Below are 54150 nucleotides of genomic sequence, written 5' to 3'. Positions count from 1 at the left end.
GGCCACCCCAGCAGGTCCACGCCCAGGTCGCGGCGCACGACGGCGGCGAAGCGGGCCAGCGCGGCGTCGAGCACCGCCACGTCCTCGGGGGTCGCCCCCTTCTGCGGACCGAAGACGGCGGCGGCCCCCTCCGGGCCGGTCAGCGGGTTGTCGACGTCGACGCCGACGACCAGCTCGACCTCGTGCAGCCGGGGGTCGCGCGCCCCCATGTCGATGCGGTCGAGCCGGGCGAGCCCCGCGCCCCCGCGGGGGACGTCCCGGCCCTCGGCGTCGAGCAGCCCGACGCCGAGCGCCTGCAGCAGGCCGGCGCCGCCGTCGGTGGTGGCGCTGCCGCCGGCGCCGAGCACGATGCGCCGGGCTCCGGCGTCCAGCGCCGCGCGGACCAGCTCGCCGACGCCGTACGTGGTCGCGGTGAGCGGGGCCGGCCGCGCCAGCTGCCCGAGCCCGGCCGCCGAGGCGAGCTCGAGCACCGCCGTCGTCCCGTCGAGGGCGAACACCGCGTCGACCGGCCGGCCGTCGGGTCCGCTGACCCGGGCGGTCCGGGGCCGGTACCCGGCCCGCAGCGCCGCCGCGACCGTGCCCTCCCCGCCGTCGGCGACCGGGCGCAGCACCACCTCGGCCTCCGGCCGGGCCCGCCGCACGCCGTCGGCGATCGCCTCGGCGGCGCGGTCGGCGTCGAGGCTGCCCTTGAACGAGTCGGGTGCGATGAGGACGTGCACGACGGGCAGCATCCCGCAGTTCGCCGTACGTTCGGGGTCGTGACCGCCGACACCCCCGACTTCTACGCCGTCGAGGACCTCCTCGAGCCCGCCGAGATCGAGCTCCGCGACCGGGTGCGCGCCTTCTGCGACGCAGAGGTCACGCCGCACATCAACGACTACTGGGATCGCGCCGACTTCCCGCTGGCGATGGCGAAGAAGCTCGCCGGGCTGGGCATCGTGGGCGGCACGATCGAGGGCTACGGCTGCCCCGGGATGAGCAACGTCGCCGCCGGCCTGGTCGCCGCTGAGCTGGCCCGCGCCGACGGCAGCATCGGCACCTTCAACGGGGTGCACAGCTTCCTGGCGATGCAGTCGATCGCGGTCCTCGGCGACGAGGAGCAGCGGGAGCGCTGGCTGCCGGAGATGGCACGGCTGGAGAAGATCGGCGCGTTCGGTCTCACCGAGCCCGCGCACGGCTCCGACGCGGTGGCCCTGGAGACCTCGGCCCGCCGCGACGGGGACGCCTACGTGCTCAACGGGCAGAAGAAGTGGATCGGCAACGGCTCGATCGCCGACTACGTCATCATCTGGGCCCGCGGGGAGGACGGCGCCGTCGGCGGCTACGTGGTCGAGAAGGGCAGCCCCGGCTACGAGGCCACGGTGATGACCGGCAAGACGGCGCTGCGCGCGGTGTGGCAGGCGGAGATCACGCTCACCGACGTCCGGGTGCCGGTCGAGAACAAGCTGGCCAACTGCCACTCGTTCAAGGACGTCTCCCAGATGCTGGACCGCACGCGCTACACCGTGGCGTGGCGGGCGCTGGGGCTGGCGACGGCGTCCTACGAGCTGGCGCTGGCCCACGCGCTGCGCCGCGAGCAGTTCGGCCAGCCGATCGCCGGGTTCCAGCTGGTGCAGGACAAGCTCGCCCGGATGCTCGCCGAGATCACCGCGATGCAGCTGATGTGCTGGCGGCTGTCCAAGCTCGCCGACGCCGGCCGGATGACCGCGGCGATGGCCTCGCTGGCGAAGATGAACCACGCGGCCAAGGCCCGGGCGATCGTCGCCGACGCGCGCGACATCCTCGGCGGGGACGGCATCCTGCTGGACCACCACGTCGCCCGGCACCACGCCGACATGGAGGCGATCTTCACCTTCGAGGGCACCGACTCGGTGCAGGCGCTGATCGTGGGGCGCGCGGTGACCGGGCTGTCGGCGATCAGCGGCCGCAGGCCGGAGAAGGGCTGAGCGGTCAGCGGGCGGTGATCAGCCGCTTGTCGACGGCGGTGGTGCGCGCGCACTCCGGGCAGCCGGTGCGGCCGATGCCGACCCGCTCCCACTTCTGGGTGCCCCAGATCTGGACGATGGCACCGCACACGGCCAGCTCGACCTCACCGTCCAGCTCGGCCGGCGGGCGGTGCGCCTCCACGGCGTGCCACGGGTAGCTCTGCTCGGTCCGCTGCCCGGCCGACCAGCGGTCGGGTCGGGCGAATCCCACGGCGTACGTGTCCACGGGTCACACGTGCCCCGGATCACTGCCGCTCAATCCCCTCGATCGGGCGAATACGGCTCCGGGTCGGGCGCTCTCCCGCGGCGCAGCGTGACCGCTCCCACCTCGGTCGCCGGGAGCCCGGTGCGCGCCTCCGGGGACGGCGTCGGCGCGCTACCGTCGGAGGCTCGCGCGGGAGGTGCACGCAATGGATCCGATCAGCCTGCTGGTGGGCGCCGGGCTGCTCGGCGCCGGCTTCGTCGCCGGGCGCCTGGGCCGGAGCCGGGGCAGCGCGCCGCCCCCGCCGGTGACGCCGCTGTGCGGCTGCGGGCACACGCTCAGCCAGCACGACACGGAGACCAACACCTGCTACGCCGAGCTGCGCCGCGACACGTACGACAAGCGCGGGCGCTGGTCGGGGCACAGCTGGGTGCCCTGCACCTGCCGCCAGTACGTCGGCCCCCGCCCGATCGACGAGGTGTTCGTCCCGCGCGTGCTGCCGCCGGGCGACTGACCGCACCCCCGCGCGGGCATGCAGGGCCGGTGAGCACCCCGCCCGGGCGCCCCCGCGCCGCCCGCACCGACGACCTGCTGGCCCTGACCGAGCCGGCCCGCGCGCTGGTCAGCGCCGGTGCGCTCGCCGCCGGCAGCCCCCTGCTGCGGCTGGCGCCGCGCGGCGAGCCGCACCCCGTCGTCGTCCTGCCCGGGTGGCTGGCCTCCGACGTCTCCACCCGGACGCTGCGCGGCTGGCTGCGCCGCCTCGGCTACCCGGTGGTCGGGTGGGACCTCGGCCGCAACCACGGCCCGCGGCCCGAGGTGGTGGACGGCGTCCGGGACCTGGTGCGGCGGCTGGCCGGCGAGCACGGAGGGCCGGTGAGCATCGTCGGGCAGAGCCTCGGCGGCATCTTCGCCCGCCGGCTGGCCGAGCGCTCCCCCCGGCTGGTGCGGCAGGTGGTCTCGCTCGGCTCCCCCTTCGCCGCCGCGCCCGCCCGGCCCCGCGGCGCCGCCTCGCGCGCCGGCACGTACCGCGAGTTCCGGCGGCTGCGGGCGGTGCACGACGTACGCCCGGCCCCGCCGCTGCCGGTGCCGAGCACCTCGGTGTACTCCCGGTGGGACGGCGTCGTCGACTGGCGCACCTGCCTGCAGCGGGAGGGGCCGACGAGCGAGAACGTCGCCGTGCACGCCGCCCACCTCGGCATGGGGGTGGACCCGGCCGTGCTGTGGGTCGTCGCGGACCGGCTGGCCCAGCCGCGCGGGGGCTGGCAACCCTTCCGGCGGCCGGAGCGCCTCCCGCTGCGGGCGCTGTTCCCCGAGAGCTGACGACCGGGGCGGGTCCGGGGACACGGGACCCGCGACCGGTCGGGTGGCTCAGCGGTGCAGCAGCTCCCGGAAGCGGGCGCACGACTCGTCGATCGCCTGCTGGGCGGCCGGCGAGATCGTGCCCATGTCGAAGAAGCCGTGGATCATCCCGTCGTAGCGCCGGACGTCGGCGGTCACGCCCGCCGCGCGCAGCGCCTCGCCGTAGGCCTCGCCCTCGTCGCGCAGCGGGTCGTACTCGGCAGTGACCACGACCGCGGGCGGCAGCCCCGAGAGGTCGCCGTGGTGCAGCGGCGACAGGCGCGGGTCCATGGCGTCGTCCCAGCCCTCGGCGTAGTGCCCGTAGAACCAGTCCATGGTGTCCTTCTCGAGGAAGTACCCCTTGGCGTTCTCGATGCGGGACGGGTACTCGCCCTCGGCGTCGACCGCCGGGTAGATGAGGAACTGGGCGGCCAGCGGCGTGCCGTCGGCGTGCAGGGCCTGGGCGACCACCGCGGACAGGTTGCCGCCGGCGCTGTCCCCGGCGACGCCGAGCCGCTGGTCGCCGCCGAACTCGTCGAGGTGGGCGGCGATCCAGCGCGCGGCCGCCACGGCATCGTCCGCCGCGGCCGGGAAGGGGTGCTCCGGGGCCAGCCGGTAGTCGACGGCGACCACGACGGCGCCGCTGCCCCGGCAGACGTTGCGGGCCATGTTGTCGTGGGTGTCGAGGTCGCCGATCACCCAGCCGCCGCCGTGGAGGAAGACGACGGTCGGGAAGGGCCCCTCGCCCTCGGGCCGGTAGACGCGGGCCTTCAGCTCGCCCTCGGCGCCGGGCACGGTGCGGTCCTCGGTGGAGCCCACCGGCACCAGCTGCTCGGGGGTGCGGGCTCCGTGGGTCAGCGCGAGGTACAGCTGCCGGCCGGCCTCCGGGGTGCCTTCGTACATCGGCGGCAGGCCGGCCTGCTCCATCATGGTCAGCATCGCGGCGATGTTCGGGTCGACGGGCACGTGCGCTCCTGATCTGTCGGGGTCGGGCGGTCAGCGGTAGACGAGGGACTTGTCGTCGAGGTCGACGGCCGGGAGCGCCGTCCGCTCCTCGGCGTACTCCAGCAGGTGGGTCCACGGCTCGCGGTCCCCCTGCTTGAACATGCGGTCCACGGAGCGCATGACGTAGCCGGAGTTGAAGTTCTCCGGGTCGGCCCACGGCCGCAACGGCATGTCCGCGTCCTCGGGACGGAGCGTGGGGACGACGACGGATGCGCCGCGGTCCTGCATGTGCCCCAGGAGCCGGCAGACGAGCTCGCTGACCAGGTCGGCGCGCAGGGTCCAGCTGGCGCGGAAGTACCCGAAGACGTAGGCCATGTTGGGCACGCCGCTGATCATGGTGCCGCGCCAGGTGACCCGTTGCGTGAAGTCGACCGGCTCGCCGTCCACGGTGAAGGCGACACCCCCGAACAGGCAGAGGTCGAAGCCGGTCGCGGTGACGACGACGTCTGCCTCGAGCTCCTCCCCCGAGGAGGTGCGGATCCCGGTGTCGGTGAAGGTGTCGATGGTGTCGGTGACGACCGACGCCGCGCCCTCCCGGATGGCGGTGAACAGGTCTCCGTCGGGCAGCAGGGCGAGGCGCTGCTGCCAGGGCCGGTAGGTCGGGCTGAAGTGCTTGTCGATGTCGAAGCCCTCGGGCAGGAGCGGACGCATCGCCTCGATGAGCATCTCGCGCAGCTCACCCGGCTGCTCGAAGGACATGCGGGTGATCTCGTCGCCCTCGGCGATGTAGGCCCGGCGCAGGATCTCGTGGGTCCAGTCGTCGGGCACGTCGAGCGCCCGCAGCGTCTCGGCCAGCTCGTGCGTGCGGGGTCGGGCGAAGAAGAACGTCGGGGACCGCTGCAGCATCGTCACGTGCGCGGCGGTCTCGGCCATGGCCGGCACGATCGTCGCCGCGGTGGCCCCCGAGCCGATGACGACGACGCGCTTGCCGGCGTGGTCGAGGTCCGCGGGCCACTGCTGCGGGTGCACCACCACCCCGCGGAACCGGTCCATGCCGGGCCACTCGGGGCGGTAGGGGCGCCCGTGGTCGTAGTAGCCCTGGCACATCCACAGGAAGTCGGTGGTGAGGGTGAGCTCCTCCCCGGTGTCCTCGCGGGAGACCTGCACGGTCCACCGCCGCTCGGCCGACGACCAGCTCGCCGAGGTGACGCGGTGCCGGTAGCGGATGCGGTCCGCCAGGCCGTCCTCGGCGATGACCTCGTCGAGGTAGGAGAGGATCTCCGCCGAGGTGGCGATCGACGCGCCGCGCCACGGCTTGAACCGGTAGCCGAAGGTGAACAGGTCGCTGTCCGACCGGACGCCGGGGTAGCGGTGGGTCCACCAGGTGCCGCCCCGGTCGTCGAGGGCGTCGAGGATCGCGAAGCTCCTCCCCGGGAAGCGGTCCTTGAGGTGGTGGGCCGCCCCGATGCCCGAGATGCCCGCCCCCACGACGAGCACGTCGACGTGCTCGGTCGTCGCCGTCGTGGCCGGTTCCTGCGCGATCGCCGTCATGTCCGGTCTCCCCCTCGGTGCGCGACCCGTGTCGACCGCGAACGTAGTGAGGCATCGCCCGTGTGAGCCATGACACAATCGGCCTCATCTTGATGATTTCGGCCAACCCCGTCCACGCCGCCTCCCGGGGCACGGGCAGCGCGGCGCTGCTGTGCGCGCTCGGCGAGGAGCACGGCCTGCCGCGGGCCGGCCTGCTCGCCGCGGCCGGCGTCACCGAGGCCGAGCTGGCCGACCCGGAGGCGGAGATCGCCGCCGAGCAGGAGGTGCGGCTCGTGGCGGCGCTCGCCGCCGCGCTGCCCGAGGACAGCGGCCTGGCCGCCGGCAACCGGTACCGGCTGGCCACCTACGGCATCTGGGGGTTCGCACTCCTCTCCAGCCGCACCCTGCGCGCCGGGCACGAGGTCGCGATGCGCTTCCTCGACCTCACCTACGCGCTCACCCGGGTCAGCGCCGTGGAGGACGGAGGCGAGCTCCGCCTGTTCTTCGACGACCTCGACGTGCCCGAGCCCGTGCGCCGGTTCGTCCTGCTGCGCGACGCGACGGCGGCGCTCCAGCTGTGGCGGGAGTCCCTCGGCCGGCCGGTCGTGCCCCGGCGGGTGGAGCTCCGGCTGCCCGCCCCGGCCGACCCGGCGCCCTACGCCGCGGCGTTCGGCGTGCCGCCGAGGTTCGCCGCCCCGCGGTCGACCGTGGTCTTCGACGCCGCGCTGCTCGACCAGCCGCTCCCCCAGGCGGCCCCGCTGACCGCGGCCCTGTGCGAGGCGCAGTGCCGGGAGCTGCTCGAGCGACGGGTGTCCCGCCGGGGGCTCAGCGGTCAGGTGCGCGACCTCCTGCTCCGGCAGCCGCAGCGCATGCCCGGGCAGGAGGAGGTCGCCGCCGAGCTGCACGTGAGCGTGCGCACCCTCCGCCGCCGGCTCGCCGAGGAGGGGACGAGCTTCCGCGCCGTCCTGGACCAGACCCGCCGGCACCTGGCCGAGGAGCTGCTGGTGACCGTGGGCCTCAGCGTGGAGGAGGTGGCCGAGCGGGTCGGCTACTCGGAGGCGTCGGCATTCGTGCACGCCTTCCGGCGCTGGACCGGCGCCAGCCCCCGGCGGTGGGCGCGCACCGCCACGCGGGAGTGATCCGGTCAGGTCCAGGTGGTACCGGCGGCGAGCACGACCAGCGCCGCGGCCGTCCCGGTCTCCACCACGGCGCCGAAGACGTCGCCGGTGACCCCGCCCAGCCGGCGGGCCGCGTGCGCGGCGAGCGCCGCGCCGACCGCCGGCGCGACCAGCACGGCGGCGACGGCCCACACCACGTCGGCCGCGGACCCGCCCGCCAGCAGCCGCAGCCCGACCGCGCCGGCGACCAGCAGCACCGTCGCCGTCCACCGCACCACCGGCGAGCCGGCCCCGGCCACCAGCACCCCGAGCGCGGAGCCGTCCGCCGCCGGCCGCGCGGCCGCGTGCAGCACCGCCACCCGGCCGGCCGTCGTCGCCAGGACGACCCCCACCAGGCCGCCGGCCAGGGAGGACTCCCCCAGCACCGCCGCCAGCGCCGCCACCTGCACGAGCAGCAGGCAGGCCAGCGCGGCCACCCCGAAGGCGCCGACGTCCGGTCGCCGCATGATCGCCAGCGCCTGGTCGGCCGGCCGGCCGCTGCCCAGCCCGTCGGCGAGGTCGGCGGCGCCGTCCAGGTGCAGCCCGCGGGTCAGCAGCGCCAGCGCGCCGACCACCAGCGCGGCGGCCAGCAGCGGGGCGCCCCCGTCGCTCCCCCGCCACACCGCCAGCGCCGGCACGGTCGCCAGCGCCCCGAGCAGCGCCCCCACGAGCGGGAGCCACCGCAGCACGCCGGGACCGGGGGTGCGCGCGGACGCCGGCACCGGCAGCACGCTGAACACCCCGAGCGCGGCGAGCGGGCCCCCGCCCGTCACCGGAGCCGCTGCGGGAGGCCGGCGGTGAGCAGCCACACCCGCCGGGAGGCGGCGGCGACACGCGCGTTGAGGATGCCCAGCTCGTCGCGGTAGCGGCGGCCCGAGGCCGTCGCCGGCACGACGCCGGACCCCACCTCGTTGCTGACCGCGACCACCCGGCGGCGGGTGCCCGACCAGGCGGCGACGACGTCGTCGACAGCGGCGGCCAGCCGGGCGTCGGCGCCCTCGGTCCCGGTCCAGACGCCGCAGTCGTCCATCACCCGGGCCAGCCAGGTGGAGAGGCAGTCGACCAGCACCGGCGGGCCCGGCTGCCCGAGCACGCCGACGAGGTCGACGGTCTCGACGGTGCGCCAGGACGCCGGGCGGCGGTCCCGGTGCAGCGCCACACGGCCGGCCCACTCGGGGTCCCCGCCGTCGGCCGGCAGGCCGCAGGCCACGTACTCCACCCGGCGGGCCCGGGCCAGCAGCTGCTCGGCGTACCGGGACTTGCCCGAGCGCGCTCCCCCGAGGACCAGCGCCCGGCGGGGCGGCCGGCCGATCACCGCACCCGCCCGGCGGCGCGCCGGGCGCGCAGCGCGGTGAGCAGCAGCTGCGCGGCCAGGGCGGCGCCGACGCCCTCCCCCGCGCGCAGCCGCAGGTCGAGGAGCGGCTCGAGCCCGAGCTCGGTGAGGACGGCGGCGTGCCCCCGCTCGCGGCTGCGCTGACCGGCGATCAGCGCCGCCTGCGCGGCCGGCTCCAGGCGCACCGCGACGGCGGCGGCGACCGAGGTGACCAGGCCGTCGAGCACCACCGGCGCACCGGCCGCGGCGGCCCCCAGCGTGATGCCGGTGAGCACCGCGACCTCCGGCCCGCCGAGCGCGGCGAGGAGGGGCATCGGGTCGCGCACGCCCCGGACCCGGTCCAGGGCGCCGCGGACGACCGCCCGCTTGCGGTCCAGCATCGCCGCGTCCGCCCCCGCCCCGAGCCCGACGGCGTCGTCCGGGGCGAGGCCGAGCAGCCCGCAGGCGAGCGCGGCCGCCACCGTGGTGTTGCCGATGCCGACCTCGCCCAGGGACACCAGCCCGGTGGCGGCGAGCTCCCGCCCGAGCTCCCGGCCCTCGGCGACCAGCGCGGCGGCGGCCCCCGCGGTCAGGGCGTCGGCGGTCAGCAGGTCGCCCTGCGCCTCCGGGGAGACCGCGTGGTGGGCGCGCACCCGCAGCCCGGCCTGGCGGGCGGTCGACGCCCCCAGCGACTCCCCGGTGCCGGTGGCGGCCAGCACGTCGGCGGTGACCGACGACGGGTAGGCGGAGACGGCGTGCGCCAGGGCGACGGGGTGGTCGCCGGCCACGACCACCAGCGTGCCGGCGTCGGGCACCGGTCCGGGGAGGGCCAGCACGCGGTCGACGGCGCGGTCGAGGACCCCGAGCGACCCGGGCACGGCGAGCAGGTCGTCACCGGTGTCCCGCGCGGCGACCACCGCCTCGGGGCGCGGCCCGGCGAGGTGGCTGACCGGGGCGGCGGGGCTGTCGTCGGACGGCCACCGCTCGCGCAGCACGACGTCCTCCAGCGGCGCCCGGTGCGACCAGCCGTGGCGCACCAGCCCGGGCTCCGGTGGGCGCTCGTCGGGCCAGCCCAGGCACAGCCAGCCGAGGGTCTGCACACCCTCGGGGAGGTGCAGGAGCGCGGCGAGGTCGGCCGGCTGGAAGAGCGTCACCCAGCCCATGCCCAGCCCCGCGGCGCGGGCGGCCAGCCACATGTTCTGGATCGCGCAGGCGCAGCTCCAGAGGTCGGCGTCGGGGAAGGTCGCCCGGCCCAGCACCCCGGTGGCGTGGGCGCGGCGGTCGCAGGCGACGACGACGCCCAGCGGCGCCTCGCGGATGCCCTCGAGCTGCAGGTCCAGCAGCCGTGCGCGGCGGTCGGGGGTGAGCAGCTCGGCCTGGCGCAACCGCTCGCGGTCGGCGAGCACGGCGGCGCGGTCGCGGGTGGCCTGCTCGGTGACGACGACGAAGCGCCACGGCTGCGAGTGGCCCACCGACGGCGCCCGGTGCCCGGCCTCCAGCACCGACCGCAGCAGCTCGGGGGGCACCGGGTCGGGTCGGTAGCGGCGGATGTCGCGCCGGGCCCCGACGACGGTGTGCAGCGCCTCCACCGTGGCGGCGTCGAAGGCCCAGCCCGCGGGGTCGGCGGCCCGCTCGGCGGCGTGCGTCTGGTCACCGATCACCGGGACCGGCCGGGGCCAGGTCATGCCAACTCCTCCATCGGGTCTCCGGGAAACCCTCGCACGCCCGCAGGCGCGCGTGGACCCCGGTTCCCCCGCCGGGGTGCGTGCCGGTCGGGGCTGCGGGGGCCGCCGGGTGCCCGCCGCGACCCTCCGCCATCCTGGGGCACCTGTCGTCACCGGCAGGAGCACGCCACCCGCGAACGGAGGAGACCCGTGGCCCTCGAGGTCGTCCAGCTCACCCCCACCCCCGACCAGTACCGGTACGTCTTCGGCGGCGCACCCCAGCCGCTGGTGCGGGTCCGGCCGGGCACGGTCGTCGAGCTCACCACCGAGGACTGCTTCGGCGGCCGGGTGACCAGCACCGACGACCTGCCGAGCCAGGTCTGCGACTTCTCGCAGCTCAACCCGGTGACCGGGCCGATCCACGTCGAGGGCGCCGAACCCGGCGACACCCTCGCCGTCCACTTCGCGGAGATCGCGCCGGCCCGCGACTGGGCCGTCTCCACGACGTTCCCGCACTTCGGGGCGCTGACGGCGACGCACAGCACGGCGATGCTGCACGACCCGCTCGAGGAGGTCGTGTGGCTGTACGAGGTGGACCGCGAGCGGGGCACCTGCCTGTTCCGGCCGCGCCGCGGCGGGCCGGAGGTGGAGCTCCCGCTCGACCCGATGCACGGCACCGTGGGGGTGGCACCGGCCGGGGGCGAGGCCTTCGCGACCGTCACGCCGGGCGCGCACGGCGGCAACATGGACACCCCGGAGATGCGGGCGGGGACGACGGCCTACTTCGGTGTCAACGTCCCCGGCGGGCAGCTGTCGATCGGTGACGGGCACTGCCGGCAGGGTGAGGGCGAGGTGTGCGGCACCGCCGTCGAGGCGGCGATGCGCACCGTCGTCGTCGTCGACCTGGTCAAGGGCGGTGGACCCGCATGGCCCCGGCTGGAGACCGACGACCTCCTGATGTCGACCGGCTCGGTCCGGCCGCTCGAGGACGCCTACCGGGTCAGCCAGCACGACCTGGTCACGTGGGCCGCCGAGCTCACCGGCTGGGACCTGCTCGACGCCTACCAGCTGGTCAGCCAGGCCGGCCTGGCGCCGGCCGGGAACGTCGTGGACACCAACTACACGATGGTCGCCAAGCTGCCGAAGGCCTACCTCGGCCGCCAAGGCGTCGTCGCCGCCGACGGCGTGCACGACCGGCTGCGGCAGACCGCCGCGGCCTACCTCGCCCAGCGCTGAGCGCGGCCTCAGGGCGACGCGTAGCCGGCCGGGCGGACCTCGAGCCGACCGTCCCGGGGGTCCTCGGAGAACAGCAGCGCCCCGCTGCGGCGGCTGCCCGGCGGCACGTAGGCGATCGTGGCCGACGACTCCTCCACCTCGCGGCCGCCACGGGTGAGCGAGCCGGACACCTCCAGCTGCTCGGCCGTGCGGTCGCCGGTGTTCTCGACCCGGAAGGAGACCGCCCACCCCTCGCCGCTCGGCTCCACCGCCGTCACGCTCACCGCGAGCTCGGGGGCGGCACCGGCGTCGGTGACCGCCTCGAACGCGACGAACGCCAGCAGGACCAGGACCAGAAGCCCGCCGAGGGCGCCCAGCGCGTACTCCCCCGCCGTCGTCCGCTCCGGGCGCCCGGTCTCCTCCTCCGGCTCGTCCACCGGCCCCTCCCTCACAGGATCAGCCGCGCCGCCGCGGCGCCGACGCTGGCGGGGAAGGCCAGCACGACGGTCTGCGCCACCACGACGACGGCGCCCGTGCCGTCGAAGCGGCCGAAGGTCCACAGCACGTAAGCCGAGACGGCGAAGGCCGCCGCGTACCCCACCACGGTCAGGGTCAGGAACGACCCGACGAACCCGCCGGTCGACCGCTCCTGCCCGCGGAAGCCGACGGTGTACACGAAGCCGTGCATGACGACCAGGCTCAGGACGACGAGCAGCGCGGTGCCGACCGTGCTCATCCGGGCCGCCATGAGCACCACCTCCTCGGTGGGCGCGATGTTGGCGGCGAAGACGATCGCCCCGGCGGTCATGAGGAAGACCTCGTGCCCGTACCGGTCCGGTTCCCTCCGCCGGCTGCGCTGCCCGAGCTGGCTGCGGGCGTAGGAGGCCCCGACCGCGGCGGGGAGCGCCTCGATGGCGGTCACCCCGAGCGCGTCCTGCCAGTTCCGGACCGGGTCGATGACCCCCAGCACGGCGAGCACCAGCGCGGTGGTGGCCGCGGCCACGAGCAGGGCCACCCCGGCGTCGGCGAGGTAGCCCCCCACGCCGACGCCCCCGGGCCCGGTGCCGAAGTACCGCGACAGGGCGATCACGAGCGCGACCGTCGTGACCACCAGCAGCGCCAGCCGGTAGCGCTCGACGGTGTGCGCCAGGCGCCACAGCTCCATGGTCATCATCAGCGGCAGCGCGAACAGCAGCGCCCCGCCGAAGGCCCGGCCGACGCCCCGGGCGAGCTCGTGCTCGTGGCCCGCGGTCACGCTGCACCGGGTGCCGGACGGCGGGCGAGGAGGTCCACGGGCTCCCCCTACCCCGCCGGGCCGGCGATGGAGCCCGTTACGTTTTGCCGACGGAACCGCCGGTAGGGGCCTCGTCGCACCGTTTCCGGCTACCCCTCCGGGATGCCGGCCACCTCGACCGACGACAGCATGGGCAGCGTGCCCGTCGCCGACGCACCCCCCGTGGTGGGCCTCGACGACGAATCCGCCGCCGACGGGCAGGTCAGCGGGGCGAAGGCGGCCGCCCTCGCGCGGGCGCACCGGGCGGGCCTGCCGATCGTGCCCGGCTTCGTGGTGACCACGGCGGCCGTGGAGCGGCTCGCCGCCGGTGGTCCCCTGCCCGACGACGTCCACGTCGCCTGGCGGCAGCTCTCCGCGGAGGGGCGGCGCGCCCTGGTGGTGCGGAGCAGCTCGACGGTCGAGGACCTCGGCGACTCGTCGATGGCCGGCCGGTTCGAGTCGGTGGTCGGGGTGCGGGGCGCCGAGGAGTTCGAGCGCGCCGTCGCGACCGTCGTGGCCAGCCGCGGGACCGCCGCCGCGGGGTCGGACACCCTCACCGGCCGGGAGCCGCTGGCCGTGCTGGTCCAGCCGCTGCTCGACGCGCGCAGCGGCGGCGTGCTCTTCGGCATCGACCCCGTGTCCGGGCGGGAGGACCGCCTCGTCGTCGCCGCGGTGACCGGGGGACCCGACCGCCTGGTGAGCGGCGAGGTGGACGGCGACCGCTACGAGCTCGACCGCGACGGCCGCCGCACCGACGTCACCCGCGGCGACGGCGGGGTGCGGCTGCGGAAGGCGCAGCTGCGGGCGCTGGCCGACCTGGCGCGGCGCACGGCCCGGGTGTTCGACGGCCCCCAGGACGTGGAGTGGGCCTTCGACGAGGAGAACCGGCTGCGGCTGCTGCAGAGCCGGCCGGTCACGGCAGAGGCGCGCGGCCGCCCGCACGGGCCGGTGCTCGGGCCGGGCCCCGTCGCCGAGACCTTCCCCGAGCCCCTGCAGCCGCTGGAGGCCGACCTGTGGATTCCGCCGCTGCGCGACGCGCTGCGGCACGCCCTGCTGCTGGCCGGAACCACCGACCGGGACGCCGTGGAGGCCTCCCCGCTGGTCCGCGTCCTGGGCGGCTGGGTCGCGCTCGACCTCGACCTGCTCGAGCGCCGGCCGGAGGCCCCCCGGCTGCGCGACCGGCTCGACCCGCGCCCCCGGCTGCGGCGGCTGCGCGCCTCCTGGCGGGTCGGCCGGCTCCGCTCGGCCCTGCCGGCCCTCGCCCGGGACGTGGTCGGGGCGGCCGACCACGCCCTCGGCGGGGTGCCGCCGCTGGGCGAGCTGACCGACCGGCAGCTGGTCGCCCTGCTGCACCGCACCGGCCCGGCGCTGCGCTCGGTGCACGCGCACGAGGTGCTCGTGGGCATGCTCGTCGACCCCGACGCCCCCCGGCTCACCGGGGTGAGCGCCGCGCTGCGCGTGCTCGGCCGGTCCCGGCAGGCCGGGCTCCCCGACGCCGAGATCGTCGCCGCCAACCCGGTGGTGGTCGCCCTCGCCCCGCCGAGGATCTGCCGCCGCCCGCAGCTCCCGCCCGACGTCGACCCGCCGGACAGCCCCCCGCCGGTCGAGGAGACCGACGCCGGGCTGCTGCGGGAGGCGTTGCGGCTGCGGGTGCGGTGGCTGCAGGAGGTCACCGCCCGCGCCGCCTGGGCCCTCGGTGAACGGCTCACCGCCGCCGGCCGGCTCGGCGACCCGGAGGAGGTGCGCGGGGTGCGGCTGGCCGATCTGGCCGCCGCCGTCCACGACCCGGCGGTGGTGCTCCGGCCGGCGCCCGAGGAGCCCGGGGAGCCGCTGCCCGCGCGGTTCCGGATGAGCGACACCGGCCGGCCCGTACCGGTCGCCGGTGCGGCCGGCGGCACCGGGGCAGGAGGTGGATCGGGCAGCGGGCCGGTGCACCACGGGGACGACCCGCCGGAGGGCGCCGTGCTGGTGGTGCGCACCCTCGACCCCTCGCTGGCGCCGGTGCTGCCCCGGCTGGCCGGCCTGGTCGCCGAGACGGGGAGCGTGCTGGCGCACCTGGCGATCCTCGCCCGCGAGTCGGGGGTGCCCACGGTGGTCGGCCACGCCGGCGCGCTGGAGCGGTTCACCCCCGGCACCACCGTCCGGGTGGACGGGGACAGCGGCGCCGTCGAGGAGGAGGACTCGTGAAGAAGCTGAGCTGGCTGGTGGGGGTCCTCGCGCTCCTGGGCTCCGGCGGCTACCTGTTCGTCTACGTCTACCGGTGGGAGTGGCACCGCGCCCTGCTGGTCGGCATCCTCTTCCTCGCCACCCTGGTGGGGCTGTGCACCGGCCTGGTCGTGCGTCGGCTGAACGCGGTGGCCGAGACCGTGCGGGCGTCCGCGGCCGCGCAGCGGCCACCCGGGGCGCTCGAGCGGCTGCGCGCGGCGCCCGTGGAGAGCAGGCCGTTCACCTGGCTCCGACCCGCGGACCTCGACCGGACGCACATCTTCATCCCGGTGCTGCTCGGCGGTGGCTTCGTCGTCTCCGGGATCGCCTGGCTGGTCGAGCGGGTCGCCGGCGGCTCGGCCCGCGCGGGGGTGGAGCGGGAGGTCGCCGACCAGCTGGAGGAGATCGCCTTCCCGGCGACGTCGCTGGTGCCCACGGAGGCCGAGCTCCTCGCCGGCGACGACGGGTTCGGCGACGACCCCGCCCTGCGGGTGCTGCTCGGGCCGGCCGCCACCGCGACGTCGCCGTGAAGCGGGTGCTCGCCTGGGTCGCCGGCGCCGCCGTCGTCGCCGCCGCGGTCCTGCTGCTGCGCGCCGAGCTGATGACGGTGCATGTCCCACTGCCGGAGGGCTCCTACACCGACGTGGTCCTGGCGGTGGAGATCCGGGAGGACCCGGCGCTGCGCGAGGAGATGACCCGCGGGCTGGTGAGCACCTGCCGATTGCTGGTGAACGCCGACGTGGTCGAGGACTCCTTCGGGACGGTCGGCGACGGCGTGTACGCCTTCCGGCTGCGGCCCGGGCTCGACGAGTTCGACCGGCGCGAGATGCAGGGCTGCCTGCGCGACACCCGCGTGCAGCACCTGCTCGCCGACGTCCGCCGGATCGCGACGGTGACGCCGGAGGAGGCGGCCGGTCGCTGAGCCGCCGGCAGCCGTCATCGGATCGTCGGGTGCCCGGCCGGTGTGCCCGCCGCCGCGCGGGTACCGGGGACGGGCATGAACCGGGTGGACGAGCGTGCCGGCATCCAGGACGAGCGCAGCACCACCGGGCTGGGGCGCTTCGGGGTGCGGACCGTCCTCGGTCTGGTCGCGCTGCTCGCCGGGCTGGTGCCCTTCCTGCTGCTGCTCCTGCTGGTGCAGCGCGAGTGGTCGCCGCTGGCCGCGCTGGACGGCGACGTCGCCGCCGGTCTGAACGAGGCGGTGGCCGACTCCCCCACGACGGTGCGCGTCCTGCAGGCGGTGACCGACCTCGGCGGGCACCCCGCCGCCATCCTGCTCTTCACGCTGACCACGGTGTTCCTGCTCGTCCGGGGGCAGCGGCGGCTGGCCGTCTTCGCGACGGTCACCGGTCTCTCGCTGCCCGTGCTGGTGCCCGTGACGAAGGCGCTGGTCGACCGCGCCCGACCGATGGTGGCCGACCCGGTCGCGGACCTGCCTTCCAACGCGAGCTTCCCCAGCGGGCACGCCACCGTCTCCCTGGTCACCTTCGGGACCCTGGCCCTGCTGGCCCTGCCCGCGGTGCGCCGTAGGCTCCGGCCGTGGGTGGTGGCGGCCGCCCTCGTGGTGGCGCTCGCCGTCGGGTTCACCCGGCTGGCGCTGGGGGTGCACTTCGTCACCGACGTCCTCGCCGGTTACGCCCTCGGGGCCGGCATCCTCGCGGTGACGACGGCGGCCTTCCGCGCCTGGCAGCACGACCACCACCACCACACCGAGGAGCCGCTGGACCCGCTGGACGTGGAGCCGGGCGCGATGGAGCACGCCGCACCGAGCGGCCAGCCGGCCCTGCCCGACGGCCGACGCACCGTGACCCGCCTGCTGGTCGCCGCCGCGGCCCTGTCGGCCGCCCTGATCGTGCTCGGCCTGCTGGTCACCGGCGTGCTGGGCGGTGCAGCGCTCGGCCGGTTCGACCGCTCCGTGGTCGAGGCCTTCGTCGCGGCGCGCACGCCGGTGCTCACCGACGTGACCGACGCCGTGGAGCGCCTGTCGGGCACCGCGATGGTGATCGCGGTGCCGGTGACCCTGGCCGTGCTGGCCCTCGCGGTCACCGGGAGCTGGCGGCCGGTGGTCTTCGTGCTGGTCACCGTCGTCGGCGAGCTCGGCATCTACTTCGTCGTCTCGCGCACCGTGGAACGCGCCCGGCCGGCCGTCGCCGACCTCACCTCCGGCCTGCCGACCGCGGCGAGCTGGCCCTCCGGGCACGTCGCGGCGGCGGTGGCGCTCTACGGCGCGCTGGCCGCGCTCGTCATCACCCTCGCGCGGAGCCGGAGCCGGAGCCGGTGGCGGTGGGCGGTGCTGGCCGTGCCCGTCCTCGTCGTCCCGGCGGTCGCCCTCTCCCGCATCTACACCGCCGCGCACTACCCGACCGACGTCCTCGCCGGGGTCGTCCTCGGCACGGTGTGGGTGCTGGTCTGCGCCCGGTACCTCCTCCCCGGGGTGACGGCGATGCGCCACCACGCCGTCGCGGGCCCCCGCCGTCCCGTGACGGTGGGATGACAGGACCGCGACCGTCACCACATCGACGCAGCGGCGGCCGGCCGGCTGGGTAGGGGCCCGCCATGACCGACGTGACCTCCTTCGACGGCACCCGCCTGGCCCTCTACTCGTGGGGGGACGAGGACGCGCCCCTGGTCGTCCTCGTGCACGGGCTGGGGATGTCGGCGGACTCCTGGGGCGAGGTGCCGCGGCGGCTCGCCGAGGACCACCGGGTGGTCGCCTACGACCTGCGCGGGCACGCCCAGTCCGGCGACGCGCGCTCCGGCGGCTACGGCCTGGCGTCGCACGCCGCCGACCTGGGGGCGGTGCTCGGCGCGGTCGTGCCGCGCGGCGGCTCCGCGGTCGTCGTGGGGCACAGCCTCGGCGGAGCCGTGCTGCTGCGCCACGTGGACGGCGGCGCGGACGCCCGCATCACCGGCGCGGTCTTCGTCGGCTCCGGCGGCGCGGGGGTGACGGCGCCGGGGTTCCCCGGGCGCCACCTGCCGGCGTGGGCGCGCGCCCGGCTGGCCTCCGTGTGGTTCGCGCTCCTGCGCGCCGGCTCGCGGTGGGGCCGGCGGCTCCGGCCGGTCCGCGCGGTCTCCGACCGCGGCATCCGGCACTTCGCCTTCGCCCCGGGCGAGCCCCAGGAGGCCGTGGCGCGCATGCGGGACGACTTCCTGACCACCCGGCCGCTGGCGCTGGCCGGGTCGGCCCTCGGGGCGCTGGCCGACGACGGTGTCGACCGGGCGCACTCCCTCACCGTCCCGACGCTGCTCGTGCACGGCGACCGCGACCCGGAGGTGCCGAACGCGGAGATCCACCGGCTGCTGTCCGCGCTGCCCGACGGGGAGCTGGTGCAGGTCCCCGGCGCGGGCCACATGCTGCCGCTGACCGAGCCCGACGTGGTGGTCGAGCAGGTGGCCCGCTGGGTCGGCCGTGTCGGCGGCGAGCGGGACGCCGCGGCCTGACCGACCGTCAGTCCTGCACGAGGACCTCGACCACCGGGTAGCCGGACGCGCCGTCGGGTGCCACGGGGGTGCGCTCGTCGGTCTGCACCTCGCCCAGCCCGTCGGTCGCCCGTGCGGCGATCACGTGCCGACCCGGCGTCGGGTCCCACGGGAGGTACCACTGGCGCCAGACGTCGACGTCGTGGGCCTCGGCGAGCTCCGCCTCCTGCCACGGGCCGTCGTCGATGCGCACCTCGACCCGTTCGATCCCCCGGGTCGGCGCCCACGCCACCCCGGCGATGGGTCGCCGCGCGGCGGGGACGGTGCTCCCGGACGCGGGGACGTCGATGCGCGTCTGGGTCTTGATCGGCCCCTCCTTGGCCCAGCCGCGCGGGATCCAGTAGCCGTCGACGTCCCAGCCCGTGAGCTCGATCGCCGAGAGCCACTTGGTGGCGGAGACGTAGCCGTAGAGGCCGGGCACCACGAGCCGGGCCGGGAAGCCGTGCTCGGCCGGCAGCGGCTCGCCGTTCATCGCGACGCCGACCATCGCCTCCTCGACGTCGAGCGCGGTGATCGTCGGGAAGCCCGCGGTGAACCCGTCGACGGAGCGGCCGATCAGCTGCGTGGCGCCCTCCTGCAGCCCGGCGCGCTCCAGCAGCGCACGCAGCGGGACGCCCTGCCAGCGGGCGGTGCCGACGAGGTCGCCGCCCACCTCGTTGGAGACGCAGGCGAGGGTGATGTCCGCCTCGATCTGCGGGAGCTCCATGAGCTCGGCGTAGGTGAGCGTGAACGGGTCGTCCACCATCCCGCGGACCGCGAGCTGCCAGCCGTCGGGGTCGACGGTGGGCACCCGCAGCGCGGTGTCGATCCGGTAGAACTCGGCGTTCGGGGTGAACAGCGGCGTGATGCCCGGGATCTCGAGGGTGGCCCCGGCCGGCACGGGCCCCGCCTGCCGTACCGGGACCGGCAGCCGGATGGCCGCCCGCAGCTCGTCGAGCCGTTCCCGGCCGGAGAGCAGGTAGCCGCCGATCCCGGCGAGCACGCCGAGCAGGGTGGCCCCGCCGGTCACCGCGAGGAAACGGCGCCGGTCCACCTCGCTCAGCAGGGGGACCGTCCCCGGGTCGGCGGGGTCGGTCGAGCCCTGGCCGCCGGCGGGCGCCGGCACGGCCCGGCGGGGCAGGCCGACGACGAGCCACCCCAGCACCGCGGTCCCGGCCGCCGCCCCGACCAGGCCCACGAGCGCGGTCAGGAAGACGGGGTTGCGGTCGTCGGCGAGCGCGGCCACGACGCCGAGCGTGGCGAACAGCGCGATGCCGCCGCCGGCGAGGACGACGAAGCGCCGGGCGAGCACGCCCAGCCCCGCGCCGATCAGCACCGAGACGACCAGGATGCCCGCGAGGAGGACCGGCTTGTCGGCGGCACCCAGGGTGGCGATCGCCCACTGCTCCAGCCAGCCGGGAACGCTGTCGATGACCGCGTCCCCCACCGCGATCACCAGGGAGGGCGCCGCCGGGACCAGCCCGGCGACGAGCTCGGCCAGGCCGAGCCCGGCGGCCACCGCGGCCACCCCGGCCAGCGCCGCGCTCCCCCGGCCCAGCGCGTGGGCCCGCCCCGTCCGTGCCTCCGCCGGCTGCGTCGTCCCCGCCACGTCCGACCCGTGTCCCGTCGGCGCGGGCGGGACACCGCCGTCCCGCGTTCGTCCCGGGAACGTCATGCGACGGTCAGGGACGGCGGCCGGCCAGCCCAACGGCGCCCCAGCCGCGCAGCGGCCGGCCGACGACGTCGGAGGCCACCTCGAGGGTGCGGCGGTACAGGCCCCGCTCGCGCCAGCGCACCGGGTCCACCTGCACGCTGCGGGCGAGGTCCTCGTCGAAGTCCGCGTCCAGCGCCCCGGCGACGGCGGGGTCGTCGGCCAGCAGGCACACCTGCTCGTTGAGCCCTAACGACCGGGTGTCGACGTTCGCCGTGCCGATCATCCCGAGGGCGCCGTCGACGGTGACGACCTTGGCGTGCAGCAGCGCCGGCTGGTACCGCCAGATCTCGACCCCGGCGTCCAGCAGCTCCTGGAAGTCCAGCTCGCCCTGCAGGTGGACCGCCGGCCGCTCCACGTGCGGGCCGGCGACCAGCAGCCGGACGCGCACCCCCCGCCGTGCCGTCGTCCCGACCGCCCGGCGCAGCCAGCGCGGCAGCCGCACGTAGGGCGTGGTGATGCGGACCTCCTCCCGCGCGCAGTGCAGGAGGGCGGCCAGCGCCAACGCCGCCTCGCTCCACCCCGGCTGGGACGGCGGCCGCAGCACCTGGACCGCCGAGCTCCCGGCCGGGCCGAGCTCGGGGAACGGGTCCTGGTCGGACAGCACCTCACCGGTGAGGCGGACCTGTGCCTGCATCCAGGGCTGCACGAACGCCGAGCGCAGCCCGGCGACGGCGGGTCCCTCCACGCGGACGGCGGTGTCCCGCCAGCTGCCGGGGTGCCGGCCGTCGCCGGTCCACGCGGTGTCCACCCCGGTGCCGCCGGTGAAGGCCACCGTCTCGTCGCAGACCAGCACCCGCCGGTGGCTGCGCTGGTTCCACACCCCGATGCGCAGCGTGTGCAGCGGCCGGTAGAAGAAGACGCTGCACCCGGCCTGCCGCATGGTCCGCAGGTCCTGCCGGTCGATCTGCTTGGCCCCGTAGCCGTCGAGCAGGACGCGCACCCGGACGCCGGCCCGGGCGCGCTCGGCGAGGGCGCCGGCCATCCGGTGGGCGATCTCCCCGCCCCGCCAGGAGAACCACAGCAGGTCGATGCTCCGCCGGGCGGCCGCGATCGCCGCGAGCAGCGCCGGGAAGGTCTCGTCCCCGTTCCGCAGCAGCGCGAGCCGGTTGCCCTCGGTGAACGGCACCCCGACGAGCGCCTCCAGCGCTCGCCGGGGGGACGGCCGCTCCTGCGGCGTCGGCGTCGTCCCGCTCGGCCGGGTCCCGGTTCCGGTGCCCACGAGGTCTCCTCCCGCGTCGTCCTCCGGGTCCGGTGTCCAGCTCGGCCACGGGGAAACGTGCGCTGACCTCAGCACGGCGGCGGGCACCCGCCGTCCCGCACCCGCAACCGCTCGTCGAGGAGGTGGTCGACGAGCCGTGACCGGCAGTCGAGGGTCACGAGCAGGGTGGCCGCGAGCTCGGCCAGCTCCTCCTGGCGGCGCCGGACCTCGGCGAGCTCCCGTTCCACGTCCCGGCGGATGCGGTCGCAGGTGCGGAGGTCGTCGTCGACGGTGGCGAGGCTGCGGGGTCGGGCCCCGGCCGGGTGGGGTAGGACGGGCTGGGACATGGGGACCTCCGGGTGCGCGCGGCGGCCGGCGTGGGCGGCCGCTGTACCGGGTGTGCCCGTCCGCGCGGTGGTCAGCGCGACGCCCGCCGTCCTGACACGGATCTGCAAGAGGACCGCAACAGAACCCGCCCGCACCGGGCGCTCGCCCGGCCGGACGCGCCGCGGTGGCCCAGGATGCGGGGGTACCCCCGGCCGCGGAGCGGTGCGGGACCACCACGACCGGAGGAGCGGGTGTGCGGGCGGGACGGCGGCGGTGAGCTGGTGGCCGAGGCGGGCGGCGGACGACGGCGCCGGCGCCGCACCCACGCCGGCCGTCGCCGCATCTCGGGACGGGCACCGCGTGCCGGTGGCGCCTGCCGCACCGGCCTGGGCGGTGCGGACCCTCGTGGTCGGCGCCGCGCTGCTGGTGCTGGCCGCGGTCGCCTGGCTGCTGTTCTGGGTGCTGCTGCGGCTGCCGCTGGTGACGGTGACCGTCGCCGTCGCCCTGCTGCTGACCGCCATCGTGCACCCGTTCACCCGGTTGCTGTCCCGGGCGCTCCCCCGGGCGCTGGCCGCGCTGCTGTCGGTGTTCCTGCTGTTCGGCCTCCTGGCCGGCGTCGGCTTCCTCGTGGGGTTCCGCGCCGCCGAGGAGCTGCGCGACCTCGCCCGCCCGCTGGCCGCCGGGATCGACCGGATCCGGGTCTGGCTGATCGAGGGCCCGCTGGGGCTGGACCCCCAGCAGGTGACCGAGGCGCGCAACGCGGTGGTCGACCGGATCTTCCGGCTCGCGCCGGAGCCGACGGCCGCGGCGGGGATGGCGCTCTACGTGCTGGCCGCGGTGGTGCTGGTGGCCTTCCTGACGTTCTTCCTGCTCAAGGACGGCGCGTCGATGTGGGCCTGGGCGCTGCGGCTGGCACCCGCCCGGCGCCGCGAGCAGGTCGACGGCGCCGGCCGGACGGCGTGGACGACCCTCTCCCAGTACGTGCGCGGCGTCGTCATCGTGGCGCTCATCGACGCCGTGGGCATCGGTGCGGCGCTGCTGGTCCTGGGGGTTCCGCTGTGGCCGTCGCTGACCCTGCTGACCTTCCTCGGCGCGTTCGTCCCGCTGTTCGGGGCGACGGTGAGCGGGGCGGTGGCCGTGCTCGTCACGCTGGTGACCAACGGGCTGACCGACGCGGTCATCGTGCTGGTCGCCGTCCTGGTCGTGCAGCAGGTCGAGGGCAACGTCCTGCACCCGGTCATCGTCGGGCGGGCCCTGCGGCTGCACCCGGTGGTCATCCTCGTCGCGGTCACCGCCGGGACGATGCTGTGGGGCCTGGCCGGTGCGCTGCTGGCCGTGCCGCTCGTGGCGGTCTCCTACCGCGTCCTGGTGCACCTGCGCGAGAACCCGGTGCCGGGTCCCGCTCCCGCCGTCCCGCGGACCGAGGTGCCGGAACCGGCGCCGGAGAGCACCCGGTAGAGGACCTCAGCCGGAGGGCTGCCGCACGACCTCGATGTCCCGGGCCGCGATCGCGACGTCCCCGGCGAGGGCGGCGAACAGGGTCTCGGGGTCGTCGGCCAGCACGTCGGCGGAGATGCCGAAGTCCGCCTCGAAGGAGCTCCGCCGGACCCGCTCGACCGGGCCGGTCACCCGGAGGACGTCGCCCACCTCCAGCTCGCCGGGAGGCGTCACCGTGATCACGCCGACAGTGGTCCCCTCCCCGCCGCCGAGCCGGAAGGCGGCGCCCACCTGGGAGACCGAGACCAGGCCGACCACCTCCGCAGTCACGGTGACGTCCTCACCGATGAGGGGCTCGGGGTCGTCGAACAGGCCGGCGGGGTCCTCGAACGGCTGCGCCGGGTCATCGCCCGGGGGCTGCTCCCCGTTGTCGGTCGGGGGTGCCTCGGCCGAGGGCGTGGTGGGGGCGGCCGACGGCACCGGACGTTCCTCCAGCGCCTCGACGCGGTCCCGCAGCCCGTCGATCTCGTCGGCGAGCGCCGCCACCTCCTGCGCCGTGGGGCCGGTCGCGTCGTCGCCGCAGCCGGCCAGGCCCGCCACCGCGAGGGCCGCGGCCACGGCGACCCGGCTCGCCCGGGCGCCGCTGCCCGCACGCGTCCGCCGCTGGGCGCGCATGCCCCCTCCTCCGCTCGGCCGGCCCGTCCTGCGCCCCAGCCTGGGCCCGGGGCGCACGCGGAGCAAGCCGGTGGAGGTCACGGTCCGGACACCGGAGGGTGCGCCTGCCCGGACGCGCGCGGAGCCGCCGTTAGCGTGCCGGGCGTGCTCCCGCCCGATCCTGCGGACGCCTCCGCCTGTGCCACCTGCGGCCGGCCGTGGGCGGACGTGGACGGCGGCCGGGGCTGGCTGCACCTGGAGGTCACCCGGTCCGACGAGGCCGAGGGGCTGCGCTTCCTGGACGCCGACTTCTGCACGCAGGAGCACGCCGCCCAGTGGCTCGCCCGGCCGCTCCCGGACCCGGTGGCACCGGAGCTCCACGGGGCGACGTGGCCCGACCGGCTCGCCGCGGCGTGGGTCGTCCTGCTCGTCGTGCTCACGGCGGCGCTGACCGGGCTGGGCGCGTGGACGGCCGGGGCGTTCCTGCTCGGCCTGGTCTGAGGGCGCCCGCGGCCGGACCCCTCCCGCCGGGGGCGGTCGATCTGCCAGGGTCGGGCGCATGGCGCACCGGGGAGCGAGCGGGTTGGTGGACGAACTGGCCAGGACCCTGCTGGGCGCCCCGCTGCCGCTGTCGGTGCGCTGCTGGGACGGCTCGGAGTCCGTCGTCGACGGCGCCCCGACCCTGGTGGTGCGGAACCGGCGGGCGCTGCGCCGCCTGGTGTTCGCGCCCGGGGAACTGGGGCTCGCCCGGGCCTACGTCAGCGGCGACCTCGACGTCGAGGGCGACCTCTACGCGGCCCTGAGCTTCCCCGACGACCTGCCGGCCCGACCGGAGCTGCGGCTGGACCGGCGGGCCCTGGTCCGCCTGGCCGGCCCCCTGCTGCGGCTCGGGGTCCCCGGGCCACCGCCTGCGCCGCCCGCCGAGGAGGCCCGCCTGCGCGGGCTGCGCCACTCGCTGCGCCGCGACCGGAGCGCGATCAGCCACCACTACGACGTCGGGAACGACTTCTACCGGCTGCTGCTGGGCCCCTCGCTGGTCTACAGCTGCGCGTACTTCCCGGGCCCCGGCGCCACGCTCGAGGCGGCGCAGGAGGCCAAGCTCGACCTGGTCTGCCGCAAGCTCGGGGTGGAGCCCGGGATGCGGCTGCTCGACGTCGGCTGCGGCTGGGGGTCGCTCGCCCTCCACGCCGCGTCGCGGTACGGGGTCTCGGTGGTGGGCGTGACCATCTCCGGAGCACAGGCCGACCTGGCCCGCCGGCGGGTGACCGAGGCCGGGCTGGCCGACCGCGTCGAGATCCGGCTGCAGGACTACCGCGAGGTCGACGACGGACCCTTCGACGCGATCGCGTCGGTCGGCATGGCCGAGCACGTGGGCCACGACCAGCTGCCCGCCTACGCCGCCCGGCTGCACGCGCTGCTGGCCCCCGGTGGGCGGCTGCTCAACCACGCGATCGCGCGGGGGCCGGCCGCCGGGCCGGACCGCCCGGACCCGGGGTCGTTCCTCACCCGGTACGTCTTCCCCGACGGCGAGCTGCAGCCGGTGGCGACCCACGTGCGGGTGCTGGAGGAGGCGGGGTTCGAGGTCGTCGACGTCGAGGCGCTGCGCCGGCACTACGCGCTCACCTGCCGTGCGTGGGTGCGCAACCTCGAGGAGAACTGGGAGGAGGCGGTGCGGGAGTCCTCGCCCGGGCGGGCGCGGGTGTGGCGGCTGTACCTGGCGGGGTCGGCGCTGGCCTTCGAGCGGCACCGGGTGGGCGTGAACCAGGTGCTGGCGGTGCGGCCGGGCGGCGAGGACCGGCTGCCGCTGCGCCGTCCGGACCGGAGCCGTCCGCGCTAGTCCGGGAGCGCGACCGGGCCGACCTCGGCGAACACGTCGCCGGGGCCCGGGTTCTCGGGGTGGGTGCCCCCGCCGAAGTGCCGCATGATGCCCCAGACCGCGTTGAGCGACGTCTGCACCGCGCCCTCGACCCAGGCGGGCGTCCACGAGACGTCGTCGCCGGCCAGGAAGATCCCGCGGTGCTCGGCCGGGAAGTCGTCCTGCACGAAGTGCGCGTACATCCGGTGGTTGTAGCGGTAGTGCCCGGGCAGCGCGCCCTTGAAGGCGCCGAGGAAGTGCGCGTCGGCCTCCCACGAGACCGTGATGGGGTCGCCGATGATGTGCCGCGCGATGTCCAGGTCGGGGTAGATCTTCTTCAGCGCGCCCAGCGCCAGGCGCACCCGCTGGTCGACCGGGTACGGGAGCATCTTCAGCGCGTCGCTCATCCACGAGTAGGTCAGGCAGATGACACCGGGCTTGTCGTCGCCGTGGTCGAACAGGTACGTGCCGCGGGTGAGCCGGTCGGTGAGGGTCATGCTCATGACGTCGCGGCCGGTGACCGGGTCCTTGTCCTTCCAGAACGGCCGGTCGACCATCACGAAGGTCTTCGACGACTGCATGTACCGGGTGCGGTCCAGCGCCGTCCACATCTTCTGCGCGAAGAGGTCCTCGTCGCAGTCGATCGTCGTCGTCAGCAGCCAGCTCTGGCAGGTGACCAGCACCGCCGGGTAGCGGGCGGTGTGCCCCCAGGCGTCCGTGACGGCGAAGCTGCCGTCGGCGGCGCGGGAGATGGCGGCGACGCCGGCCCGCGGCCCGCCGGAGTGCAGCTTCGCCAGCGTCGTGCCGGCCGGCCAGTGCGCGGGCGCGTCCGGGGCGTGGTTCCACAGGCCCCACGGGACCTGCTCCACCCCGCCGACCACGAAGCGCTGGTCCTCGTCGCAGTTCGTCATCACCACGCGGAAGATCTCGAGCATCGAGTTCGGGAAGTCCGAGTCCCACCCGCCGGTGCCGAAGCCCACCTGGCCGAAGACCTCGCGGTGGTGGAACGACAGCCGGGAGAACGCCTCGGAGCTGGCGATGAAGTCGTAGAAGGTGCGGTCGTCCCAGAGCGGCACCAGCTCGTCCCACAGGGACTTGAGCGTCTTCACGTCGCGCGCCCGGATCGCGTCCTGGATCTCGGCGAACCGCACCGTGCCCAGGGCGTCCGCCCACGCCGCCGCGACCTCGCGGAACAGCTTCGGCAGCGCCTCCGAGGACTCCGCGTAGTGCGTCTCCCCCTCGATGTCGATGACCGTGCTGCCCGACGCCGGGGTCAGCGGGTTCGGGAAGGGCCGCGTCTCCAGGCCGAGCAGGTCGACGTAGCGGTAGAAGGCGGTCGACGAGACCGGGAACCGCATGCCGCCCAGCTCGGCGACGATCTCCGGCGGCGCGCCCTCGAACCGGGCCGACCGCAGCCGGCCGCCCATCTGGGAGGCCTCGTAGAGGACGGGCTTGAGGCCCAGCTTCATCAGCTCGTAGGCGGCGACCAGGCCGGAGATGCCCGCGCCGACGATCGCGACCTCCTCGCCGTGCCGCTCCGGTGGGATCGCGCCCAGGCCCGAGGGGTGGGTGATCCAGTCGTCGAACGCGAACGGGAAGTCGGGGCCGAAGATCGTGACCGGCGGCCGGTCGTCGTGGGCGGTCTCCTGGCCGGGACCGGTGGTCATCGCCTCGTCCTCCCTGCTGCCGACGGCTGCCCGCCGCACCCTACGGGGGCCGGCCGACGCCTCCCCCGGCTCACGCGAGCAGCGCCGCCATCCGCTCGCGGAGCGCGGTCGCGGCCGAGTAGGGACGGACCATCACGGTCAGCTCGGTGAGCACGCCGTCGCGGCCGCGCAGGATGTCCACGCCCTGGAGGGCGCGGTCGCCGACCCGGGTGTCGAAGGCGAGGACGTGCCCGCCGTCGCCCCCGTACGAGGCGGTGTAGCGGAAGTCCTCGAACACCGACATCACCCCGGTGAGGATCGCGCGCAGCGGCCCGGTGCCGCGGTAGGGCTCGTGCACGATCGGCGACAGGAAGACGCAGTCGTCGCTGAACAGCCGCACCGCGGCGTCGACGTCGCGGTTCTCCACGGCCGCCCGGAAGGCGGCGAAGGGGTCGGTCGGCACGGTCGTCCCTCTCTGCACGGTTCCAGCCGTCGCGCGGTGCGCGGCACGGGCACCCTCCCACCCCCGGGCCCTGCGGGGCCACACTGCGGGGGTGGCGACCTGGGACGACGTCCGGCGGCTCGTCTCGGGGCTGCCGGAGACCGACGAGCACCCCTCGTACGGCGGGCATCCCTCGTGGCGGGTGCGCGGGAAGGCGTTCGTGTGGGCGCGGCCGCTCCGGCAGGGGGAACGGGCGGCGCTCGGCGACGCGGCGCCGGACGAGGAGGAGCCGCTGCTGGGGGTGCGCGTGGCGGACGAGGGCGAGAAGGCCGCGCTGCTCGCGTCGGCGCCCGCCGCCTTCCTCACCACCCCGCACTTCGCCGGGTACCCCGTCGTCCTGGTCCGGCTCGAACGCATCCCGGCCGGGGAGCTCGCCGAGCTGGTGGAGGAGGCCTGGCGTACACGGGCGCCGAGGCGCCTGGTCGCCGACGTCGACGGCCGTCGCGGTCCCACCTGACCCGGCCCGGGCCCCCGATCAGGTCAGGCGCGCCACTCCGCGGTCCGCTCAGGGCTCGCCTGCGCCAGCAGTCGACGGACGCCGTCCGCGTCAGCGGTGGCGCCGTACACCGGTGTGCCGGGCTGCTGCCGCCACGAACCGTCGAGATCGCCGGCGTCGACCCCGTCGAAGCCCAGCTCGTCGAGCAGGTCGATCACCACCTGCTTGGCGGCGGCGTCGTCGCCGGCCACGGGGAGCGCCCGGCGGTCCGGTGCCCCTGCGGGCCGGCCGGCGTCGAGCAGGTGCTGGGCGTAGATGCCGTTGAACGCCTTGACGACCGGGCGCCCGAGCTGGTCGGCGACCCACCGGCTCTCCGTCGTCCCGTCCTCGATGGGGGCGATCCGACCGTCGCGCTGCGGGTAGTAGTTGCCCGTGTCGACGACGACAGCACCCGGGGCCGCGCCGTCGAGCACCCCGGCGGGGAGGTCGGGCACGCTGCGCTGCGGGACGGCCACCACGACGACCTCGGCGTCCCGGGCGGCCTGCTCGACCGGGACGGCGGTGGCGCCGGTCTCGGCGGCGAGCTCCGCGAGGGTCCCGGGGCCGCGTGAGTTGGCCACGGATACGTCGTGCCCGAGGGCGGCGAGCCTCCGGGTGAGGTTGCCGCCGATGTTGCCCGCGCCGATGATGCCGATCTTCATCTGTGCTCCTCCGGGCCGGTCGGCGGCACCGTCCGGGTTCCGCCATGTCGGGGTCCGTCCCGCCACCGACAACCGCGAGGAGGGCCCGGCTGCTTCCCGGTCACCCGCAGGGGGCGCCCGTCAGGTCACCGGCGGCCCGGCCGCGTGACCCGGCCCTCGACGGAGCGTCGGCCGCGCCGGTCGCTCTGGCAGGGAGGACGCGAACAGCCCTGTGCGGCCTCGTCGATGCGGCGGAGCCCGGTGCTGCTCCCCCGATTGGACTCGAACCAATAACCCTGCGATTAACAGTCGCATGCTCTGCCAATTGAGCTACGGGGGATCAGCGGGCGCGACCCGCTGGCGCCGACGAGACTACCCCACGCCCCGAGCCCGCCCGAGGGTGGCTCGCGGACGGCGGCGCGATGCTCGCCACAGGTACCGTGTCCGCTGTTCACCGCCCGTTCACGCAGGAGGTTCCCGTGGCCAAGCTGTCGTTCCTCGCCGGATTCGGCGCCGGCTACGTGCTGGGGTCGCGGGCCGGCCGCGAGCGCTACGAGCAGATCCGCCGCGCCTGGGAGCACGCCAAGGACGACCCGCGCCTGCAGAGCATCGCGGGCATCGCGCAGGCCAAGGCCGACGACGCGGTCTCGACGCTGAAGTCCCAGCTGGGCAGCGAGCCCCAGCGCTGAGCCGCCGGCCGGTTCAGTCCGGCTGCTCGGCGGCGAGCGCCTCGGTGAGCTTGCGCCGCGCGATGTCGCGGGCCACCGGGTCGTCGCGGTCGGCGTCGTCGTCGAACACGACGGTCCACTCCCGGGCCGCCTGACCCGGGACCCGCCGGGCCACCAGCAGCAGACCGCCCCGATCGGGCAGCGGGCTGCGCCGGCTGGTCACGATGGTCTGGTCGACCCGCCGGCGCACGGTCGCCGGGAGGTCGCCGGCATCGGTGAGCACGTGCCGCACGGCGGGCAGCCGGGCCTGCACGCCGGGCTCCACCTCGGTCAGCGGCGTCACGGTGAAAGATCCGCCGCCGTCGGTGGTCGAGGCCCAGCGGGCGTGCCCCACCTCGTGCCACGGGAGCACACCGCCCTCGGCGCCCGGGCCGACCGTCCGCAGGCCGCGGGAGGTGGCCACCAGCCAGCCGGCGCCGCGCGCGAGGACGCCCCAGGCGAGCACCCGCTCGTCGGGGTCGGCCACCGCCGCCCGGACCTCCTCCGGGGGCCGCGCGAACCGGCGCCGGAGGCTCTCCACCAGGTTCACGAGGCGATCCCGCCCATCGCGCGCTCGCGCAGCGACCGCGCCTGCTGCTCCAGGGCGACGAGCTGCCCGAAGACCTTCGTGTACTCCTCGGCCTGCTCCACCGGGTTCATCCGCTGCAGCCGGCCCTTGAGCGCGGCCACCTGGCGCACGGTGGCCATCTCCTGGAGCCGGGCGAGGATGGCGTTGACGTAGGAGGGGTCGCACTCGCCGGTGACCGAGCGCATCGGCTCCACCGCCAGCGCGGTCAGCAGCGCGCGGGCGCTCTCCCGCTCGCAGTGCGCGGCCACCTGGTCCAGCCACGCCGGCCCGGTCACCGTCACCCCGCCGGCGCCGCCCGCCCCGGCCACCGCCGCGGCGACGGCGGCGTAGTCGGGGTCGGTGTAGGCGGCCGGCGGGACGGCGTCGAACGCCGGACCCGCGTACTCGGGCGCCTGCAGCGCCGCCTTGACGGCCTCCCGCTCGACGGCGACCGCGGCGTCGTCCGGCGTGCGCTTGGGGGCGCGCGGGCGGCCCCGCGAGGACGCCCCTCCCCCGTCGCCGGTCAGCCGCCGCACCCGCTCGAGCACCTCGGCCTCGTCGGTGTTGCCGATCATCCCGGCGAGCTCCCGGGCGTAGGCCGGGCGCAGCGCGTGGTCCTTGATGCCGGCGACCAGGGGGGCGGTCTTCTCCAGCGCGGCGACCCGGCCCTCCACGGTGTCGAGGTCGTAGCCGGCCAGCGTCGTGCGCAGCACGAAGGCGATCAGCGGCGTGCGCCGGGCGACCAGGTCCCGGACGGCGGCGTCGCCCTGCTCCTGGCGCAGCTCGCACGGGTCGCGCCCCTCGGACTCGACCGCGACGAACGTCTGCCCGACGAAGCGCTGGTCCTCGGCGAAGGTCTTCATCGCCGCCGCCTGGCCGGCCGCGTCGCCGTCGAAGGTGTAGACCACCTCGCCGCGGAACTCGTCCTGGTCCATCAGCAGCCGGCGCAGCACCCCGATGTGCTCGGCGCCGAAGGCGGTGCCGCAGGAGGCCACCGCCGTCGTCACCCCGGCCAGGTGGCAGGCCATCACGTCGGTGTAGCCCTCGACGACGACGGCCTGGTGCCGGCGGGCGATGTCGCGCTTGGCGCGGTCGATGCCGTAGAGCACCGAGCTCTTCTTGTAGAGCGGCGTCTCCGGGGTGTTGAGGTACTTGGGGCCCGGGTCGTCGTCCATGAGCTTGCGGGCGCCGAAGCCGATGACGTCGCCGGTGATGTCGCGGATCGGCCACACCAGCCGGCGGTGGAAGCGGTCGATCAGCGTGCCGCGGGAGGACTCCTTCGCCAGGCCCGCCGTCACCAGCTCGGCCTGGGTGAACCCCTTGGCGCGCAGGTGGCGGGTCAGCCCGTCCCAGCCGCCGGGGGCGTAGCCGCAGCCGAAGTCCAGCGCGGCCTGCCGGTCGAAGGCGCGGTCGGCGAGGAACTGGCGGGCGGGCGCGGCCTCCGGGGTGCCGAGCTGCTCGGCGTAGAACGCGGCCGCGGCGGTGTTGGCGGCGACCAGGCGCGCCCGCTGACCGACCGAGGCGCGGTCGGGGCCGGCGGTCGGCCGCCCGCCGTCGTCCTCGTACTTCAGCTCGATGTTGGCGCGGCCGGCGAGCAGCTCCACGGCCTCGGTGAACGACAGGTGGTCGATCTGCTGGACGAACGAGATGACGTCGCCGCCCACCCCGCAACCGAAGCAGTGGAAGAGGTTTCTCGACGGCGTGACCTGGAAGGACGGCGTCTTCTCGTCGTGGAACGGGCACAGGCCCTTGAGGCTGCCGCCACCGGCGCGCTTGAGCTGCAGGTGCTCGCCGACGACCTCGTCGATCTTGCTGCGCTCGCGCACCAGCGCGATGTCCGCGGCGCGGATGCGTCCCCGGCCGGCCATCAGCTGCTCCCCCCGACCACGGCCACCCCGACCGCGCCGGCCACCACGGCGGTGTTGCGGCGGGACAGCACCAGCTCCACCCACAGCAGGAAGACCTGGTGGGGCAGCGGCACCGACGGATCGGCGTCGAGCGTGGGCCGCGGCGACCAGCCACCGGTCGTCCCCGTCTCCGCGACCGGCCGACCCCCGGCGGTGTAGCGGTGCGTGCCCTTCCACACCGAGGCGTTCTCCCGCTCGACGACGACGCCGTCGAGGTCGAGCGCCCAGCTGCCCTTCCAGAACGACGTCTGCCGGGCACGCAGCCGGGCGGTGCCGGCGGGGTCGACGTCCCAGCGGCCGGTGAGCACGCCCTTCTCCTTGGCGAACACCCAGGATCGGTCGCCGACGAGGGCCGTCGCCGCCTCGCGCCAGTTCTCCGCCCGCAGGCTCGCCACGAGCGCACCGCCCGACAGGACGGGGACCACGCCCTTGCCCACGCCGGAGGTGCCGGCCTTGCCCAGTTCGAGCACCGCGTCCTCCCTCAGCCGATGCCGGGTGCGCCGGCGACGCTCTCACCGGTCACGCGGTAGAGCAGGTAGGCAGCAGTCTCCCGCAGGATGTACCGGACCTGGGTGGCGCGGGTCTGCACGGCCGGCCCCTGGCGGGTCGGGGAGCTCTCCGCCTCCATGCCGGCATCCTCGGCCATGCGCTCGGCGCGCATCGCGTGCCAGGGGTCGGTGACCAGGACGGCCCGCTCCCAGCCCCGCTCGGCGAAGGCCGCACCGACCACCCGCATGCTCTCCAGGGTGTCCACGCCCTCGGGGACCGCGAGCAACGCCTCGGCGGGCACCCCGGCGCCGGCCAGGTAGTCGCGACCCGCCTCGGCCTCGGTGAACTGGTCACCGGCGGCCTTGCCACCCACGGTCACGACGACCGGCGCGACGCCCTGCTCGTAGAGCGCCAGCGCGTGCTCCAGCCGGGCCTCGAAGATCGACGACGGCACGCCGTTGTACTGGGCGGACCCGAGGACCACGATCGCGTCGGACTGCGGCCGGGCGTCCTGCCGGGCCGTCCACCAGATGGCGAGGGCGGTCGAGGCCACGAAGAGCACGGCGGCCAGCACGCCGGCCCCCGCCACCCGCGCCAGCAGACTCCGCACACCCACGCCTCATGGGTACCACGCGGGACCGACCTCCCGCGGCTCCCGGGGGCGTGCGCCCCGCCGGCTCCGGCACACCCCTAAATGAGAATGATTCTCGCTCTTGGTTAGGGTCTGCACGTCCCGTCCCCCCGTGAAGGAGCACCCCGTGCGCCCCCTGGCCGCCCTCCGCACCACCGCCCTCGCGGCGGTCGTCCCGCTCGCCGCCGTCACCGGCTGCGCGTCCACCGATCCCGGCGGCACCGCCGCGCCCGCGGCGGAGACCACGACCGCCGCCGCGGAACCCGTCGAGGTGGGGGCGAACAAGCCCCGCCTGGCCGTCACCTACGACGGCGGGCTGCTGGTGGTGGACGCCACCACCCTGGAGGTGCTCGCCGACGAGCCCCTCGACGGCTTCAACCGGCTCAACCCCGCCGGCGACGGCCGCCACTTCCTCGTCTCCACGCAGGGCGGCTTCCGCCTCCTGGACGGCGGGGCCTGGGCCGAGCCGCACGGCGACCACTCGCACTACTACACCGTCGCCCCCCGGCTGACCGACGTGCTCTTCGAGGCCGAGACGCCGGGGCACGTGGTGGCGCACGCCGGTCGCACCGTGCTCTTCGACGACGGCACCGGCGAGGTCACCGCCTTCGACAGCGCCCACATCGCCGACGAGGACGTCGAGCTCGCCCGGTTCTCCACCCCGGAGGCCCACCACGGCGTCGCCGTCGAGCTCGAGGACGGCACGATGCTGGTCTCCGAGGGCACCGAGGAGTCGCGCAGCGGCGTCCGCATCCTCGACGCCGACGGCGAGGAGATCGCCGCCCGCGACGACTGCCCCGCCGTCCACGGCGAGACCGTGGCAGCCGACGAGGCGATCCTCATCGGCTGCCAGGACGGCGCCGTGCTGCACCGCGGCGGCGAGCTGACCAAGATCCAGAGCCCCGACGAGTACGGGCGGATCGGCAACCAGTTCGGCACGGACGGGTCGCCGATCGTGCTGGGCGACTACGAGCGCAGCGCCGAGGACCGGTCCAGCACCGTCGCGCTGATCGACACCACGACCGCGGAGCTGCGCCTGGTCGACCTCCCCGCGCCGTACTGGTACCGCTCCTTCGGACGCGGGCCGGACGGCGAGGGCCTGGTGCTCACCTACGACGGCGCCCTGCAGGTGATCGACCCGACCACCGGCACGATCACCCGCTCCATCCCCGTCACAGGCCCCTGGGAGGAGTCCCAGGACTGGCAGGACCCGCACCCGCAGGTCTTCGTGGTCGACGGCATGGCGTACGTGACCGAGCCGGCCACCCAGCAGGTCCACGCGGTCGACGTCGAGGGCGGCGAGGTCTGGAAGAGCGGCGACCTGGGGGTGACGCCCATCGAGCTCGCCGGGGTCTCGGGTGACGCCGAGGAGCACGCCGCCCACGAGCACGACGGCGAGGAGCACGACGAGCACGACGAGAAGGGCGAGTGACCGGCGCCGGCGCCGCGCGGAGGGCGGCCCTCGGCGGGCTGGTCGTCTGCGCGCTCTCCGGCTGCGGCGGGTGCCCCGCCGGGGCCTCGGACGGGTCGCTCGACGTCTTCGTCTCGTCCTACCCGCTGGAGTACGTCGCCGAGGAGGTCGGGGGCGAGCACGTGGCGGTCGCGAACCTCGTCCCGCCCGGCGGTGACAGCCACGGGCTGGAGCCGGCGCCCCGTGACGTCGCGGCGCTGGGAGAGGCGGACCTGGTGGTCCACCTCTCCGGTGGGCTGCAGCCGGCCGTCGACGAGGTCCTGGAGCAGCAGCCGCCCGAGCACCTCGTGGACGCCGCCGGCGTGGCCGACCGCGGACCGGACCCGCACTTCTGGCTGGACCCGCTCCGGCTGGCCGAGCTCGGGCGGCAGGTGGCCGACGAGCTGGCCGCGCTCGACCCCGACCACGCGGCGGACTACACCGCGTCGGCCGACCGGCTGGCGGACTCGCTGGCCCGGCTGGACCAGGAGTACGCCGAGACCCTGGCCCCCTGCCGGGGCGCCACGCTGCTGGCGACCCACGAGGCGTTCGGCTACCTCACCGACCGGTACGGGCTGCGCCAGGTGGGGGTGGCCGGCCTCGACCCGCAGGTGGAGCCGCCGCCGAGCCGGGTACGGGCCGCCGCCGACGCCGTCCGCCGGTCGGGGGCGCGCACCATCTTCTTCGACACGGCGGCGGGGTCGTCGGTATCGGAGGTGCTCGCCGCCGACCTGGGGCTGGGGACCGACGTCCTCCACCCGATCGAGAGGGTGACGGCCGAGCAGACCTATCCCGGGCTCATGGCCGCCAACCTGGCCGCCCTGCAGCGCGGTCTGGTCTGCACCGGCTGAGGGCTGACCCCCGGCCGGTTCCCGACCGGCCGGGGGGCGCTCCCTCAGGAGCCCACGTGCTCCGCGCCGAGGGCGGCCCGCCCCGCCTCCAGCCGCGCCACCGGCACCCGGAACGGCGAGCAGGAGACGTAGTCCAGCCCGACCTCGTGGAAGAAGTGCACCGAGTCGGGGTCGCCGCCGTGCTCCCCGCAGACGCCGAGCTTGAGGTCCGGCCGCGCCGCCCGACCCTTCTCCGCACCGAGGCGCACCAGCTCGCCGACGCCGTCGCGGTCCAGCGACTCGAACGGCGAGATGCCGAAGATGCCCTTGTCCAGGTACTGGTGGAAGAACGCGGCCTCGACGTCGTCGCGGGAGAAGCCCCACGTCATCTGGGTGAGGTCGTTGGTGCCGAAGCTGAAGAACTCCGCGTGCTCGGCGATCTCGCAGGCGGTCAGCGCGGCGCGGGGTACCTCGATCATGGTGCCGATCAACGGGCGCACGTCGATGCCGCACTCCTCGCACACCTCGGCGAGCACCCGCTCGGCCTCCTCGCGGATGGCCTCGAGCTCCTGCACCGCGCCCACCAGCGGGATCATGATCTCCGGGCGAGGGTCGCCGCCGGCCGCCTTCCGCTCGCAGGCCGCCTCGGCGATGGCGCGCACCTGCATGGCGAACAGCCCCGGCACGACCAGGCCCAGCCGCACCCCGCGCAGGCCCAGCATCGGGTTGGACTCGTGCAGCCGCCGGACGGCGGCCAGCAGGCGCAGGCTGCCCTCGTCGGGCTCACCCCGCTCCTCGGCCACCGCCACCCGCACCGAGAGCTCGGTGAGGTCGGGCAGGAACTCGTGCAGCGGCGGGTCGAGCAGCCGGACGGTCACCGGCAGCCCGTCCATCGCCTCGAAGATCTCGAGGAAGTCCTGCTTCTGCAGCGGCTCCAGGGCGTCCAGCGCGGCCTGCCGCTCGTCGTCGCCGTCGGCCAGGATCAGCTTCTCGACGAGCTGCCGCCGGTCGCCGAGGAACATGTGCTCGGTGCGGCACAGCCCGATGCCGCGGGCGCCGAAGCGGCGGGCGCGGGCGGAGTCCTCCGGGGTGTCGGCGTTGGTGCGCACGTCCAACCGCCGCACGTCGTCGGCGTGGGTGAGGATCCGGTGGACGCTGCGCACGAGGTCGCCGGCGTCCTCGGACGCCGGGTCCAGCTCGCCCTCGAAGTAGCGGACCACCTCCGACGGCTCGACCGGCACCTCCCCGAGCCAGACCTTGCCGGTGGAGCCGTCGATGGAGACGACGTCGCCCTCGCCCACCACCGTGCCGTCGGGGGCGGTGAAGCGCCTGGCCTTCGTGTCGACCTGCAGCTCCTCGGCGCCGCAGACGCAGGTCTTGCCCATCCCCCGGGCGACGACGGCGGCGTGCGAGGTCTTGCCGCCGCGGCTGGTCAGGACACCCTCGGCGGCGATCATGCCGGAGAGGTCGTCGGGATTGGTCTCGCGGCGGACGAGCACGACCTGCTCCCCGCGCTGCGCCCACTCCACCGCCGTCTCCGAGGAGAAGACGGCCCTGCCCACCGCAGCGCCCGGCGAGGCGTTCATGCCCTGGGTGAGCTGCTGGGCGTCGCCGCCGGAGACGAACCGCGGGAACATCAGCTGCGCCAGCTGGTCACCGGTGACCCGGCGGACGGCCTCGTCCATGTCGATGAGGCCCTCGTCGACCAGCTGGGTCGCGATCCGGAACGCCGCGCCGGCGGTGCGCTTGCCCACCCGGGTCTGCAGCATCCAGAGCTTGGTGCGCTCGACGGTGAACTCGATGTCGCAGAGGTCGCGGTAGTGCTGCTCGAGGCGGCTCATGATGCCCATCAGCTCGCCGTAGGCGCCCGCGTCGATCCGCTCGAGGTCGCGCAGCGGCACGGTGTTCCGGATGCCGGCGACGACGTCCTCGCCCTGGGCGTTCTGCAGGTAGTCGCCGTAGACGCCCCCTTCCCCGGTCCCGGGGTCGCGGGTGAACGCCACGCCGGTGCCGGAGTCCATGCCGAGGTTGCCGAACACCATGGCGACGACGTTCACCGCGGTGCCCGCGTCGCCCGGGATGCGCTCGCGGCGGCGGTAGAGGATCGCCCGCTCGGAGTTCCACGAGTCGAAGACGGCGTTGATCGCCAGGTCCATCTGCTCGCGCGGGTCCTGCGGGAAGTCGCGGCCGGTGTGCTCGCGGACGATCGCCTTGAACCGGTCGACGACGTCGCGCAGGTGCCCGGCGTCCAGGTCGAGGTCGGACTCGGTGCCCTGCTCGCCCTTGACCGCGTCGAGGGCGTCGTCGAACTGCTCGCCGTCGATGCCCAGCACGGTCTTGCCGAACATCTGGATGAGCCGGCGGTAGGAGTCCCAGGCGAAGCGCTCGCTGCCCGACTGCTGCGCCAGACCCTGGACCGACTCGTCGTTCAGGCCGACGTTGAGGACGGTCTCCATCATCCCCGGCATGCTCGCCGCCGCCCCCGACCGAACCGACACCAGCAGCGGGTCGACCGGGTCGCCGAGGGTCTTGCCCATCGCCTTCTCCAGCGCCGCCAGGTGCTCGCTGACCTGGTCGGCGAGCTCGGGCGGGGTGCCGCCGTGCTCCAGGTAGTGGCGGCAGGCGTCGGTGGTGATGGTGAAGCCGGGCGGCACGGGCAGCCCGAGGTTGGTCATCTCGGCGAGGTTGGCGCCCTTGCCGCCGAGCAGGTCCTTCTGGTCCTTGCTCCCCTCGCTGAAGTCGTAGACCCACTTCACGTCTGCCACCCCGCGCACCTCCGCGTCCGCCCGCACCGATCCATCTGGACAACAATGCCGTGCGGGGCGGACGTCCTAAACGTCTACCCCTGCGGCGTCCGTCGATCGTGGCGTACCGGCCGCGTCGGCGCGAGCCCTTCCCGGCGTGGCGCGGGTGGTCAGCCGATCCCGCAGATGCGCGGGCCGTCCTCGTTGACGACGGCGAGCTGCGCCGTCCCGCCGTCGTCCCAGCGGACGGTCACCTGCTGGACCCGGGCGCCCTCGGCCGGGTCGTCCCGGACCCCGGAGACCTCGGCCGAGCCGGGCCGGACGTACTCGGCCTCCATGCCGGTCGCGTCCAGCCGCCCCTGCTCCTCCTCGCAGAGCAGCGCGTACGCCGTCTCCGTGTCCCCGGCCGCCAGGGCCGCGTAGAAGACCTGGGTGACCTCGGTGGACTGGTCGGCCGGGGACCCCCGGACCACGTACAGGCCGGCGACCATCCCGCCGGCCAGCAGGACGACGCCGAGGATGCCGGCGATGAGCCAGCCCTGCCGCCGGCGCGGCGTGCCCGTGTGCAGCGGCGCCGGGCCGTCGTCGTAGAGGAAGGGGCCCTGCGTCATCCGCCGCTCGTCTCCAGTTCTGCCCCCGCCGGCGGGCGGGGGTCGTCGCGGTCGTCCAGCCAGCCCTCGGGCAGGGCGACCGGCCGCGGCGTGCTGGTGCGCCCGCGCGGCGCCCCCAGGACGGCGGTCGGGTAGGGCTGGTCGGGGATTCCGGCCAGCAGCTCGGCGAGCTCGTCGAGACGGCTGACCATGGCCAGCGCCCGGCGAACGTCGGAGCCGACGGAGAAGCCCTTGAGGTACCAGGCGACGTGCTTGCGGAAGTCGGTGCAGCCGTGCGGCTCGCCGTGCTCCTCGGCAAGCAGGGTGGCGTGCCGGTGCATGACCGCGGCGACCTCCCGCATGGTCGGCAGCGCCCGGCGGGCCTCCCCGGCGAAGGCGGCGGCCAGGTCGCCGAACAGCCACGGCCGGCCCAGGCAGCCCCGGCCGATGACGACCCCGGCGCACCCCGTCTCGGCGACCATGCGGAGTGCGTCGTCGGCCTCCCAGATGTCGCCGTTGCCGAGCACCGGGATGCCGACGGCCTCGACCAGCCGGGCGATCGGCGCCCAGTCGGCGGTGCCGCTGTAGAGCTGGTCGGCGGTGCGGCCGTGCAGCGTGATCGCGGCGGCGCCCTCGTCCTGCGCGATGCGGCCGGCATCCAGGTAGGTGACGTGGTCGGCGTCGATGCCGATGCGGGTCTTGACCGTGACCGGGACGTCCTGCGCGGCGCGCACGGCCGACCGCACGATGTCGCGCAGCAGCACGCGGCGCCAGGGCAGGGCCGAACCGCCGCCCTTGCGGGTCACCTTCGGCACCGGGCAGCCGAAGTTGAGGTCGATGTGCGCCGGGCGGGTGCCGGCGACACCCTCGTCCACCAGCATCTCGACCGCCCGGCCGACGGTGGCCGGGTCGACGCCGTAGAGCTGGACGGAGAAGGCGTCCTTCTCGTCGGCGGTCGCGCGGATCATCCGCAGCGTCTTCTCGTTGCGCTCGACCAGCGCCCGCGTGGTGATCATCTCGCAGACGTAGAGGCCCGCGCCGAACTCGCGGCACAGCGTGCGGAACGCCGGGTTCGTGATGCCGGCCATGGGCGCGAGCACCACGGCCGGGTCGACGACGAGCGTGCCCAGCTTGAGGGCAGGCAGGGGCGTCGTGTTCACGCCGTCCAGGGTAGGCGGCGACCTGCCGTGGTCACCCCGCCCCGGCCGGGCAGCTCTGCCGGTTCGCTCCCGGGTCGACCCGCCCGAGGGAAGGTCGAGCCGCAGGCGCCCGCGGCTTGACCTCGCCGCACCCGGCTGAAGCCGCACCCGACGCACGCTCCCCTCGCCGTCCACACGACGGGGGTGCATCCACAGCTGCCCGGGCGCCGGGTGCGGACCGAGCCGACGGTCCCAGCATCGGGGCATGCTCCGGACCGCTGCGGCCCCCATCTCCGTCACCGAGCCCGGTCGACGCCGGCTCGGGCTCCTCCCCACCGCCGAGCTCACCGCGGCCGGCGTCACGAAGGCCGAGATCGCCGCGGCCGTCCGCAGCGGCACCTGGACCAGGGTGCGGCCCGGCATCCTGATCTCCTCGGCCGACCTGGCGGAGGTCGAACGGACCGGACGACGGCCCGGCCTCGACGCCCTGGCCGTGACGACGCACCTCGCTCGCCCGTCGGCCGTCCTCAGCGGTGCCACGGCGGCATGGGTGTGGGGCCTGCCTCGGCCGCGGGTGACCACCCCGGTCGTGGAGCTGACCGATCCCCACCGGTGGCGGCGCGGTCAGGGCTGGCTGATGACCCGGGCGAGCCTTCCCGAGGACGAGATGACCGTGCGCGGGGCCTACTCGGTGACGACGGTGGCCCGCACGCTCGTCGACGTCGCCCGGGCCTGGCCGGAGGTGCACGCCGTCGCGGCGATGGATGCGGCCCTGCTGCGCGGGCTCACCACCCGTGCGGAGCTTCAGCGCGTCCTCGACCGGCAGTTCTGCGTCCCCGGCATCCCCCGCTCCGTCCGCGCGGTCCAGCTCGCCGACGGGCGCGCCGAGTCGTGGCTGGAGACGCTCGGCCGACTGACCTTCGCCGCGCTGGGTCTGCCGCCGTTCGTCCCGCAGGTGGAGCTGTGGGTCGGCGGACGGCTGGTGAAGGTCGTCGACGGCTGGTACCCCGGGCCAGCACTGGCCGTGGAGTTCGACGGGCGGGTCAAGTACGCGCGGCCGGCGTTCGGGCGAACTCCGGCCGAGGAGCTCTGGCGGGAGAAGCGTGACGAGGACCTGCTCAGGTCTCTCGGTGTCGCGTTCGTCCGAGTGGTCGGCGACGACCTCTCCGGCGGCCGGGGGGCGCTCGAACGACAGGTCCGGCGCTCCCTCGACCGCCCGGCACCGTCGGTGCGCGAGTTCCAGGAGGTCCCCCGGCCCGCCGGTCGGACGCGGACCGATGCGCCGCTCGACGACGGCTGGCTGGCCCGGGCCGACGACCTGGTCGGCGCCGCCCCGCCGTCGGCTTGACCCGGTTGCGGCAGGGTCGAGCCGAGGGCGCACGCGGCTCGACCCCGTCCCGCCCGGGTCCAGCCGGACGGGACGAAGTCGGACGGGGCGGCGAGCGGGGGCGAGAGGCTCAGGACCTCAGCAGCCGGGGAGCCGGGCCGCGAGGTAGGACTCGACCTGGTCCAGGGCCACGCGCTCCTGGCTCATCGAGTCGCGCTCGCGGACGGTCACGGCCTGGTCCTCGAGGGTGTCGAAGTCGACGGTGAGGCAGAACGGCGTCCCGACCTCGTCCTGGCGCCGGTAGCGGCGGCCGATGGCGCCGGCGTCGTCGAAGTCGACGTTCCAGTTCCGGCGCAGCGCGGCGGCGAGGTCGCGGGCCTTGGGCGAGAGGTCGGCGTTGCGGGACAGCGGCAGGACCGCGGCCTTCACCGGCGCCAGCCGCGGGTCCAGCTTGAGCACCGTGCGGGTGTCGACGCCGCCCTTGGCGTTGGGCGCCTCGTCCTCGGTGTAGGCCTCGATCAGGAAGGCCATCAGCGAGCGGGTCAGACCGGCCGCCGGCTCGATGACGTACGGCGTCCAGCGGGTGTTGCTGGCCTGGTCGAAGTAGGACAGGTCGGTGCCCGAGTGCTCGGTGTGGGTGGACAGGTCGAAGTCGGTGCGGTTGGCGATGCCCTCCAGCTCACCCCACTCCGACCCCTGGAAGCCGAAGCGGTACTCGATGTCGACGGTGCGCTTGGAGTAGTGGGAGAGCTTCTCCTTGGCGTGCTCGTAGTGCCGCAGGTTGTCCGGGTCGATGCCCAGGTCGGTGTACCAGCGGGTGCGCTCGTCGATCCAGTACTGGTGCCACTCCTCGTCGGTGCCGGGCTCGACGAAGAACTCCATCTCCATCTGCTCGAACTCGCGGGTGCGGAAGATGAAGTTGCCGGGGGTGATCTCGTTGCGGAACGACTTGCCGATCTGGCCGATGCCGAACGGGGGCTTCTTCCGCGCGGCACCCATCACGTTGGCGAAGTTCACGAAGATGCCCTGCGCGGTCTCCGGGCGCAGGTAGTGCAGGCCGGACTCGTCCTCGACCGGGCCGAGGTAGGTCTTGAGCATCATGTTGAAGTCGCGCGGCTCGGTCCACGCGCCCTTGGTGCCGCAGTTCGGGCAGGTGATGTCGGCCAGCCCGTTCTCGGGCGCCCGGCCCTTCTTCGCCTCGAACTCCTCCTCGAGGTGGTCGGCGCGGAACCGCTTGTGGCAGCTCTGGCACTCGGTGAGCGGGTCGGTGAAGACGCCGACGTGGCCCGAGGCGACCCAGGTCTGGCGCGGGAGGATGACCGAGGAGTCCAGACCCACGATGTCGTCCCGGCTCTGGACGACGGTGCGCCACCACTGGCGCTTGATGTTCTCCTTGAGCTCGACGCCCAGCGGGCCGTAGTCCCAGGCGGAGCGCGTACCGCCGTAGATCTCCCCGGACGGGAACACGAAGCCCCGTCGCTTGCAGAGGTTGACGACCTTGTCGAGGCGGGCGGCGTCGTGCTTGGCGGTGCTCACGGGGAGGGGGCTCCATCCGGCTGGCGGTCGGCGGTTGACCTGCCCACGGTAGTTGGCCGGGAACCCGCCCCCGTCAGTCGGTGGCCCCGGCCGGCCCCGGGCCGAAGAGCAGCGCGAGGGAGGCCCGTATCTCGGCGTGCCGCACGAGGAAGGCCCGCTCGTCCAGCCGCTTGCGGCGCATCCACCCCGTCACCTCGTCGTTGCACTTGCTCGCGTTGCACGAGCCGCACGCCGGGACGACGTTGCCGGACGTGTAGCGCCCACCGCGCGAGATCGGGAGCACGCAGTCGCGCTGCAGCGGCCGGCCGGTGGCCCCGCAGTAGGCGCAGCCACCCCACGCGTGCTCCAGCGCGGCCCACTGCTGGTCGCTCAGGTCGTGCTCGACGGCGTCCAGGCGGCGCCTGCGCCGGCGGGCGTAGCGGGCGGTGCGGGTGCGGCTGACCACGGGCCGACCGTAGGCGCTGGGCGTCACTCGGTGAGGTAGGCGCCCGGCTCGTCGAGGGCGTGCACCCACACCGGTGCCCCGGCGATCTTCACCTCGGCCGCCGAGAGCCCGCGCCGGTAGGCCCCGACTCCGTCCCAGCGGGTCACCAGCGCCCACAGCGTCGGGTCGTCGGCCGACCGGCCCACCTCACCGCCGCGGAAGCCGGGCCGGTCGCCCAGCGCCGCCAGCAGCCCGGCCACCGCCTCGGCGAGCGCCTCCGCCTGCCCGGCGGTCACCCGCAGCCGCGTCACCGCGAACACCCGTGCCTCCCCCGTCCGCCGTCACCGGCGTGCTCCGTTCCCGTCCCGCCCTGGCCGGCGTCCCCAGCGATCAGTAGAAGTCGCAGACAGCGCCGTCCTCGTCGACGTGCACGAGCAGCAGGAACGGCTCGCCGTCGTCGAGCTCCAGGGTGAACGAGGCCACGTCGGTCGCGGACTGCGCCTGGTGCTCGATCCCCTCCACGGTGCCGCCGGTGAAGCCCTGCCCGCCCAGGGTGTCGCTGCGGAAGTAGTCGCCCAGCACCTGCGCCGGGTCCTCGTCCGCCGTCGCGGCGGCGGACGCCGCCTCCTGCACCTCGGGGCAGGAGAGGTCGTAGGCGGTCCGGAAGTCGCCCTGCCCCATGGCCTCCACCCAGGCGAGCGCGACCTCCGCCGAGGCGGGGTACAGCCCTGCGTCCGCCGGCACGGTCCCGCCGAGCCGGGCACCGCCGGGCAGCTCACCGGTCCCGCCCACCGGCGACGTCGACGACCGGGCCGGCTGCTCCTGCCCGGTGGTCAGGACGGCGCCCCGGCCGCCGCGCTGGTCCCCGGCCTCGCCGTCCAGGAGGAACAGCAGCAGGGTGCCCAGGCCGGCGACGAGCAGGACGGCGGCACCGATCAGCCACGGCAGCAGCGTGCGCTTCCGCGGGCGCCGAGGCGGCGCCCCCGGCCCCCCGCCGTGCCCGGGCGGGCCGTACGGCGGCGGCCCGACCGGGGCGGCCGGGAACGGCGCGCCGGGCGCGGCCCAGCCGGGGGCGTTCCCTGTCGCACCCTCCCGTCCGTCCGGGTCCGGGGGGCCGGCGCGGTGGCTCCCCGACGGTGGCTGCGTCATGGCGATCGCTCTTCTGCTCGGTACCTCCGCGGACCGTTGCCCCCGGCTGCGCAAAAACCTACGTGCCGGTGGCCTCAGGCGGAACCGAACCGGCGCTGCCGGGACGCGAACTCCTCGCACGCCGCCCACAGGTGCCGGCGGTCGAAGTCGGGCCAGAGCGTGTCGAGGAAGACGAACTCGGCGTAGGCGGACTGCCAGAGCAGGAAGTTGCTGGTCCGGTTCTCCCCCGAGCTCCGCACGAAGAGGTCGACGTCCTCCATGTCCGGCTCGTCCAGGAACCGGGCGACCGTGGCCTCGTCGACCTTGTCCGGGTTCAGCCGCCCCGCGGCGACCTCGCGGGCGATCGCGGCCGCGGCGTCGGCGATCTCCGCCCGCCCCCCGTAGTTCACGCACATGGTGAGGGTGAGGACGTCGTTGTCGCGGGTGAGCTCCTCGGCGATCTCCAGCTCCTTGATGACGCTGCGCCACAGCCGCGGCCGGCGCCCCGCCCAGCGGACCCGGACCCCGAGCTCGTGCATCTCGTCGCGGCGACGGCGGATCACGTCGCGGTTGAAGCCCATGAGGAAGCGCACCTCCTCCGGGCTGCGCCGCCAGTTCTCGGTGGAGAAGGCGTACGCACTGATCGCCTTGACGCCCAGCTCGATCGCGCCCTCGACGCAGTCGAACAGCGATGACTCGCCCGCCTCGTGCCCGGCGGTGCGGGGCAGGCCGCGCTGCTTGGCCCAGCGGCCGTTGCCGTCCATGACCAGGGCGATGTGCCGGGGCACCTTGTCCTTCGGCAGCTGCGGCGGCCGGACGCCGGACGGGTGCGGGTTGGGGGCCTTGACCTCACGCCTCATGCAGCAGGCTCATCTCCCGGCGGGGCGCCGACTCGGTGCGGTCCACCAGCGGCAGCGAGCGCAGCCCGCGCTCCAGGTGCCACTGCAGCAGCGCGGCGACCAGTCCGCTGCCCTCCCGCCGGTTGGTGCCCTGGCTCGCCTCGGCGCGGGGCCAGTCGCCGGTCAGCAGCGCGTCGAGCAGCTCGATGGTCACCGGGCTGGGCATCGCCGAGCCGGTCGGGCGGCAGGCCGGGCAGACGGTTCCGCCGGCGGGCACGGAGAAGTGCCGGTGCGGGCCGGCCTCACCGCACCGGGCGCAGTCGGCCAGCGCCGGCTCCCAGCCGGCCACCGACATCGCCCGCAGCAGGAAGGCGTCGAGCACCAGCGGCGCGGGGTGGGCCCGCTCCCCCAGCGCCCGCAGCGCGCCGACGACGAGGAGGAACAACCGCAGCGAGGGCTCCTTCTCCTCGGCGGTGAGCCGGTCGGCGGTCTCCAGGACGGCGGTGCCGGCGGTGTAGGCCGGGTAGTCGGCGACGATCTCCTGGCCGTAGGCGCGGATCGACTCCACCTGGCTCACGATGTCCAGGTTCCGGCCGGTGTAGAACTGCACGTCGACGTGGGTGAACGGCTCGAGCCGGGCGCCGAACTTGCTCTTGGTCCGGCGCACGCCCTTGGCCACCGCGCGCACCTTGCCGTGCCGGCGGGTGAGCACGGTGATGATCCGGTCGGCCTCGCCGAGCTTCTGCGTGCGCAGGACGATGCCCTCGTCCCGGTAGAGCGCCTTCGGGGTGGTGCTCACCTCAGTAACCCAGCCGGTTGAGCTTCTTCGGGTCGTCCTGCCACTCCCCGAGCACGGTGACGTGCAGCTCCAGGTGCACCCGCGCGTCCAGCAGCGCCTCCATGCCCTGGCGCGCCTCGGTGCCGATCGCCTTGATGACCGACCCGCCCTTGCCCAGCAGCATCGGCTTCTGGCTGGGCCGCTCGCAGTGCAGCAGCGCGTGCACCTCGACCAGCTCCCGCCCGGCCCGCTTGGGGTCGGGACGGCGGTTGACCTCCTCGATGGTGACCGCGAGCGAGTGCGGCACCTCCTGGAACACCTTCTCCAGCGCCGCCTCGCGCACCAGCTCGGCCAGCTGCCGCTCGGTGTCCTCGTCGGTGGTCTGCTCCTCCGGGTAGAGCGGCGGCCCCTCCGGCAGCAGCCCGACCAGGAGGTCCTCCAGCAGCTCCACCTGGTCGCCCTTGACGGCGCTGACCGGCACCACCTCGGCGGCCTCGACCAGCTGGCTGGCTGCCACCAGCTGCTCGGCCACCTGCTTCTTCGCGGCGGCGTCGGTCTTGGTGACGACGACGACCACCGGCGCCCGCACCTCCCGCAGCTGGCGGGCGATGAAGCGGTCACCCGTGCCGACGGGCTGGTCGGCCGGGACGCAGAACACGACGACGTCGACGTCGGCCAGCGTGTCGCGCACGACGTCGTTGAGCCGGCGGCCCAGCAGCGACCTGGGCTTGTGCAGCCCCGGGGTGTCGACCAGCACGACCTGCCCGCCGGGCCGGTGGACGACACCGCGGATGGCGTGCCGGGTGGTCTGCGGCCGGTTGCTGACGATGCCGACCTTCTCGCCGACCATCGCGTTGGTCAGCGTGGTCTTGCCGGCGTTGGGGCGCCCGACCAGGGCGACGAAGCCGCTGCGGTAGGGCTGGTCAGGGTCGGTCACACCGGTCAGTCTCCCACCGGTCGCCGACAAGCCCGCGCCCCGGCGGACGACGGCACGACGGGGGCACGGCGGGGCACGGCCGGCGTCAGGACCAGGGGCGGCCCATCCGGTCGCGCCGCCCGGCGTCGAGCCGGCCGAGCACCCGGGCGCCGGCCAGCACCTCGCGGGTCAGCCTGCGCCCGGCCTCCGGCCACGACCACGGCGGCGACCCCTGCCGCGCGCCGGGGCCGGCCAGCGCCCGCAGCACCAGGAGCGCCAGCAGCAGGAAGAGCAGCGTCGTCACGGCTCGACGGTCCCCCGCGTCGCCCGCGCGCGGAAGCGGCAGGCAGGACGAGATGCGCAGCGTTCCTGCCACCGGCTGCCGCGCTCCCCCGGACCGGACCCCGCTCCGGCTGGGAGGATCGATGCCGTGGCAGGACGACAGCGGAACAGGGCGCGGCCACCCCGCGCGGCGGCGGACCGCGCCCGGCGGGCGCACGTCGAGCAGGTGCGCGGGCACCGGTTCATCGCCGGCTGGGGCCCGAAGCGGACGGCGACCGTCGTCCCCGCCCCGCTGCGGTACTGGCAGTACCGGCCGGGGGGTCCGTACGCGGCCGGCGCGGCGGTGCTCGTCGTCGTCCTGTGGCTGGGCCTGTTCGGCTGGCTCGCCGGCTCGGACGCGGTGCGCGACGAGCTGCCGCTGGCGCTCGTCGCCGGGATCGCGGTGTACGTGCTGAACGCCCGCCGGGTCACCGTCTCCGACCACGGGCTCTCCTTCGACGTGGCCGGCAGCCGGACCGATCCGCGGGCCGTCGTCCCCTCGGCGCTGGTGCAGGAGGTGCACGCCGGCCGCACCCCGGAGGACTGGCCGCGCCCGGAGAAGCGCGGCGGGTGGCTGCCGGGGCGCAGCCGGGTCGCCGTCCGGCACCTCGACGACGACGGCGAGCGGGCCCTCACCCTGTGGGTGCGGGACCCGGCCGCGTTCGCCGACGCCCTCGGGGTGCCGCTGACCCGTTAGGCGGAGGCGCGCAGGGCGCCGTCCGGCCCGGCCAGGTGCACGGGCGCGCCGGCGGTGAGGTCGCGGACGGCGGCCAGCCCGGCGGGCTCCACCGCCTCGGCGGCGGAGACGACGACGGCGGCCTCCAGCCCCTCGACCCCGCTGGAGACGGCCGCGGCGACGGCGGCCTGGAGCGCGGTGAGCGTCAGCGACGGCAGCGCCACGCTGGCCGCGACGTAGGTGCGGCCGTCGGTGTCGCGCACCGCCGCACCCTCGGTGGCGCCGGTGCGGGCGCGCGCGGACCGGGCGAGCGTGACGAGCTTCGCGTCCTCGGGGTGCAGATCAGCCACGGTGGTTCAGCTTTCCACGCCGGCGGGCTGCTCCGCGCGGGTGGCCCCCGACGCCTGCGGCTCGTCGGCGCCCTCGTCGTCGTCCTCCGAGGGCTCGGGCAACCGGCACACCAGCATGGTGTCGATCCGGTTGCGCCGCCCGCCGGTGCTCTCGGCGACCAGCCGCAGCCCGGCGACCTCGGCCGCGGCGCCCTCGATCGGCACCCGCCCCAGCTCGCGGGCGAGCAGGCCGCCGACGGTCTCCACGTCGTCGCCCTCGGGCAGCTCCACGCCGGGGAAGAGCTGGGCGAGGTCCTGCACCGGCAGGCGGGCGGTGACCCGGGCCGAGCCGTCCTCGAGCTGCTCGATCTCCGGCCGCTGGAAGGCGTCGTGCTCGTCGGCGATCTCGCCGACGATCTCCTCGAGGATGTCCTCGATGGTGACCAGGCCGGCGAACCCGCCGTACTCGTCGACCACGATCGCGATGTGGATCCGCTGCGCCTGCATGTCCCGCAGCAGCTCGTCGACCGGCTTGGACTCCGGGACGAACGTCGGCGGACGCATCAGCTCCTCGACCCTGGGCCCGTTGCGGTCCTGGGCGTTCTGCGAGCGGCGGACCAGGTCCTTGAGGTAGACGACGCCGACGACGTCGTCGACGTTCTCGCCGATCACCGGGATGCGGCTGAAGCCGCTCCGCAGCGCCAGGGCCAGCGCCTGGCGGACGGTCTTGGTGCGCTCGATCCAGACGACGTCGGTGCGCGGGACCATCACCTCGCGGGCGATGGTGTCGCCGAGCTCGAACACCGAGTGGATCATGTTGCGCTCGCCGGACTCGACGACGCCGCGCTCCTCGGCCATGTCGACCAGCTCGCGCAGCTCCACCTCGGAGGAGAAGGGGCCGTCGCGGAAACCGCGGCCGGGGGTGATCGCGTTGCCGACCAGGATCAGCAGGGTCGCCACGGGGCCCAGCACCCGGCCCAGCAGCCGGACGACACCCGCGGTGGCCAGCGCGGTGCCGTATGCGTGCTGCCGGCCGAGGGTGCGCGGGCCGACGCCCACCAGCACGTAGCTGACCACGGTCATGACACCCGCGGCCACGAGCACCGCCTGCAGGGTGCTGTCCCACAGGTCGAAGAAGAGGAGCGCCACGATCACCGCGGCGACCATCTCGCAGAGGATCCGCAGCAGCAGGAGCAGCGAGACGTGCCGCGCCCGCTCGGCGACGACCTCCTCCAGGCCCGCCGCCCGCTTCACGCCGTCGCGGCGCAGCTCCTCCACGCGCGCCTTCGAGACCCGCTGGAGGGCGGCTTCCATCGCACCGAACAGTCCGGCGAGGGGGATGAGGCAGATGGCGACCACCAGGCTGGTGATCGAGCCGGCTGTCATCGGGAACCGGTCTCCTTGACCACCGGCGCCCCGGTCACCGGCTCACGGGGAGCGGCGCGCCAGGCGTCGATGAGCTTCGACTGGAGGCCGAACATCTCCTTCTCCTCCTCGGGCTCCATGTGGTCGTAGCCCAGCAGGTGCAGCACCCCGTGGGTGGCCAGCAGCACCAGTTCGTCGTCCATGGAGTGCCCGGCGGCGCGCGCCTGCCGGACGGCGACGGCGGGGCACAGCACGATGTCGCCGAGCAGGGCCGGCCCGGGCTCGGGGTCGTCGGGCCGGCCGCTGTCGAACTCGTCCATGGGGAACGCCAGCACGTCGGTGGGGCCCTTCTCACCCATCCACCGCTCGTGCAGGCTGCTCATGTAGTCGGGGTCGACGCAGAGCACGGAGAGCTCGGCCATCGGGTTGATCTTCATCTCGCCGAGCACGAAGCGGCAGACGCCGGCCAGTTCCGCCTCGTCGACCGCGATCTCGGACTCGTTGGACACCTCGACGGGCACGGTGGTCAGCTCCCCTGCCGGCGCGGCCGGGCGGTACGGGCCGGCGCACCGGCGGCCGATCGGGTGGTGGGCGCCTGGCGGGTCGCGTCCCAGCGCTCGTAGGCGTCGACGATGTCGCCGACGAGCCGGTGGCGGACGACGTCGGTGCTGGTCAGGTTGGCGAAGTGGACGTCCTCGATGCCGTCGAGGATCTCGCGGACGATCTTCAGCCCGCTCTGCGCGCCGCCGGGCAGGTCGACCTGCGTGACGTCACCGGTGACGACGATCTTGGACCCGAAACCGAGCCGGGTGAGGAACATCTTCATCTGCTCGGCCGTGGTGTTCTGGGCCTCGTCGAGGATGACGAACGCGTCGTTCAGGGTCCTTCCCCGCATGTAGGCCAGCGGCGCGACCTCGATGGTGCCCGACTGCATGAGCCGCGGGATCGACTCCGGGTCGACCATGTCGTGCAGCGCGTCGTAGAGCGGCCGCAGGTAGGGGTCGATCTTCTCGGAGAGGGTCCCGGGCAGGTAGCCCAGCCGCTCGCCGGCCTCGACGGCCGGCCGGGTCAGGATGATCCGGTTGACCTGCTTGGTGGTCAGCGCCTGCACCGCCTTGGCCATGGCCAGGTAGGTCTTGCCGGTGCCGGCCGGGCCGATGCCGAAGACGACGGTGTGCTGGTCGATGGCGTCGACGTAGCGCTTCTGGTTGAGCGTCTTGGGCCGGATCGTGCGGCCCCGGCGGCTGATGATGTCCAGGCTCAGCACGTCGGCCGGGCGCTCCGCGCCGCCGGCCTTGAGCATGCCGATGACCCGGCGCACCGAGTCCGGCCGGAGCACCTGGCCGGTGCCCAGCAGCGCGATCAGCTCGTCGAAGACGCGGACGGCGAAGGCGTTGTCGGCCGGCTGCCCGGTGACGGCGATCTCGTTGCCGCGCACGTGGACGTCGGCGTCGAGCTCGCCCTCCACGAGCCGGAGCAGCTCGTCGCCCGAACCGAGGAGGGCGACCATCGAGACCCCGTCGGGGACGGTGATGGTGGCCCGGACGGGCGCGGTGGAGGGGGTGGGCGGAGCGGCGAGCGTGCCGTCCGCCGCGGCTGCCTGCGCCGAGGCCTCACGCGACGTGGGCGCTCCTGGCACGGGGACGTTCGGGGAGGTGTCGGGCAAGAACCCTCGACCCTGCCTCTCTGCGACGGCGAGGTGCGGGGACCCGCACCGGTGACCCGCACGACTCTACCCGCGCCAGGCCACCCGGAACCCGCGTCGCCCGAAGGGGTCAGCGCCCGGTGTAGGTGGCCTTGCCCGGCCCGTCTGCCAGGAACGACGCGACGGCACCGCGCAGGTCGTCGGTGGCGAACAGCGGCCCGGAGATCTCCGGCACCAGCGCGTCCGCCGCCCGGGCGCCCTCGCGGACGGCGACGGTCGCCAGCCGCTTGGTGGCCGCGTGCGCCACGGTCGGCCCGGCCGCGACCCGCTGCGCGTACGCCCGCGCCGCCTCGGCGAAGCCCTCGTCGGGGAGCACCCGGTTCACCACGTTCCACCGCTCCAGGACGGCCGCCGGGTAGCGCTCGCCGGTGTAGATCAGCTCCTTGGCGCGGGCCGGGCCGGCCCGCTCGGCCAGCCGCTGGGGGCCGCCCATCGACGGGGTGAGGCCCACGACGATCTCCACGAGACCGAACGACGCCTTCTCGGCGGCCAGCAGGATGTCGCAGGACAGCGCCAGCTCGAAGGCGGCGGTGAGGCAGAGCCCGTGCGCGGCGAAGACCGTGGGCACGGGGAGGTCCTCGAAAGCGTTGGCCACCCGCAGCAGCCGGGCCCACAGCTCGCCGCCGCGCCGGGCCGGCTCCGGGCCCTCGGCGATGTCGCGGAAGTAGGTGACGTCCACCCCGCCGGAGACCACCTTGCCGCGGGCCTCGACGAGCACCGCGCGCGCCCGGTCGGCCCGCGCCGGGTCGGTCAGCTCCACCAGCTCGCCGGCCACCCGCTCGATCGCGTCGAACACCGCGGCGTCGAAGAGGTTCAGCGGCGGGTTCTCCAGCACGACGACGGCGACGTCGCCGTCCCGCTCGATCCGGACGGGGGCTGCGGTGGTCTCGGTCATGACGCCCAGCCTGGCAGCCGCGCCGGTCAGGGGCCCGGCGGGGTCGGCGTCCCGGGTGGCGTGAGGGGGACCAGGCCGCTCCGGAAGGCGAAGGCCACTGCCTGCACCCGGTCGCGCAGGTCGAGCTTGGTCAGCATCCGCGACAGGTAGGTCTTGACCGTGGCCTCCCCGAGGTACAGGCGCGCGGCGATCTCGGCGTTGGTCAGCCCCTCGGCCACCAGCCGCAGGACCTCGGTCTCCCGCGCGGTGAGGGTCGCCAGCGCGGCGACCGACCGGGGGTCGGGCGCCGGCGCAGCGGCCGAGGCCCGGATCACCCGGAGGGTCACCGCCGGGTCGAGCAGGCCGTTGCCGGCGGCGACGGTGCGGACCGCCTGCAGCAGCTGCTCCGGCGGCGCCACCTTGAGCAGGAAACCGCTGACCCCCGCGCGCATCGCCTCGGCCAACGGTGCGTCCTCGTCGAACGTGGTCAGGACGACGACGGCGACCTCGGGCGTGGCGGTGGTGATCCGGCGGGCCGCCTCGATCCCGTCGCAGCGGGGCATCCGCACGTCCATCAGGACGACGTCGGGTCGCGTGCGGGTGACGACCTCGACCGCCGCCAGGCCGTCGGCGGCCTCGCCCACCACCTCGAGGTCGGGCTGGAACTCCAGGAGCATGCGCAGGCCCGCCCGCACCATCTCCTGGTCGTCGGCGAGGACCACCCGGATCGTCACCGGGCCTCCCGCACCGGGAAGCGGGCGTGCAGCCGGAAGCCGCCGTCGGCGCGGGGTCCGGCGTCGACCGCGCCGCCGAGGACGGCGACCCGCTCGCGGATGCCGATCAACCCGTGCCCGCCCACGCCCCGCGGCGCCGGTGACGGGCCCGGCCCCGGCCCGTTGTCCTCCACGCACAGCTCGAGGCCGGCCGCGTCGTGCCGGACGACGACCGTCGTGCGGACCGGGCCGGCGTGACGGAGCACGTTGGACAACGCCTCCTGCAGCACCCGGTAGGCGGAGACGTCGACGGCCTGCGGCAGCTCCCGCGGCTCGCCCTGCACCTCGAGGACCACCGGCAGCCCGGCCCCGCGGACCTCCTCGACCAGCTCCGGGACGCGGGCCAGCGACGGCGGGGCGGAGACGCCCTGCTCCTCGCGCAGCAGCCCCACCAGCCCGCGCAGCTCGTCGACCGCCTCCCGGCCGATCCGCTCCACCCCCGCCAGGACGCCGGCGGCCCGGTGGCCCGGGTCGAGCGTCGTCCGCAGCGCCCCGACCTGCAGGACCATGACGCTCACCGAGTGGGCCACCGAGTCGTGCACGTCGCGGGCGATCCGGGCGCGCTCGGCCGCCACGGCGGTGGCCTCTGCCACCTCGCGCTCGGCGTCGAGCCGGGCGGCGAGCCGGCCCAGCTGCTCCGCACGCTCGCGCGACCGCCGGGTCAGCACCCCGACGCCCCACGACCCCCACAGGAGCAGACCGAAGAACAGGTTCTCCCAGGCCTGCGACGGCGCCGCCCACAGGAGGATGCCCACCGTCGCCAGCACCTGGTCGGCGGCCGGCGCGGCCCACGAGCGGCGCGGCGGCTCCTGACTGCCGGCCCACCCGGTGGAGAGCAGCAGCGCGAACAGCTGGGCGCCGTTCGGCCCGTCCAGCCCGGCGGCCGAGCCGACGGGGAACGTGAGGCCCACGACGAGCGCCGCCCCGACCGGCGACCACGGCGCGAGCGCCCCGGCGAGCCCGACCAGCGCGAGCACCCCCGCGGTCGCGGCGAACCCCGGCCCCCGGGGGTCGAGGAGGAACTCGGCCGCGCCGACGACCAGCACCGCCAGGGCACCGCCCCAGGGGACGGCGACGGTGCGCAGGAACGCGGGCACGGGCGGCCTCCGGCGGCGCGGACGGAACGGGCCCGCCGAGGATAGGGACGCCGCGCCCCCCGTCGGGTCCCCCGCGAGGTGGACACGACCGCGCGTCCCCCGTCCACCGGACGGCCGACGCAGGTCGAGCCCGCGGAGGGCAGCCGGCGACCGGGCCCCGCTCCTAGCTTCTCCGGCGACCCGACACCACCGCCGAGAGAGGCACCCACCGTGAGCACCGTCGTCCCCACCGCCCCCACCGCGCCGTCCCCTGGGGCGGTGCCCTGGCGGTGC

Annotated in this window: 57 protein-coding genes and 1 tRNA gene; 19 read left to right on the top strand and 39 right to left on the bottom strand. The window is 75.5% G+C overall.

Annotation, left to right across the window (positions count from 1 at the left end; all coding sequences use genetic code 11):
• Positions 1 to 731 (bottom strand): glycerate kinase (locus E9565_RS08575; protein WP_236834604.1); only part of this gene is annotated, 731 nt, incomplete at its 3' end.
• Between the two features lie 27 nt (positions 732 to 758).
• Between E9565_RS08575 and E9565_RS08570 the strand changes: the two genes are divergently transcribed.
• Complete coding sequence (locus E9565_RS08570; protein WP_236826283.1) at positions 759 to 1946, top strand: acyl-CoA dehydrogenase family protein; 1188 nt, start codon at positions 759 to 761, stop codon at positions 1944 to 1946.
• Between the two features lie 4 nt (positions 1947 to 1950).
• Here the strand turns inward: E9565_RS08570 and E9565_RS08565 are convergent, their stop codons facing one another.
• Complete coding sequence (locus tag E9565_RS08565; protein ID WP_236834603.1) at positions 1951 to 2211, bottom strand: hypothetical protein; 261 nt, start codon at positions 2209 to 2211, stop codon at positions 1951 to 1953.
• A gap of 184 nt (positions 2212 to 2395) precedes the next feature.
• On the opposite strand from E9565_RS08565, the gene E9565_RS08560 reads away from it, so the two are divergent.
• A complete protein-coding gene (locus tag E9565_RS08560) occupies positions 2396 to 2701 on the top strand; it encodes a hypothetical protein (RefSeq protein WP_236826281.1) in 306 nt (101 codons plus the stop codon).
• A gap of 29 nt (positions 2702 to 2730) precedes the next feature.
• Positions 2731 to 3507 (top strand): triacylglycerol lipase, encoded by a 777-nt coding sequence (locus tag E9565_RS08555; protein ID WP_236834601.1) that lies wholly within the window; start codon positions 2731 to 2733, stop codon positions 3505 to 3507.
• A 48-nt stretch (positions 3508 to 3555) separates the two neighbouring features.
• On the opposite strand, the gene E9565_RS08550 is transcribed toward E9565_RS08555, so the two are convergent.
• Together E9565_RS08550 and E9565_RS08545 are read right to left on the bottom strand one after the other, a co-directional pair.
• On the bottom strand, positions 3556 to 4491 hold the full coding sequence (locus E9565_RS08550; protein WP_236826279.1) for an alpha/beta hydrolase: 936 nt from the start codon (positions 4489 to 4491) through the stop codon (positions 3556 to 3558).
• 30 nt (positions 4492 to 4521) lie between these two features.
• On the bottom strand, positions 4522 to 6021 hold the full coding sequence (locus tag E9565_RS08545) for an NAD(P)/FAD-dependent oxidoreductase (protein ID WP_236834599.1): 1500 nt from the start codon (positions 6019 to 6021) through the stop codon (positions 4522 to 4524).
• A gap of 92 nt (positions 6022 to 6113) precedes the next feature.
• Here E9565_RS08545 and E9565_RS08540 point away from each other — a divergent pair, with 92 nt between their 5' ends.
• Positions 6114 to 7139, top strand: a complete 1026-nt coding sequence (locus tag E9565_RS08540; RefSeq protein ID WP_236834597.1) for an AraC family transcriptional regulator — start codon at positions 6114 to 6116, stop codon at positions 7137 to 7139.
• Between the two features lie 5 nt (positions 7140 to 7144).
• Here E9565_RS08540 and E9565_RS08535 read toward each other — a convergent pair whose 3' ends face one another.
• From E9565_RS08535 to bluB, 3 genes are read right to left on the bottom strand one after another with little or no spacing between them, the layout of a single operon-like run.
• Positions 7145 to 7930, bottom strand: a complete 786-nt coding sequence (locus tag E9565_RS08535; RefSeq protein WP_236834595.1) for an adenosylcobinamide-GDP ribazoletransferase — start codon at positions 7928 to 7930, stop codon at positions 7145 to 7147.
• Positions 7927 to 8472, bottom strand: coding sequence for a bifunctional adenosylcobinamide kinase/adenosylcobinamide-phosphate guanylyltransferase (locus E9565_RS08530; protein ID WP_236834594.1), 546 nt, complete (start codon positions 8470 to 8472; stop codon positions 7927 to 7929). The genes E9565_RS08535 and E9565_RS08530 overlap by 4 nt, the downstream gene beginning before the upstream one ends.
• Positions 8469 to 10154 carry a 5,6-dimethylbenzimidazole synthase gene (gene bluB / locus E9565_RS08525; RefSeq protein ID WP_236834592.1) on the bottom strand — a complete coding sequence of 562 codons (1686 nt, stop codon included), beginning with the start codon at positions 10152 to 10154 and terminating at the stop codon, positions 8469 to 8471. The genes E9565_RS08530 and bluB overlap by 4 nt, the downstream gene beginning before the upstream one ends.
• Positions 10155 to 10343: 189 nt before the next feature.
• On the opposite strand from bluB, the gene E9565_RS08520 reads away from it, so the two are divergent.
• Positions 10344 to 11369: an acetamidase/formamidase family protein gene (locus tag E9565_RS08520; protein ID WP_236826273.1), complete on the top strand. Its 1026-nt coding sequence runs from the start codon at positions 10344 to 10346 to the stop codon at positions 11367 to 11369.
• An 8-nt stretch (positions 11370 to 11377) separates the two neighbouring features.
• Here the strand turns inward: E9565_RS08520 and E9565_RS08515 are convergent, their stop codons facing one another.
• Both E9565_RS08515 and E9565_RS08510 read right to left on the bottom strand, forming a co-directional pair.
• Entirely contained in the window at positions 11378 to 11785 is a 408-nt protein-coding gene (locus E9565_RS08515; protein ID WP_236826272.1) for a hypothetical protein, read from the bottom strand.
• A gap of 11 nt (positions 11786 to 11796) precedes the next feature.
• On the bottom strand, positions 11797 to 12603 hold the full coding sequence (locus E9565_RS08510) for a TIGR02587 family membrane protein (protein WP_236826271.1): 807 nt from the start codon (positions 12601 to 12603) through the stop codon (positions 11797 to 11799).
• A 141-nt stretch (positions 12604 to 12744) separates the two neighbouring features.
• On the opposite strand from E9565_RS08510, the gene E9565_RS08505 reads away from it, so the two are divergent.
• From E9565_RS08505 to E9565_RS08485, 5 genes are all read left to right on the top strand, one after another.
• The gene (locus tag E9565_RS08505; RefSeq protein WP_236834590.1) at positions 12745 to 14808 is read left to right on the top strand and encodes a PEP/pyruvate-binding domain-containing protein; all 2064 of its coding nucleotides are present in this window, start codon (positions 12745 to 12747) and stop codon (positions 14806 to 14808) included.
• Positions 14805 to 15356 (top strand): hypothetical protein, encoded by a 552-nt coding sequence (locus E9565_RS08500; protein WP_236826269.1) that lies wholly within the window; start codon positions 14805 to 14807, stop codon positions 15354 to 15356. The genes E9565_RS08505 and E9565_RS08500 overlap by 4 nt, the downstream gene beginning before the upstream one ends.
• On the top strand, positions 15353 to 15748 hold the full coding sequence (locus tag E9565_RS08495; protein ID WP_236826268.1) for a hypothetical protein: 396 nt from the start codon (positions 15353 to 15355) through the stop codon (positions 15746 to 15748). The genes E9565_RS08500 and E9565_RS08495 overlap by 4 nt, the downstream gene beginning before the upstream one ends.
• 75 nt (positions 15749 to 15823) lie before the next feature.
• Positions 15824 to 17320: a phosphatase PAP2 family protein gene (locus E9565_RS08490; protein ID WP_236834588.1), complete on the top strand. Its 1497-nt coding sequence runs from the start codon at positions 15824 to 15826 to the stop codon at positions 17318 to 17320.
• Between the two features lie 62 nt (positions 17321 to 17382).
• Complete coding sequence (locus E9565_RS08485; RefSeq protein WP_236826266.1) at positions 17383 to 18267, top strand: alpha/beta fold hydrolase; 885 nt, start codon at positions 17383 to 17385, stop codon at positions 18265 to 18267.
• Positions 18268 to 18274: 7 nt separating this feature from the next.
• Here E9565_RS08485 and E9565_RS08480 read toward each other — a convergent pair whose 3' ends face one another.
• The 3 genes from E9565_RS08480 to E9565_RS08470 form a co-directional block, all read right to left on the bottom strand.
• Complete coding sequence (locus E9565_RS08480) at positions 18275 to 19894, bottom strand: molybdopterin-dependent oxidoreductase (protein WP_236834587.1); 1620 nt, start codon at positions 19892 to 19894, stop codon at positions 18275 to 18277.
• Positions 19895 to 19967: 73 nt separating this feature from the next.
• Complete coding sequence (locus E9565_RS08475; RefSeq protein ID WP_236826264.1) at positions 19968 to 21218, bottom strand: phospholipase D-like domain-containing protein; 1251 nt, start codon at positions 21216 to 21218, stop codon at positions 19968 to 19970.
• Positions 21219 to 21286: 68 nt separating this feature from the next.
• Positions 21287 to 21544, bottom strand: coding sequence for a hypothetical protein (locus E9565_RS08470; RefSeq protein WP_236826263.1), 258 nt, complete (start codon positions 21542 to 21544; stop codon positions 21287 to 21289).
• Positions 21545 to 21890: 346 nt separating this feature from the next.
• Between E9565_RS08470 and E9565_RS08465 the strand changes: the two genes are divergently transcribed.
• Positions 21891 to 22982: an AI-2E family transporter gene (locus E9565_RS08465; RefSeq protein ID WP_236826262.1), complete on the top strand. Its 1092-nt coding sequence runs from the start codon at positions 21891 to 21893 to the stop codon at positions 22980 to 22982.
• A gap of 6 nt (positions 22983 to 22988) precedes the next feature.
• Here E9565_RS08465 and E9565_RS08460 read toward each other — a convergent pair whose 3' ends face one another.
• Entirely contained in the window at positions 22989 to 23636 is a 648-nt protein-coding gene (locus E9565_RS08460; RefSeq protein WP_236834586.1) for a hypothetical protein, read from the bottom strand.
• A 144-nt stretch (positions 23637 to 23780) separates the two neighbouring features.
• On the opposite strand from E9565_RS08460, the gene E9565_RS08455 reads away from it, so the two are divergent.
• Both E9565_RS08455 and E9565_RS08450 read left to right on the top strand, forming a co-directional pair.
• Complete coding sequence (locus E9565_RS08455) at positions 23781 to 24116, top strand: hypothetical protein (protein WP_236834585.1); 336 nt, start codon at positions 23781 to 23783, stop codon at positions 24114 to 24116.
• A gap of 58 nt (positions 24117 to 24174) precedes the next feature.
• Complete coding sequence (locus E9565_RS08450) at positions 24175 to 25452, top strand: cyclopropane-fatty-acyl-phospholipid synthase family protein (RefSeq protein WP_236834583.1); 1278 nt, start codon at positions 24175 to 24177, stop codon at positions 25450 to 25452.
• Here E9565_RS08450 and E9565_RS08445 read toward each other — a convergent pair.
• Complete coding sequence (locus E9565_RS08445) at positions 25449 to 27137, bottom strand: NAD(P)/FAD-dependent oxidoreductase (RefSeq protein ID WP_236834581.1); 1689 nt, start codon at positions 27135 to 27137, stop codon at positions 25449 to 25451. The genes E9565_RS08450 and E9565_RS08445 overlap by 4 nt on opposite strands.
• A 70-nt stretch (positions 27138 to 27207) precedes the next feature.
• Entirely contained in the window at positions 27208 to 27579 is a 372-nt protein-coding gene (locus E9565_RS08440; protein ID WP_236834579.1) for a nuclear transport factor 2 family protein, read from the bottom strand.
• A gap of 91 nt (positions 27580 to 27670) precedes the next feature.
• Between E9565_RS08440 and E9565_RS08435 the strand changes: the two genes are divergently transcribed.
• A complete protein-coding gene (locus E9565_RS08435; RefSeq protein ID WP_236834577.1) occupies positions 27671 to 28075 on the top strand; it encodes an MmcQ/YjbR family DNA-binding protein in 405 nt (134 codons plus the stop codon).
• 23 nt (positions 28076 to 28098) lie between these two features.
• Here the strand turns inward: E9565_RS08435 and E9565_RS08430 are convergent, their stop codons facing one another.
• Complete coding sequence (locus E9565_RS08430; protein ID WP_236834575.1) at positions 28099 to 28755, bottom strand: NADPH-dependent F420 reductase; 657 nt, start codon at positions 28753 to 28755, stop codon at positions 28099 to 28101.
• 246 nt (positions 28756 to 29001) lie between these two features.
• A tRNA-Asn gene (locus E9565_RS08425) sits at positions 29002 to 29074 on the bottom strand.
• 139 nt (positions 29075 to 29213) lie between these two features.
• Here E9565_RS08425 and E9565_RS08420 point away from each other — a divergent pair.
• On the top strand, positions 29214 to 29423 hold the full coding sequence (locus E9565_RS08420) for a hypothetical protein (RefSeq protein WP_236826254.1): 210 nt from the start codon (positions 29214 to 29216) through the stop codon (positions 29421 to 29423).
• A gap of 13 nt (positions 29424 to 29436) precedes the next feature.
• Here E9565_RS08420 and E9565_RS08415 read toward each other — a convergent pair whose 3' ends face one another.
• The 4 genes from E9565_RS08415 to E9565_RS08400 are packed head-to-tail and all read right to left on the bottom strand — an operon-like array spanning position 29437 to position 33021.
• A complete protein-coding gene (locus E9565_RS08415; protein ID WP_236826253.1) occupies positions 29437 to 29991 on the bottom strand; it encodes a hypothetical protein in 555 nt (184 codons plus the stop codon).
• On the bottom strand, positions 29988 to 31877 hold the full coding sequence (gene dnaG / locus E9565_RS08410; protein WP_236834574.1) for a DNA primase: 1890 nt from the start codon (positions 31875 to 31877) through the stop codon (positions 29988 to 29990). The genes E9565_RS08415 and dnaG overlap by 4 nt, the downstream gene beginning before the upstream one ends.
• Positions 31877 to 32386, bottom strand: coding sequence for a hypothetical protein (locus E9565_RS08405; protein ID WP_236826251.1), 510 nt, complete (start codon positions 32384 to 32386; stop codon positions 31877 to 31879). The genes dnaG and E9565_RS08405 overlap by 1 nt, the downstream gene beginning before the upstream one ends.
• An 11-nt stretch (positions 32387 to 32397) precedes the next feature.
• Complete coding sequence (locus E9565_RS08400) at positions 32398 to 33021, bottom strand: YdcF family protein (protein ID WP_236826250.1); 624 nt, start codon at positions 33019 to 33021, stop codon at positions 32398 to 32400.
• Between the two features lie 127 nt (positions 33022 to 33148).
• Here E9565_RS08400 and aztD point away from each other — a divergent pair, with 127 nt between their 5' ends.
• Together aztD and E9565_RS08390 are read left to right on the top strand one after the other, a co-directional pair.
• Positions 33149 to 34468: a zinc metallochaperone AztD gene (gene aztD / locus E9565_RS08395; RefSeq protein WP_236834572.1), complete on the top strand. Its 1320-nt coding sequence runs from the start codon at positions 33149 to 33151 to the stop codon at positions 34466 to 34468.
• Positions 34465 to 35337, top strand: coding sequence for a metal ABC transporter substrate-binding protein (locus E9565_RS08390; RefSeq protein ID WP_236834570.1), 873 nt, complete (start codon positions 34465 to 34467; stop codon positions 35335 to 35337). Before aztD ends, E9565_RS08390 begins: the two co-directional genes overlap by 4 nt.
• Positions 35338 to 35381: 44 nt before the next feature.
• On the opposite strand, the gene ppdK is transcribed toward E9565_RS08390, so the two are convergent.
• The 3 genes from ppdK to dusB all read right to left on the bottom strand — a co-directional run bounded on the left by ppdK (position 35382) and on the right by dusB (position 39810).
• The gene (ppdK, locus tag E9565_RS08385) at positions 35382 to 38081 is read right to left on the bottom strand and encodes a pyruvate, phosphate dikinase (protein WP_236834569.1); all 2700 of its coding nucleotides are present in this window, start codon (positions 38079 to 38081) and stop codon (positions 35382 to 35384) included.
• Between the two features lie 149 nt (positions 38082 to 38230).
• Positions 38231 to 38671, bottom strand: coding sequence for a hypothetical protein (locus E9565_RS08380; RefSeq protein WP_236826246.1), 441 nt, complete (start codon positions 38669 to 38671; stop codon positions 38231 to 38233).
• Positions 38668 to 39810 (bottom strand): tRNA dihydrouridine synthase DusB, encoded by a 1143-nt coding sequence (gene dusB / locus E9565_RS08375; RefSeq protein ID WP_236826245.1) that lies wholly within the window; start codon positions 39808 to 39810, stop codon positions 38668 to 38670. Before dusB ends, E9565_RS08380 begins: the two co-directional genes overlap by 4 nt.
• A 244-nt stretch (positions 39811 to 40054) precedes the next feature.
• On the opposite strand from dusB, the gene E9565_RS08370 reads away from it, so the two are divergent.
• Positions 40055 to 41137, top strand: a complete 1083-nt coding sequence (locus tag E9565_RS08370; protein WP_236834567.1) for a type IV toxin-antitoxin system AbiEi family antitoxin domain-containing protein — start codon at positions 40055 to 40057, stop codon at positions 41135 to 41137.
• 117 nt (positions 41138 to 41254) lie between these two features.
• Here E9565_RS08370 and E9565_RS08365 read toward each other — a convergent pair whose 3' ends face one another.
• The 8 genes from E9565_RS08365 to E9565_RS08330 all read right to left on the bottom strand — a co-directional run bounded on the left by E9565_RS08365 (position 41255) and on the right by E9565_RS08330 (position 47041).
• Positions 41255 to 42652: a glycine--tRNA ligase gene (locus E9565_RS08365; protein ID WP_236826243.1), complete on the bottom strand. Its 1398-nt coding sequence runs from the start codon at positions 42650 to 42652 to the stop codon at positions 41255 to 41257.
• 73 nt (positions 42653 to 42725) lie between these two features.
• Entirely contained in the window at positions 42726 to 43097 is a 372-nt protein-coding gene (locus E9565_RS08360) for an HNH endonuclease (protein WP_236826242.1), read from the bottom strand.
• Positions 43098 to 43120: 23 nt separating this feature from the next.
• Positions 43121 to 43396, bottom strand: coding sequence for an antibiotic biosynthesis monooxygenase family protein (locus E9565_RS08355; RefSeq protein ID WP_236826241.1), 276 nt, complete (start codon positions 43394 to 43396; stop codon positions 43121 to 43123).
• A gap of 70 nt (positions 43397 to 43466) precedes the next feature.
• Positions 43467 to 44225, bottom strand: a complete 759-nt coding sequence (locus E9565_RS08350; RefSeq protein ID WP_236834566.1) for a hypothetical protein — start codon at positions 44223 to 44225, stop codon at positions 43467 to 43469.
• A gap of 74 nt (positions 44226 to 44299) precedes the next feature.
• Positions 44300 to 45064, bottom strand: a complete 765-nt coding sequence (locus E9565_RS08345) for an isoprenyl transferase (protein ID WP_236826239.1) — start codon at positions 45062 to 45064, stop codon at positions 44300 to 44302.
• On the bottom strand, positions 45054 to 45842 hold the full coding sequence (gene recO / locus E9565_RS08340) for a DNA repair protein RecO (protein ID WP_236826238.1): 789 nt from the start codon (positions 45840 to 45842) through the stop codon (positions 45054 to 45056). Before recO ends, E9565_RS08345 begins: the two co-directional genes overlap by 11 nt.
• 1 nt (position 45843) lies before the next feature.
• Positions 45844 to 46758, bottom strand: a complete 915-nt coding sequence (era, locus tag E9565_RS08335; protein WP_236826237.1) for a GTPase Era — start codon at positions 46756 to 46758, stop codon at positions 45844 to 45846.
• An 85-nt stretch (positions 46759 to 46843) separates the two neighbouring features.
• Complete coding sequence (locus E9565_RS08330) at positions 46844 to 47041, bottom strand: hypothetical protein (protein ID WP_236834565.1); 198 nt, start codon at positions 47039 to 47041, stop codon at positions 46844 to 46846.
• A 126-nt stretch (positions 47042 to 47167) separates the two neighbouring features.
• Between E9565_RS08330 and E9565_RS08325 the strand changes: the two genes are divergently transcribed.
• Complete coding sequence (locus E9565_RS08325; protein WP_236826235.1) at positions 47168 to 47755, top strand: hypothetical protein; 588 nt, start codon at positions 47168 to 47170, stop codon at positions 47753 to 47755.
• Here the strand turns inward: E9565_RS08325 and E9565_RS08320 are convergent.
• The 7 genes from E9565_RS08320 to E9565_RS23160 all read right to left on the bottom strand — a co-directional run bounded on the left by E9565_RS08320 (position 47752) and on the right by E9565_RS23160 (position 53877).
• A complete protein-coding gene (locus E9565_RS08320; RefSeq protein WP_236826234.1) occupies positions 47752 to 48084 on the bottom strand; it encodes a cytidine deaminase in 333 nt (110 codons plus the stop codon). The genes E9565_RS08325 and E9565_RS08320 overlap by 4 nt on opposite strands.
• A 6-nt stretch (positions 48085 to 48090) precedes the next feature.
• On the bottom strand, positions 48091 to 49449 hold the full coding sequence (locus E9565_RS08315) for a hemolysin family protein (RefSeq protein WP_236826233.1): 1359 nt from the start codon (positions 49447 to 49449) through the stop codon (positions 48091 to 48093).
• Positions 49446 to 49949, bottom strand: a complete 504-nt coding sequence (gene ybeY / locus E9565_RS08310; protein WP_236826232.1) for an rRNA maturation RNase YbeY — start codon at positions 49947 to 49949, stop codon at positions 49446 to 49448. The genes E9565_RS08315 and ybeY overlap by 4 nt, the downstream gene beginning before the upstream one ends.
• A gap of 5 nt (positions 49950 to 49954) precedes the next feature.
• Positions 49955 to 51067 (bottom strand): PhoH family protein, encoded by a 1113-nt coding sequence (locus E9565_RS08305; RefSeq protein ID WP_236826231.1) that lies wholly within the window; start codon positions 51065 to 51067, stop codon positions 49955 to 49957.
• 136 nt (positions 51068 to 51203) lie between these two features.
• Positions 51204 to 52028, bottom strand: coding sequence for an enoyl-CoA hydratase/isomerase family protein (locus E9565_RS08300; RefSeq protein ID WP_236826230.1), 825 nt, complete (start codon positions 52026 to 52028; stop codon positions 51204 to 51206).
• Positions 52029 to 52054: 26 nt separating this feature from the next.
• Complete coding sequence (locus tag E9565_RS08295; RefSeq protein ID WP_236834564.1) at positions 52055 to 52741, bottom strand: response regulator transcription factor; 687 nt, start codon at positions 52739 to 52741, stop codon at positions 52055 to 52057.
• Positions 52738 to 53877 (bottom strand): sensor histidine kinase, encoded by a 1140-nt coding sequence (locus tag E9565_RS23160; protein ID WP_236834563.1) that lies wholly within the window; start codon positions 53875 to 53877, stop codon positions 52738 to 52740. The genes E9565_RS08295 and E9565_RS23160 overlap by 4 nt, the downstream gene beginning before the upstream one ends.
• Between the last annotated feature and the right edge of the window lie 273 nt (positions 53878 to 54150).

Origin of the sequence: Blastococcus sp. KM273129 (genome assembly GCF_021698995.1) — a bacterium.
Classification (GTDB): domain Bacteria; phylum Actinomycetota; class Actinomycetes; order Mycobacteriales; family Geodermatophilaceae; genus Blastococcus.
Note: the sequence above shows the minus strand (reverse complement) of the source record. Positions and strands in the feature narration are given on the sequence as shown.

Coding starts and splice junctions, on each gene's coding strand:
- E9565_RS08560 (WP_236826281.1), top strand. CDS start 2,396: ATGGATCCGATCAGCCTGCTGGTGGGCGCCGGGCTGCTCGGCGCCGGC.
- E9565_RS08545 (WP_236834599.1), bottom strand. CDS start 6,021: ATGACGGCGATCGCGCAGGAACCGGCCACGACGGCGACGACCGAGCAC.
- E9565_RS08540 (WP_236834597.1), top strand. CDS start 6,114: ATGATTTCGGCCAACCCCGTCCACGCCGCCTCCCGGGGCACGGGCAGC.
- bluB (WP_236834592.1), bottom strand. CDS start 10,154: ATGACCTGGCCCCGGCCGGTCCCGGTGATCGGTGACCAGACGCACGCC.
- E9565_RS08505 (WP_236834590.1), top strand. CDS start 12,745: ATGCCGGCCACCTCGACCGACGACAGCATGGGCAGCGTGCCCGTCGCC.
- E9565_RS08490 (WP_236834588.1), top strand. CDS start 15,824: ATGAACCGGGTGGACGAGCGTGCCGGCATCCAGGACGAGCGCAGCACC.
- E9565_RS08485 (WP_236826266.1), top strand. CDS start 17,383: ATGACCGACGTGACCTCCTTCGACGGCACCCGCCTGGCCCTCTACTCG.
- E9565_RS08470 (WP_236826263.1), bottom strand. CDS start 21,544: ATGTCCCAGCCCGTCCTACCCCACCCGGCCGGGGCCCGACCCCGCAGC.
- E9565_RS08460 (WP_236834586.1), bottom strand. CDS start 23,636: ATGCGCGCCCAGCGGCGGACGCGTGCGGGCAGCGGCGCCCGGGCGAGC.
- E9565_RS08450 (WP_236834583.1), top strand. CDS start 24,175: ATGGCGCACCGGGGAGCGAGCGGGTTGGTGGACGAACTGGCCAGGACC.
- E9565_RS08445 (WP_236834581.1), bottom strand. CDS start 27,137: ATGACCACCGGTCCCGGCCAGGAGACCGCCCACGACGACCGGCCGCCG.
- E9565_RS08430 (WP_236834575.1), bottom strand. CDS start 28,755: ATGAAGATCGGCATCATCGGCGCGGGCAACATCGGCGGCAACCTCACC.
- dnaG (WP_236834574.1), bottom strand. CDS start 31,877: ATGGCCGGCCGGGGACGCATCCGCGCCGCGGACATCGCGCTGGTGCGC.
- E9565_RS08380 (WP_236826246.1), bottom strand. CDS start 38,671: ATGACGCAGGGCCCCTTCCTCTACGACGACGGCCCGGCGCCGCTGCAC.
- E9565_RS08370 (WP_236834567.1), top strand. CDS start 40,055: ATGCTCCGGACCGCTGCGGCCCCCATCTCCGTCACCGAGCCCGGTCGA.
- E9565_RS08350 (WP_236834566.1), bottom strand. CDS start 44,225: ATGACGCAGCCACCGTCGGGGAGCCACCGCGCCGGCCCCCCGGACCCG.
- E9565_RS08345 (WP_236826239.1), bottom strand. CDS start 45,064: ATGAGGCGTGAGGTCAAGGCCCCCAACCCGCACCCGTCCGGCGTCCGG.
- E9565_RS08315 (WP_236826233.1), bottom strand. CDS start 49,449: ATGACAGCCGGCTCGATCACCAGCCTGGTGGTCGCCATCTGCCTCATC.
- E9565_RS08300 (WP_236826230.1), bottom strand. CDS start 52,028: ATGACCGAGACCACCGCAGCCCCCGTCCGGATCGAGCGGGACGGCGAC.